Below are 57671 nucleotides of genomic sequence, written 5' to 3' on the forward strand. Positions count from 1 at the left end.
TGGGACGACGAAATCGAATTCTAACGAATTACTGATTTCTGTCCCACTCTCTTTTTTATACCAAATAATCTGTCTCTTCACGGTAACTATAATAGTTTTCTTCAGATACAATCAAGTGATCCAATAGGGTTAAACCCATCACTTCACAGGCCTCTAAAACTCGTTGCGTTACTTCATCATCATTTTTACTGGGAAATACGGCACCAGATGGATGATTGTGAGCCAAGATGATAGAGGTTGCCATGTGCTTCAGTGCATAATGCAGGATTTCACGTGGCTCCGCAATACTTCGATTCACGGTTCCAATAAAAATGGTCTGCTGATGAATAATTTCATTCTGCGTATTTAAATAGAGGGCAACCAGGTGCTCCTGTTTCTTATGGCCGATTTCCTGTTGAATTTTATGGGCCAATTTCTGGCTGCTCATGATCTGTTCAGAACTCATCAATTCGTCTTTATGAATCCTTCGTCCAAACTCAATCACAGCCTGAAGTTCGATGGCCTTCACCCGGCCAATACCTGAGATTTCCTGTAGCTCCTCTAGGGTTAATTGACTTAACTCCTTTAAACTATTAACCGAACTCAAAAGACCTTGTGCAATCTCATAAACGCTTTTTTTCTTATTACCTGTCCGTAAGAGAATGGATAGCAATTCTTGATGACTCAGCTTATCTACCCCTTCAGAAACCAAACGTTCTCTAGGAAGCAAAGATGGTTCAATAAATGATATGTCGTACATAATTTCCTCCTCACTTATTAATTCGTAATAAATAGAGAAAACGACGACCTTGCATTATTTACAGGCGATTTCTTCCTTCAAATCATCTAACACTAAGACTTCATCTTTATTAAAGCGGATCTGGTAACCTGTTTGAACTTGTTCAAGCTCTTTTAAAAACTGTTGAATTTCACAGCGAATCAAGTACTCCTGGCTCTGAGGAATGGCCTCTAAAGCTTGGTAGACCTGCTCTACTTCATAGATTCCTTTCGTAATTAAACCATTTCGTGGAAAATCGTTTACTAAGAGATTATAGAAATGATGCAAGAGATGATAAATTCGCTCTTTTGTCACTATTCTACCTCCTTATCATACTCTTTCCCCTTTATTATATACTGATTTTCCCTTAATATTATGACAAGTTCCTTACATTATATTACCAATCTCTTACAATTTTACAAGAATTTCTCCTAGCTTCCTACATAGAAAAAGCCCAGACATTTCTGTCTCGGGCTTTATTTTCTTAAAGTTGCATTTGATTATAAGACTTGCTGAATGAATCCAGGATGTCTTTTGGAGCCTTGTCATAGTCAACAGAGGTTTCCAAATTTCCTTTTACAATCGTACGGTAAGTCGCTGCAGCATCCTCACAGGTCACCAAGGTGATCTCATTAACGCCTTCACGATCTTGAATAACATCTACACGGTCCGGAGTCACTGTCTCAACAGACGAGATGACATAAGTATAGATTTTTTCTTTATCCGTGATGTAGATCTTCATACCCGCCTTGGCTTTCTCTAATGGTGAGAATAACATGGCATTTGCTCCAGTTAGGCCAAATACGTGGTGACTAGCAAGAGAATAATTGCCTTGTCCCATGACTTGGTTTTCCTTCATGGTCCCTGCTCCGTAGTAGAGGGCTACATTTTCAAGCCCCTTAAAGATCGGAAGGTTCATGTTTAATTCAGGAATCGAAATTCCCCCAATTACTGGTAGTTTTTGAGCTTGCCATTGGGCATTGATGACAGCTTCCGTCGAAAGTGACTGGACATGTTGGAAATCAAAGCTCGTCTTCACTTCTTTATTCTTATCAATGGTTTTTTTATCGACCTTGCTAACCTGATATTGGTTGGTATGCCAAACCATAATCATGTTTCGGATCGGAGCATTGAAAATCAAGAGAAGCGAGAGAATAATCAAAAGTGTTGCAACGATGTTGATAAGAGTATTGCGTAAACTCTTTTTCTTTTTTCTTTTGCGTGACATGCTGTCCCCTTATCTATTCGTTTTCTTCCACTACTTCTTCATCTTTTTCATCAGGCTGGACAGTTGTAAAGGTCACAATTTTCGCATCCTGATCCAGTCTCATGACTTTCACACCCTGAGTCGAACGACCCGTTTGAGAAATGTCAGCCACACCTGTCCGGATCATAACTCCGGTATCGGTAATGATCATCAGATCTTCATCCCCTTTAACGGTTAAAAGACCAGCTAACGGACCATTTTTCTCTGTAATATTGGCTGTTTTGATTCCTTTACCACCACGGCCCTTGGTTGGGTATTCGCCAGCTATCGTCCGCTTACCATACCCTTTTTCAGTAATGACCAATACTTCGTCCTGGTCGGTAATAACACTTGCCCCAACAACCTTGTCTCCATCACGGAGATTCACACCACGTACACCTGTAGCAGAACGTCCCATATTCCGAACTACTGCCTCATTAAAGCGGACTGAATATCCATATTTGGTACCGATAATGACGTCAGTATTGCCATCTGTAAGGAAGACATTGATCAATTCATCCTCGTCCCGTAGGTTCAGAGCTTTCAGACCGTTCTGACGGATATTTGAAAATTCTGCTACGTTAGTGCGCTTGACTACACCTTGTCGCGTCGTAAAGAAGAGATAAGACTCATCACTGCGATCTTGCTCCACATTGATAATGGTTTGAATCGATTCACCTTCGTCCAATTTTAAGAGGTTGACGATTGGTAATCCTTTAGCTGTCCGGCCATATTCTGGAATCTCATAACCTTTCAGACGATAGACACGCCCCTTATTGGTAAAGAAGAGCAAATGATCATGGGTGCTCGTAGAAACCAATTCACGAACAAAGTCATCGTCCTTCACACCGGTTCCTTGGACCCCACGTCCACCACGTTTTTGTGCAGTAAATTCAGCTTGGTCCAAACGTTTGATGTATCCTTTATTAGAAAGGGTAATTAAGACATCTGTTTCTTCAATCAAGTCCTCATCTTCAAGAGAAAGAACTTCCCCTACCATCAACTCAGTTCGACGAGCATCGCCAAACTTGCGTTTGACTTCTTCTAATTCTTCCTTGATGATAGTCGCCACACGCTCTGGTTTAGCCAAAATATCAGCCAAATCAGCAATCAGGGCAACCAAGTCGTCATATTCACTCTGGATCTTGTCTCGTTCCAAACCGGTCAAACGACGAAGACGCATGTCCAAAATGGCTTGACTTTGACGTTCAGAAAGCTTGAATTTAGACATCAATTCAGCTTGTGCTTCAGCGTCTGTCTGGCTATTGCGGATAATCCGGATCACTTCATCGATGTGATCCAAGGCGATGAGCAAACCTTCTAAGATATGGGCACGTGCTTCCGCTTTTTCTTTATCAAAGATGGTCCGTCGAGTCACCACTTCTTTCTGGTGCTCAATATAAGCACCTAAAATTTGGCGAAGAGAAAGAACCTTTGGAACTCCATTTTGGATCGCCAACATATTGAATCCAAAATTGGTTTGCATTTGTGTCATCTTAAAGAGGTTGTTCAAAATAACGTTAGCCGAAGCATCTCGGCGGACCTCAATCACAAAACGAACCCCTTCACGGTTTGATTCATCACGTACAGCTGTAATCCCTTCGATCCGTTTTTCTTGCACCAAGCGAACGATGTGCTCGTGCACCTTGGTTTTATTGACCATATAAGGGAACTCAGTAACAACAATCCGTTCACGGCCACTCTTGGTCACTTCAATCTCTGTACGAGAACGAAGAACGATTGATCCTTTTCCTGTTTCATAGGCTTTGTGGATACCTGATTTCCCCATGACCAAAGCACCTGTCGGAAAATCTGGACCAGGAAGAACTTCCATAAGTTCACGGGTCGTTACCTCCGGATTATCCATCATCAGCTTCACTGCATCAATGGTTTCTCCCAAATTGTGAGGAGGAATATTGGTTGCCATCCCAACGGCAATACCAGTAGCACCATTGACGAGAAGGTTAGGGAAACGTGCAGGTAAGACCAAAGGTTCGCGCTCGCTAGCATCATAGTTATCAGCGAAATCAACTGTATTTTTATTGATATCCCGCAACATTTCAAGAGCAATCTTACTCATACGGGCTTCTGTATACCGTTGAGCAGCGGCGCCATCACCGTCCATAGAACCAAAGTTTCCATGACCGTCCACTAACATGTAGCGATAACTCCACCATTGCGCCATCCGAACCATGGCTTCATAAATAGAGAAATCCCCGTGTGGGTGGTATTTACCCATAACATCCCCTGTGATACGGGCTGACTTCTTATGTGGTTTATCTGGCGTAACACCCAATTCATTCATACCATACAAAATACGACGGTGAACGGGTTTTAAACCATCCCGAACATCAGGTAGGGCACGAGCTACGATAACACTCATCGCATAATCGATAAAACTCGTCTTCATTTCTGATGTTAAATTCACATCAATTAGATTATTATCCTGCATTCAAAAAATGCCTCTCTTTACTTAATTCACCATACTATTATAACACATTTTAGCCTATTTTTCTTCTTAGGAACACAAACGTAAAAACGTTTACATCAAGGATTCATACTGTTTCAGATGACAAAGACTTTCAAAAGTGGTAGAATGAAGTCGTATGAGAATCTATCTCAAAAAAAAATGAAGGAGACGTTTAGACTCATGGATTTGACTAAACAACACAAAAAAGTTATCCTTGTCGGTGACGGTGCCGTAGGTTCATCTTATGCATTTGCACTTGTCAACCAAGGAATTGCACAAGAGCTTGGAATTATCGAAATTCCTCAATTGCACGAAAAAGCTGTCGGAGATGCGCTTGACCTTAGCCACGCCCTTGCCTTCACTTCACCTAAGAAGATCTATGCGGCTGAGTACGCTGACTGTGCGGATGCTGACCTTGTTGTAATTACTGCAGGTGCTCCTCAAAAACCAGGTGAAACTCGCCTTGATCTTGTTGGTAAAAACCTTGCCATTAACAAATCAATCGTAACACAAGTTATTGAATCAGGATTTAACGGTATCTTCCTTGTAGCTGCTAACCCAGTTGACGTTTTGACATACTCTACATGGAAATTCTCAGGATTCCCTAAAGAACGCGTTATCGGTTCTGGTACTTCTCTTGACTCAGCTCGTTTCCGTCAAGCACTTGCTGAAAAATTGGACGTTGATGCTCGTTCAGTGCACGCCTACATCATGGGTGAACATGGAGACTCAGAATTCGCTGTATGGTCACACGCTAACATCGCTGGTGTAAACCTTGAAGAATTCCTTAAAGACACTCAAAACGTTCAAGAAACTGAATTGATCGAATTGTTTGAAGGCGTTCGTGATGCTGCTTACACTATCATCAACAAAAAAGGTGCTACATACTACGGTATCGCTGTTGCCCTTGCTCGTATCACTAAAGCAATCCTTGATGATGAAAATGCAGTACTTCCACTTTCTGTATTCCAAGAAGGTCAATATGGTGTTAGCAACGTCTTTATCGGTCAACCTGCCATCGTAGGTGCACACGGTATTGTACGTCCAGTGAACATCCCATTGAACGATGCAGAACAACAAAAAATGAAAGCTTCTGCTGATGAATTGCAAGCAATCATTGATGAAGCATGGAAAAACCCTGAATTCCAAGAAGCTTCTAAAAACTAAGAAAAAAACATCTCCTTATTAAAAGGGGATGTTTTTTAGCTGCTTTATTTGGATTTGTCAGCAAGGATTTCAAGCAAATAAGGCACAACGAGATTGCTCTCTATGTCTTTCAAAGAAGAAATCCATTTAAAGTCTGTATGCTCTTCTGGATCTAATATAAAATCACGCTCTTCCAAAATCTCGCCAGCATAAACTAGGCGTGTAAAGACAGTATCTTTGCTGGCATCAAATTGACTATCTTCGTGGATAATCTTATTAATCCGAAGCTTTTGATTAACCTCCTCAATAGCCTCACGTAGAGCAGCCTCTCTGGGCAATTCATTCTCTTCTACACTTCCACCTGGAATATCCCAATAAGATGGATAGACATTAGGGAGACCTCGCTTTATTTTCGAGCGTTTGATAAGCAGATACTTCCCGTCTTTCTCAATCAAGGTATGGGCGATTAATTTTACTGTCATTGCATGTTCCTCCAAGAAAGAGCAAAAAAGACTCCGAGGAGCCTCGTTATGAATCATCCACCCTGAGGGAATCGAACCCCCATCTCAAGAACCGGAATCTTACGTGATATCCATTACACTAAGGGTGGCAACTGTTATAGTATATCAAATTCTCGAGAATTTTACAAGTAAAAAAAGCTTACCGAGAGGTAAGCTTTTTGAATATTACAATTCGATATCGCCAAACAAGTCAGCCATTGAGAATCCAGTTTGAGTTTCTGGAAGATCAAAGTCGCGTTTTTCTTGTTTTGGACGACGTGGGCGAGATTGACGTTTTTCTTGTTTTTCGCCTTCTTCTTGAGCTGGACGTTCTTCAAGAGCTTTGATAGAAAGTGATACACGTTCATCTGCAGCATTTACTTCAAGAACTTTAACAGTTACTTCTTGTCCAACTTTAAGAACATCTTTTGGATTTTCAACACGTTTGTGTGAAATTTGTGAGATGTGTACAAGTCCGTCGATACCTGGCAATACCTCAACGAATGCACCGAAGTCAGTCAAACGTTTAACAGTTCCTTCGATAACATCACCAGCAGCCAATTTTTGTTCAACGCCATCCCAAGGTCCAGGGGTTGTAGCTTTCAATGAAAGTGATACACGACCTTCTTCTTCGTTCAAGTCAAGAACTTTCACTTGGATTTCTTCACCAACAGTTACAACTGATTTAGGTGATACGTTGCGTTCGTGTGACAATTCTGTCAAGTGAACCAATCCATCAACACCACCAAGGTCAATGAAGGCACCGAAGCTTGTGATACGTGCAACTTTACCAGTTACGACATCACCAACGTTCAATTTACCAAATACTTCTGCGCGTGCTGCAGCTGATTCAGCTTCAACAACTTCACGACGTGAAAGGATAAAGCGGTTTTCTTTTGGATCTACTTCTTTGATTTTAGCATCAAATTCTTGACCTACGAAACGTTCAGTGTTACGTACAAAACGAGTATCAAGCATTGAAGCTGGAATAAATCCACGAAGTCCTTCAAATTCTACTGAAAGTCCGCCCTTAACAGCGCGAGTTCCTTTAACAGTAACAACTTCTTCTTCACGTCCAACCAATTTGTCCCATGCTTTGCGAGCTTCCAAACGTTTTTTAGATACAAGGTAAGTTACTGTATCAGTATCTTTACCAACTACTTGACGAAGAACAAGCAATTCAAGTGTTTCACCTGGTTTTACCAAGTCGTTGATGTCAGCATCACGATCGTTTGTCAATTCGCGAAGAGTCAAGACACCTTCGACACCAGTTCCAGAGATTGCAACGTTAGCTTGGTTCGCGTCAACTGTCAATACTTCAGCAGTAACAACGTCACCTGGTTCAACTTGGCTAACACTGTTTAGCAAATCTTCAAATTCATTCATCTAAAAAATCCTCCAACAATCAAGTTTTCTAAAACTTGACATACTTATAATTATTTTTCCTAAGCAAGCACTCGCAATGAGATCATCTACAATCTTTAACGACTCATCCTATAAAGAAATAAAATACCTGGATAGATATTTTATCACTTATCTGATATTACCTAAGAACTGGGGTAGCTGGATTCGAACCAACGCATGAGGGAGTCAAAGTCCCTTGCCTTACCGCTTGGCTATACCCCATGAATGAAATGGAGAGAGAGGGATTCGAACCCCCGAACCCGAAGGAGCGGATTTACAGTCCGCCGCGTTTAGCCTCTTCGCTATCTCTCCATATAAATCAACAGGATCTATTATACCATTGATTTATTATGATTGCAAGCCCTTATTTATTCAAATTATAATTTTCTATCAAAATTTCAACGGCTTTTTCAAGTTTTTTGTAAAGAGAATCCACATTTCCATTTTTGATAATGGCAAATTGCCCACCCATGTCTGCAATTTCACCAATCGTTTTCTTGCCAATGGACAAAGTGAATCCATCAAAAGTGTCTTTTCCGACGGTTACTTTACTATCAACGATTTGAATCTCAATTTTCTTATCTTTTTTACTCATTTCAACCCTCTTTTCACTTTTTCTATTTTACAAAAATTCTCTTGATGACGCAAGAGAAAAGGGAGTGGGCAGAAAGAATTTAGTTAGAAATTCCTTCTTTCTCCCACCCCCGAAAAGGTCATTCGGCACTCTTTTGAGCCTAAAAGCGAATGAAGAGAAACTTTAGCTACTACGTCCTTCGTTAAGACTCGTTCTCATTGAAGCCTGGACACTTTTATCTCAGATGCTTTCGGTTTAATCGACTTTGACAATCCATCCTTCTGGCGCTTCGACATCGCCAAATTGGATACCGGTCAACTCGTCATAGAGCTTACGTGTGATAGGACCTACTTCTGTTTCAGAATAGAAGACATGGAAGTCATCACCGTGTTGAACACCTCCGATCGGAGAGATGACAGCTGCGGTACCACAAGCTCCTGCTTCTACAAAGCGATCCAGCTCATTAATAAAGACATCCCCTTCAATTGGTGTCATACCAAGACGGTGTTCTGCCAAGTAAAGCAAAGAGTACTTGGTGATCGATGGCAAAATAGACGGACTCAATGGCGTCACAAATTCGTTATTAGCAGTGATACCAAAGAAGTTTGCAGAACCAACTTCTTCAATCTTGGTGTGAGTCGCTGGATCGAGGTAAATCACGTCAGAGAAGTTACGATCATGCGCAATCTTACCTGGCAACATACTAGCTGCGTAGTTCCCACCAACTTTTGCAGCCCCTGTACCATGTGGTGCAGCACGGTCATACTCATCTTGAATCAAGAAGTTCGTTGGGACCAAACCACCTTTAAAATAGTTACCGACAGGCATGGCAAAGATGGTAAAGATATACTCATCTGCTGGATGCACACCAATAATATCACCAACCCCAATCAAAAGTGGACGAAGGTAAAGGGTAGCTCCTGTACCATATGGTGGAACATACTCTTCATTGGCTTTTACCACTGCCTTACAAGCATCTACAAACATGTCAACAGGTACTTGAGGCATCAGCAACCGATCTGCTGTGCGTTGCAAACGTTTAGCGTTTTGATCTGGACGGAACAATTGGATACTTCCATCTTTTGTACGGTAGGCTTTCAACCCTTCAAAGGCTTGCTGACCGTAATGCAAACTTGGAGAAGATTCGGACAAATGCAAAGTCGCATCTTCTGTCAATTCCCCTTTTTCCCAAGCTCCATTGCGATAATATGCCAAATAGCGATAAGGTAATTTCATATATGAAAAGCCAAGGTTTTCCCAATCAAGTGATACTGTCATGATAATGCTCCTTTTAATTCTTTCTATTCCTAGTCGATCTGATGCAGGTCGATTCAGTTTCTCAATCTATGTACACTATTGTACACCATTTCATGAGAATTTCAAGCGAAATTTTCAATTTTCAGAAAATTTATTTTTAAAGAAAGTCAGTCCTAGAATGGACCGACGCTTTCTTTTATTTGATGGTAGCTGAAAAAACTTCTTGATCCGAAATGGTATCGTTGACAAAGGATCCATTGCTTGTTCTTTCAGAAATGCTTAATTGCGTCAAATCAATTTCTGTCACCTGCCCTGTTGTAGAAGTGATCTGAAGAATTTGATCTTGTTCTGCCACTTCATCTTGGCTCGTAAAGAGATCAAAATCTCCCTGGTCAGTGAAGACTGGACCTGCCTTGAAGACGCGGTGTGGTTTATTTTTCAACTCACGCAAGACCTGTAGTCCCCGTTTGGCCCGACTGGTCACAGGAATATCGTCTTGTAACATCCGTTTCAGACTACCTCTATGAGTCAGAATGTACATGCTTGGCGTCGTTGACTTAAAGACGGCCACAACTTGGTCCCCATCTTTGAGGTTAATGGCTTTGACCCCTGCTGCTTTGGCTCCTACGACAGGGACCTCCTCAACATTGAAGCGCAACCCATACCCATTTTTAGTAATGATCATGATATCTTCAAGAACAACTGGCGCAACTGCTACGATACGGTCGTCTTGATCTTTTAGCTTAGCATACTTAGTCGATTTAGAACGATAAGTCCGCCATGGGCTCAATTCCTTGCGTTCAAAGCGCTTGATTTGACCTTGTTGGGTTGCTGCAAAGTAGGTAACTCCCTCAAACTGATCCACAATCTCCGCAAAGAGAATTTCTTCCTCTTGCTCGAAATTGGTCAAGGTTTGACTGAGGTGCTCTCCGATATCCTTCCACTTGGTATCTGTCAATTCGTGAATTGGTCGATAAATGGCATTCCCCAAGTTGGTAAAGAGTAAGAGATGCTGAGTGGTCTTAGCAGGCTCTACGAAAATCAATTCATCGTCGTCCCGCTTACCGACTTCTTCCACTGTCGACGCATTGAAGGAACGAGGAGAGGTCCGTTTAATGTAACCCGCACGGGTCACGCTGACGAAGGTTTCCTCTTCAACGATCAGACTAGCTGTATCGATCTCAATCGTTTTAGCAGTGTCTTGCAACTCACTGCGACGAGGGTTACCAAAGAGCTTCTTGACTTCACGCAATTCCTTCTTCATGAGGTTAAACATAGTCCGTTCATCCCCAATGATGGCTGCCAAGGTCGCGATTTGCTCCTTGAGACTGGCATGCTCTTCTTCCAATGTCACGATATCCGTATTGGTCAAACGGTACAATTGCAAAGTAACAATAGCTTCTGCTTGTTCTTCCGTGAAATCGTAGCTGACCTTGAGGTTTTCCTTGGCATCTGCCTTGTTTTCAGAAGCGCGGATCAAGGCAATGACTTCATCGAGGATGGAAATCACGCGGATCAAGCCCTCTACGATGTGGAGCCGTCGTTCTGCCTTTTCCTTATCAAAGCGCGAGCGAGCGACAATGATATCCCGACGGTGAGCAATGTAGCTAGAGAGAATCGGTATAATCCCCACTTGACGAGGGGTATAATTGTCAATCGCCACCATATTGAAGTTATAGTTGACCTGCAAGTCCGTATACTTGAACAAGTAGTTCAAGATCAAGTCTGCATTGGCATCTTTTTTGAGCTCAATGGCAATACGAAGACCATCTCGGTCAGACTCATCCCGAACCTCAGCGATACCAGCAACCTTGTTGTTGACACGGACATCATCAATTTTCTTGACCAAGACAGCCTTGTTGATCTCATAAGGGATCTCGGTAACAACAATTTGCTGCTTGCCTCCTTTGAGCTGCTCAATCTCGGTTTTAGAGCGGACAACCACCCGACCCTTACCAGTTTCATAGGCTTTCTTAATCTCATCCCGGCCTTGGATAATGGCACCAGTTGGGAAATCCGGTCCAGGTAGAAACTCCATGAGCTTGTCTACCTTGGCAGATGGATGGTCGATCATATAGACCACGGCATCAATGACTTCAGCAAGGTTGTGTGGCGGAATGTCTGTCGCGTAACCAGCTGAAATCCCTGTTGCCCCATTGACCAAGAGGTTTGGAAAGGCTGCCGGCAAAACCGTTGGCTCTTTTTCCGTATCATCAAAGTTCCAGGCAAAAGGCACTGTATTCTTTTCGATATCTTGCAAAAGATAACCCGCAATTTCAGACAAACGAGCTTCCGTATAACGCATGGCTGCCGGTGGATCACCGTCCATGGAACCATTGTTTCCGTGCATTTCGACTAGGATCTCACGATTTTTCCAGTCCTGAGACATGCGGACCATGGCATCATAGATGGAAATGTCCCCGTGAGGGTGGAAATTCCCCATGATATTACCAACAGACTTGGCAGACTTGCGGTAGCCCTTGTCATGGGTATTGCCATCCTTATTCATCGAATAAAGAATCCGCCGTTGAACTGGTTTCAAGCCATCCCGAATATCAGGAAGAGCCCGTTCTTGAATAATGTATTTGGAGTAGCGACCAAAGCGCTCCCCCATGATGTCCTCCAAGGACATATTTTGAATATTAGACATAAGATACAAAGCCCGTAAAATACAAAGTGAAAATAAGAAATTTATCTTTTTCACACAGCACTCAGGGCGTGTTCAACTCCTTTCAAAGAATGTTGAGTAGTCTTTTGTAGAAAAAGGAATTCAGTCACACCAAGTAACCAAACGTTCCTTTCTGATGTTTAAAATAGATTCATTAATGATTAGAAAGTTTCTCTTTAGCATAAGAAGTCATTTTTTCTGCTACTTCCTTATCGTAAGTAAACCCCATCTTTTGGGCCAGAATTTGAGCTTCTCGATTGAATAGCCCCATGGTAGCAAATAAAGACTTAGTGATTTTATCGAAACTAGATAAATCAAGCAAAGCTGAGTACTCCTTCTCTTGCTCAGCTGGTAGATACTGGAAGAGGTGCTTGTAGTTCTTTCCGATGTCAACTACTCCCCTATCGCTTGTCACCTGCCAAGCTAAGACCTTGAAAAGTTCTTGCTGACAAATGCCATAGAGGTGGTCGGTCGCATAAATAAGCTGATTTCTTCGAATGGCCTTTACGACATAAGCCGATACCCACCAAAATTCATTGCAGGATGCTGCAAATTCCTCTTCAGTAGGCGGAACGGTCCAATAGCGCTTGGAATTAGGCTGATAGGCTTCAAACAAACCTTTGTCGTCTTTTATAACTTCAAAATTTGCTTCGCTGTCCACCCACTCTTGGATAGACTCCTTGGGACAGAGGGTCAAATCGATACGGTTGCCGTCTTCAAAGAGCATGAGATACAGACGACGATGTCCCAGTCGGTTGTGCTGTTCGATGAGTCGATTTCCGTACTGATCCAACCAGGATAAATCTGAAATCAGGTCTTCTAGATCATCAACGATATAGACCACATCATAATCTTGAAACTCGTCTTTGGGTGCCCGAGGATTGACTCGCGAACCGGATAAGGCCACTGCTTCCACTTGCAAGGACTCAGCTATCTGCAAAATCAGATTCATCATTTCTGTATCAGTTCTCATGTCGATTCCTTACCATTTCTACATCCCAGCTTATTTAATTTATAAGTAGAAAGTGATTAAAAAACTGTATTTTCTTCTAAGGTAAACTTAACGTTATCTTCAATCCATTGACGACGTGGTGCAGCCTTATCTCCCATAAGGACGGAGACACGGCGTTCTGCACGCGCTAAATCATCAATGGTGACACGGATCAGGGTACGAGTTTCTGGATTCATGGTCGTTTCCCAAAGCTGATCCGCATTCATTTCCCCCAACCCTTTGTACCGTTGGAGGGTTGCTCCACGGCCAAAGGTCCGACGCAACTCTTCTAATTCGCTATCTGTCCAAGCATAGGCTACTTCTTCTTTCTTGCCTTTGCCTTTCGACATCTTATAAAGAGGAGGAAGCGCAATGTAGACATGTCCAGCTTCTACCAAAGGTCGCATATAGCGATAGAAGAAGGTTAAGAGAAGGGTCTGAATGTGGGCACCATCTGTATCCGCATCGGTCATGATAATGATCTTATCGTAGTTGGCATCTTCCACAGAGAAATCTGCCCCAACTCCTGCACCAATGGTGTAGATCATGGTGTTGATTTCCTCGTTCTTGAGAATATCACTCATATTGGCTTTCTCAGTATTGAGAACCTTCCCACGAAGAGGGAGAATCGCTTGGAACTTACGGTCCCGTCCTTGTTTGGCAGAACCGCCAGCAGAGTCTCCTTCGACTAGATAGAGTTCATTTTTCTTAGGATTTTTAGACTGGGCTGGTGTCAATTTACCAGATAAAAGTCCTTTGTCCTTTTTGCTCTTCTTGCCATTTCGGCTTTCATCCCGCGCTTTTCGAGCTGCTTCACGCGCATCACGGGCCTTAATAGCCTTACGAATGAGATTAGAAGCCAACTCTCCATTTTCCATGAGGAAGAAGGTCAATTTATCAGAAACAATGCTATCAACGACTGGACGAGCCAAGGGACTTCCTAATTTGTCTTTGGTTTGCCCTTCAAACTGCAAATGAGCTTCTGGGACCAAGATTGAAAGAACAGCAGACAAACCTTCGCGGTAGTCTGATCCTTCCAGATTTTTGTCTTTTTCCTTGAGAAGTCCTGTCTTTCTTGCATAGTCGTTCATGGCCTTGGTAATGGCTGACTTCAGACCTGTCTCGTGGGTTCCCCCATCTTTGGTGCGGACATTATTAACGAAGGACAAGATATTATCTGAGTAGCCATCATTGTATTGCATAGCCACTTCTACCTGGAAACCATCTGATTCGCCACTAAAGTAGAGAACAGGTGTCAAAGTTTCCTTGTCTTCGTTCAAGTACTCTACGAAATCTTGGACACCATTTTCATAATGAAAGGCCACATGGTTGTCTTCTTCCTTGCGGAGATCGGTCAGCGTCAGCGTCACGTCCTTCAGCAAGAAGGCTGATTCTTTGATTCGCTCAGCAATGGTATTGAATTTGAAATCCGTCGTTGAAAAGATGGTTGGATCTGGCATGAAGGTGACCTTGGTCCCTGTCTTAGACTTGGGAGCAGAGCCAATCTTTTCAAGGGTCGTAACTGGTTTTCCCCCATCTTCAAAACGTTGCTTGTAGACAGCTCCATCACGGGTAATTTCTACCTCTAGCCAGCTAGAAAGGGCATTGACGACAGAAGATCCCACTCCGTGAAGACCTCCAGATGTCTTATAGCCTCCTTGACCAAACTTCCCTCCGGCGTGGAGGACTGTAAAGATCACCTCAACGGTTGGTTTACCCATAGCATGCATCCCGGTCGGCATTCCACGTCCCTGGTCTTCTACCGATAGAGAACCATCTTTATTAATCGTTACATCGATTTGTGATCCAAAGCCAGACAAGGCTTCATCGACCGCATTATCCACAATCTCCCAGACCATGTGATGCAAGCCATTTCCGTCGGTCGATCCGATATACATCCCTGGACGTTTACGGACTGCATCCAACCCTTCTAGTACCTGAATGGCATCGTCATTATAATTATTAATATTGATTTCCTTTTTTGCCACAAGGAACCTCCTGTTTGTTCATCTTTTCTATATTACAGTTTTTTAGGAAATTTTGCAAAATTTTTTCTCTTTATATGGAGATTTCTATATCTCAGTACAAAAAGCTGGCTGAACACTTTCTTCAGATGTCACACTTGAACTCCAAAATTTGCTTTTTCTATCAATGGCTTTTTGATATAATGAAGGTATGATGAAAGAAATAAGTGTTTTAATCTTAGCCTATCTGTTAGGCTCCATTCCTTCGGGATTATGGATTGGGAAAGTCTTTTTTAATATTAATTTACGAGAACATGGATCAGGCAATACAGGAACGACCAATACCTTTCGGATTTTAGGGAAGAAAGCTGGGATCATTGTCTTTGCAATTGATTTCTTGAAAGGAACTTTGGCCGTTCTCCTTCCGACTTTCTTTGGAATTCAGGGGATCTCGCCAATGGTCTTTGGTCTCTTAGCCGTTTTGGGGCACACTTTCCCAGTTTTTGCTGGATTCAAGGGTGGAAAAGCAGTGGCGACGAGTGCTGGTGTCTTACTTGGTTTCTCGCCTATCCTGCTACTCATTTTAGCTGTTTATTTTGTAGCCAGCCTGTATTTAACCAGTATGATTTCGTTTTCGAGTGTTACTGTTGCGCTACTCGCCATTCTTTCGGTTCTCCTTCTTCCTTTGACTGGATGGATCTTGAACAGCTATGATCCGCTTTTTACAATCATTGTCTTGGCCCTAGCAACCTTGATCATTCTTCGTCACAAGGACAATATCCAACGGATCAAAGAGAAAAAAGAAAATCTCATCCCTTGGGGAAAGAACATCACCCATCAACAACCAAAAAACTAGAGCGCATGCTCTAGTTTTTTTGATTTGATCCCCCTTATACTTTTGAACAGATCCTCATTATAAAGCATCGACTAGGTCCATCAGTATTTCCATAGGTGTTTTTTTCCTACGACCATTAACAGTTTCGATCATGTGATAAACTTTTAAACGATTGTCATTGCTAAAGACAAACTCAAAGCGGAATTCGCGTCTATTCGGTGCCACTGTATCAAATTTTGTTTTATATTTATCATGAACAGGACTAACTGGAAATTTATTGAAGAGCAAGCGTCGTGTCTCCCCTGCTTCTTTCAAACAGTTTTCTAGCTCCTGACAATAGTTATAAAACAGCTGATAGAGGTCTTCTTCTGAAATTCTTCTTCTCCGAACTAATGATGTAAAATCCGAAAAATTTCTGCGCGGGATGTCAATACTAAATGAGAAGCCCTCCTGATTGATTCTTTCTAAAAATGCATCTCTTGAAATCATAGAACCACTCTTTCTTTTGTCAATCTAACGTAAACAATGATTGTTTCTATTCATAGTTAATCCATTATGTAATCAAGCAGGTCCATCAAGGTTAGTTTCTTACGACCATTGACAGTCTCAAATAAATTATAAACTCTTAGTTCTTGGTTCTTTTTGAAAGCAAACTCAAAGCGAAACTCCCGACCATTGCATGCAGCTACATAAAATCCAGTCTGATACTTCCTCTTATCCGCTACTACTTTCATTTGCCGGTGTTCTACCTCTCTACAAAGTAAAAGAAAAATCTGATAGAGTTGCTCCTCAGAGAGCCTTTTTCTCCAAACCAATGACTTGAAGTTATTGTACCGCCACCATGGGATTTGGATGTTGAAGGAAAAACCTTCCTGATTGGCTTTGTCGATAAATGCTTTTCTGGAGACCATACTAACTCCTCTTCTAATGGAACATCGTTTGACTCTATTATACCATCTTTTAACCTTTCACAAAAACAGCATCCCAAATGGAATGCTTTTTTCTGTTTCTTAATAGTATTCCCCTTGGCGGTAGTTCCAAGAGTTGAAATGATCAGATAAGTGCATCATGATCTTATCGATATCCAATCCTTTACGGATCACAACTGGACACGTATTGACAGAACGGCTACCTGCTCCTTGTTCTGGGATCAATTTTCCTTCCGCATCAACCATAGAGACCATCACACCTTGTTCATAGCGAGTTTCAATGGTCTTGTCAGGTTGGATAGAAGCTACATAATCATCGGCTTCGATGACCAAGTCCACAGCACCTTCGATACGCTCACCGATTCCTTCAACCTTCCCGCGGTTACCTTTACCGGAAGGGTTGGCTGAAGAAGCGTAAACCATTTTGCCTTCTTTTTCCCACATTTCTTTGGCGATTTGCTCACCAGCTTTACCAAATTTGATGACAAAGCATGAAGTTCCACGAACGTCTGTCATGAGTTCTTCACGTCCATCTCCGAAAGCTTGCAATTTTGCATAGGCATCTTCACGCCAAGGAAGGATACAACCAAGCAAGATATCTTCATCCCAATGTTTTTGGTAGAAGGCTTCAATTTCAGGATTCAATTGCGCAAGAGCACGAAGTTCATCCATACTTCCGCAGAGAACCACACCTGGTTTGTTGCGGTTGCGGTCTTTGGCTTCGAATTTCCGTTCCAAGCCAGCCTTGTCACTGGTCATGATGATGTAGCCAACTTTGGTAGGGCAGACGATACAGCCACCCTCTCCTTTAAGAATATCAAATCCTTCTTGTGAAAGTTGTCCGTCCCATTGAATGTGTTTTGTCATAAGTCTCTTTCCTTTTCTATTCTTTTTAGTATTGTATCAAAAAATAGTCTCAAATTCAATATATTTTCAGAAAATTCGTAATTCGATATACAATTTTATCATTGCCAGTAAGCTGGCCGGTTCTTCTCATAAGCTGCAATCAAGTCTTCATACTGAAGCGTAATCCCGATATCATCCAACCCGTTGAGCAATTTGTGCTTCCAATCTTGATCGATCTCAAAGTGAAACTCTCCAACGGGAGAGATGATCTTCTGCTCTTCCAAATCCACCGTCACTGGATCTGTCGGCTTCAAACTTGCCAATTTTTGACGAACCTCTAGTGGTTGGACAATCGGCAGCATGCCATTATTGAGCTCATTATTGTAATGGATATCTCCGAAGGATCCGGCGATAACGACTTTAAAGCCATAATCAGCTAAAGCCCAGGCTGCGTGCTCCCGAGAGGACCCAGCCCCAAAATTGTCACCAGTGATCAAAATGGTTGCCTTGCGGTATTCTGGCTTGTTAAAGATAAAATCTGGATCCTCGGTGTATTGGTCATCCAAATAGCGCCAAGCATACATGAGGTATTTCCCAAAACCTTTTTTATCAATTAACTTTAAGAATTGCTTGGGGAGGATTTGGTCAGTATCAATATTATCGTTCATCAAGGGAACCGTAGTTCCCGTATAAATGGTAAATTTCTCCATGCTTCCTCCTTTTACTCGACTTCCGGCATTTGGCGCACGTCGACAAAGCGACCAGCTATTGCTGCTGCAGCGGCCATTGCTGGGCTACAGAGATGGGTTTTGGCTCCAAATCCTTGACGATCTTCAAAGTTCCGGTTGCTAGTAGAAGCACAGTGGACCCCATCTGGAACCTTGTCTGGGTTCATTCCTAGACACATGGAGCATCCTGGATCACGCCATTCAAAGCCCGCATCCATGAAGATCTTGTCTAAGCCTAATTTTTCGGCAGCTTGCTTAACCGGACGAGAGCCAGGTACCACAATAGCAGTTAAGTTTGGCGCAATTTTTTTGCCTTTCACAAACTTGGCTGCCAACTCCAAATCGCTGAGACGCGCATTGGTACAAGAACCGATAAAGATATAGCCTAATTCAATGTCTGCTGGTTTTTGACCAGGTTCTAGATCCATATAATGATAAGCCCGTTCATCATTCATGTCGCGAATCTCTGGAAAAGGAGTCTCGAAGTCCACTCCCATAGAAGGGTTGGTTCCCCAAGTCACCATCGGAGCAAGATCAGATACATCCATACGGATGACCTTATCATAAACGGCGTCGTCATCACTTACCAGAGTCTTCCAATCAGCTACTGCAGCCTCAAAATCATCTGGCACACATTCGCGTCCCCGGAGGTAGTCAAAAGTCGTCTCATCTGGATTCATGATCCCCATTTTGGATCCGAACTCGATTGACATGTTACAGATGGTCATGCGTTCTTCCATGGTCAAGCGATCAATTGCTTCTCCCCGATACTCTACGACATAGCCAACTCCACAAGCAACACCGTAGCGCGCTATCAAAGCTAGGATGTAATCCTTTGAATAGATCCCTTTTTGTGGGGTTCCGGTGAATTCAACCAACATTTTCTTTGGTTTGACTTGCCAGATGGTTTGGGTAGCAAAGACATGCTCCACTTCACTGGTTCCAATCCCAAAGGCAATGGCACCAAAAGCTCCGTGGGTTGCGGTATGGCTGTCTCCACAGACAATAAATTTTCCAGGCTGGGTCCGACCGGTTTCAGGGCCCACCATATGAACGATTCCTTGCTTAGCAGAACCATGGGCTGCATGATCAATCCCAAAGTCCACCACATTCTCAGCTAATTTATCAATCTGGGCTTTTGAAATCACATCTCGAATATCAAAAATATTGACCGTTGGAACATTGTGATCAAAGGTTCCAAAGGTTAAATCAGGTCGTCGGACCTTGCGTCCTGCGTCCCGTAATCCTTGAAAGGCTTGCGGACTCGTCACTTCGTGAATGTAGTGTTGGTCCACATACATGAGTTGGGGTTGTCCTTCCACTCCTGTAATCACGTGGCGGGCCCAAAGTTTATCAAAGATAGATTTTCCACTCATCGTCTTTCTCCATTTATCTTCTTGTTAGGAAATCCATTGAAGGATTAGAAAGAGGGCACCTGCTAAAAGAAGGCTACTGCCCCACCAGGTAGCTTGAAAATACCATTTCCGCACCTTGTGGTGAAAGAGATATCCACTTAGTAGAGCTCCGAATCCACCAAGCAGCCAGCTCTCAAGTAACAGGACCTTTTCAGGAATCCGCCACCTCTTTTGGATAGCTTTTCGTTTATCTAAACCATAGGTCAGAAATACGATACTATTCCAAATAGCAATAAGAACTAAACAGCGATCTCTCCATGTCATTTTAGAGATTCCCAATAATGGCTGCAGTCATCTCTGCAGTAGAAGCCTTACCACCTAGATCCCGTGTCAAGATTCCTTGATTCAAGGTTTGATTGACAGCTTCTTCGATCATTTCTGCACCTGCTGTTTCTCCAAAACTGTCTCGGAGCATCATGGCAACGGACAGGATCATGGAAATTGGATTGGCAATGCCTTGACCAGCAATATCAGGTGCTGAACCATGAATCGGTTCGTACATACTTGGTCCTTGTTCAGAATGACTAGCAGATGGCATCACGCCTAGTGTTCCTGGAAGTACGCTCGATTCATCAGATAAGATATCTCCGAATAGATTCTCTGTCACTACAACATCAAAGCGGGCTGGATTGGTAATCATGATCATGGCCGCACTATCGACAAGCTGGTGCTCTAAGGTCACATCTGGAAATTCTTTCGCAACTTCTTCTGCCACTAGGCGCCACAATTTAGAAGTTGCAAGGACATTTTGCTTATCGATACTGGTCACTTTCTTGCCACGTCCTTGCGCGATCTTGAAGGCTTGGCGCATAATCCGACGGATTTCTTCTGCACTGTAATCGTTGATATCGCGCGCTGTATCTTCTTTCAAGATATGCTCTCCAAAATAAATCCCACCTGTCAATTCACGCACGACCACGAAGTCGACACCCTCGATACGCTCTGGTTTCAAAGGAGACAAGTGTTTCAAGGCGTCAAAAATCCGTACAGGACGAATATTGGCAAAGAGATTTAATTCCTTGCGAATAGCGAGCAGGCCTTGTTCTGGACGAACAGGAGCATTGTCGTATTCCGGACTCCCGATGGCTGCGAGAAGAATAGCATCCGCTCCTTTAGCTGCTTTTAGAGTATCTTGGGGAAGAGGGTGGCCAGCGGCATCAATCCCAGCACCCCCAAAAGCTTTGTCTTCTAGACTATAATCAAAGCCGATTTTTGGAGCGACGGCTGCGAGGACCTCTAGTCCAGCTACCATGATCTCAGGGCCAATCCCATCTCCTGCAAGTGTTACAATTTTCTTTGTCATGTTCATTTCCTCTTAGGCTTGTGGAAGATCACGGTAGGAGACAGCTCGTCCCATCTCACCCGCATTCTCTTTTTGAACCAGCGTGTTGGCATTGATATAAGCGATGGCAGAGGCTTTCAATACGTCGAAGTCCAAACCAGAGGCATTGAAAATCGTATCTGTATCGACATTTTCCACGGATACCAAGACACGGGCTTGGGCATCGATCCCATCTGTAACTGCATCGATATTATACGATGTCAAGCGAACGGTTTGGTTGAAGAATTTATCAATCGCATTAAAGATGGCTTCAACCGATCCTTGACCATTGGCAAGGAATTCAAGTACTTCCCCTTCTTCATTGCGGAGGCTAACCGCTGCTGTAATCGTTTCGTCTGCATTGGTGGTTAAGCGGAGATCATTAAATTGGAATCCTTCTGGATTTTCCACTGCTGTACCGGCAACAAGGGCGCGGATATCGGCATCTGTGATCTCGTGTTTCTTGTCTGCCAGAGATTTGAACTTAGCAAACAATGGCTTGATGTCCTCTTCTGTAAATTCCAGTCCCAACTCATGCAGTTTTTCGACAAAGGCATGGCGACCAGACAATTTTCCAAGAGGGAGGCTATTGCTCTTGACACCCACCAGCTCAGGGGTGATGATTTCATAAGTAAGAGGATTTTTAAGAACCCCGTCTTGGTGAATCCCAGACTCGTGTGAGAAGGCATTGCCACCAACAACCGCCTTGTTTTTAGGAATTGGAATACCAGAGTAACGAGAGACCAACTCAGAAGTGTTGATGGTTTCATTAAGGACAATCGGACTTTCAACTTGGAAATAGTCTTCACGGATATTGAGAGCAACCGCTACTTCTTCAAGTGCCGCATTGCCGGCCCGCTCCCCGATTCCATTAATGGTTCCTTCGACACGACGGGCACCATTTTTAACAGCAGCGAGGCTATTCGCCACGGCCATACCTAGGTCATCATGGCAATGAGGTGAATAGATAATCTCGCGATCTGTCTTGACATGGTCAATCAAGTATTTGAAAATGGCACCGTACTCCGCTGGTGTCGTGAAACCGACTGTATCAGGAATGTTGATATAGCTAGCACCAGCATCGACTGCAGTCTGTACGACTTGCAAGAGGAAATCCAATTCTGTCCGGGTAGCATCTTCTGGCGAGAATTCCACAATCTCAAATTTTGAGCGAGCGTAAGAAACGTGCTCTTTGATCGTTTCAAGGATTTCTTCCTTTGTCTTATTGAGTTTAAACTCCCGGTGAATCGGACTGGTTGCGATAAAGACGTGAATTTGTGGATACTTAGCATCCTTCAAGGCTTCATAACAAGCATCAATATCTGATTTGACAGAACGGGCCAAACCTGTCACGGCTGTCTTGGTCAAGACCTTGGCAATCTCTTGAACAGCTGTGAAGGAGTCAGGACTAGCTGCAGGAAAACCTGCTTCAATAGCAGAAATGCCCCATTTTTCCAATTGTTTGGCAATAGCAATCTTTTCTTTGATAGAAAAATTAACTCCTGGAGTCTGTTCGCCATCCCGAAGGCTGGTATCTAAAAATTCAACTTTACGCATAGGGTCTCCTCATTTCTATGTAGTGGATATAAAGAAAAACATCTCACTCGGTTAACCAAGCGAGATGTTTTTGCCCGCTTGGTAAGCCAAACAGGACTAATGCTTCTGCACTAGCCCTTATACCTCAACAACAAAGCAAATTGAATAAACTTAGCTGTTTTCATGTTTGACTTTCTCCTTTGTTCAATGTCTTGTTTAGTATTTTAGCATAGGGAAAAAGCAATGTCAAGAATTTTCTACAATATTCTGAATTTTTTGAATAGAACAAAATAAAGCTTTTGATTCTACTTAGTCTATAGACATCCTGTTTTTACATAAGAAAACCGAGATGCTCTTAAAAAAATTATAATGATATAAACAATTAGGATCATTTAAACACATCATATAATGAAACTTTTTGTCATGAGAAAAGTGCTAGAAACACGGTTGTTTCTAGCACTCAGAATTATTGAGCCTAAGGAAAGTTTTTAAGATGACTTTGAATTCAATTTGAATAGCCTCTTCCACCCTACTTCTTCTGATACAAATCAAAAACGATCTTATCGTTATAGAGGTCAATGGTATTGGCCTTGACGTAAATTCCAAAATCATTGTCAATTTTTGGTAGTACAATGGTAATGGTAGACTCCTTTGGAGAAATCTGGATAAAATCTGGGATATTTTTATTTTTGCTTAAAAGTCGCAAAACCATTTTTTGAGGAATTTGAAAGGTTCCGACTGAAAAATCCTTCACCGTCAAGAGGATGTTCCCGTTTTCCAATTTGGATGGTTGAAAGTAAATATATAAGGGATAATCCTTCCCTAAGAGACTCAACTGCCCTTCTAATAGGATTTGCTGATTGTCCGCATAGACCTTGTAGTCGGACAGCTTATATTTTTTCAGTAGCGATTTGATAGTATCATTGAGTTGATCACGAGTCGTTGTCATGGTTCCAACTTTGACATCTTTGGTGCCAACTGCCTGATGAAGCTGACTAACATCTTCTCTTGGCGTCGCTAAGCGTCCTTGCACGACTATAGCAAAGGCTAAGAGAAGGCTGACCAATCCTAAAAACAACCATTTCCAAATATTTATTTTTTGAAGGAAGGGGACCTTCTCTTTAATGGGATTATTTTTGACTCCAAGTTTTCTTCGTGGCATTGATTTTCTCCAATATTGCTTGTTTCATCTTTTCATAGCCCGTATTGTTAGGGTGAAAGCTATCCTCTTCATACAGGGCATCATTGATAACGGTAGTCTTCCCGTCACTGACTTCTGATACGCCCATTTTGCCATCAATTCCTTTATAAAGCAGATCATTGATCGGGACGAAATAGACCAGATCAAATTGCGCGATGGTTTCTTCCGTCCTCTCATTCCAACGATCGACAGCCGTCTGGATATTAGTTAATTCAGGAAAATTCAGGTAAAGAGGATTGTAGATCCCCACTACATAAATGGGAAGATGGGGATTGTCCTTTCTGGCCTTTGTAATAATTTCTTTGAGGTTCGCTGTATAATTCTTGAGCGGCTTTTGGATATCCGATAGGGAAAAGTCACTCAGATGATCGACAACGACTTTGCGCAGGTCATTTCCCCCAACCGTTAAGGTCATGACACGCGCCTTCTTGAGATCCTTCTGAAGGTCTGTTTGCTTCTTGAGTCGATCTAAGATCTGAGCACTTGTATTCCCAGCTACTCCATAGTTGACAGGCTGGTACTGGCCGTCATTTTCATTGGACAGGCTTTGGGCAAGGATGGGTACAAAGCCCCCTTGCTTGGTGCTATCCCCTACTCCTTCGGTCAGTGAATCTCCTAGAGCTACATAAGTATAGGTGATTTCTTTCGTAGCCGTTTTGGGCTTGGTCATGCGAGGGGATGCAGTTGGTAGCAGAGCTCGAAATAGAAAGACAAAGACAAGAAGGCTGGTTAAAAAGAAAACCAAGCCTTGCATCATTTTTTTAAGATTCATATGAATACGATCGCTTATCCTTGAAAAATCACTTGTCCATCACAGATAGTATAAGCCACTTTCCCTTTTAGTGTTTCACCCACAAATGGGGAATTTCCAGCTTTTGACGCGAAATGATCCGATACCAGGCGATCTGCTTCCGGATCAAAGAGGGTCAAATCTGCCGGTCCATCCACTGCGATATAGCCAGCATCAAAATCATAGAGACGTGCTGGATTATAGGACATCTTTTCAAGCAATTGCATCAGGTTTAAATGACCTGCATGCACCAAGTAGGTCAAACCAAGAGAAAGCGAAGTTTCAAGCCCAGTCATGCCAGATGGTGCTTTGGTAATATCAGGAACATTCTTCTCATCTGCATGGTGAGGCGCGTGGTCCGTCGCAATCACGGAGATGACGCCTGACTTCAAGCCTTCAATCACTGCTAGACGGTCAGATTCCAAGCGAAGAGGTGGATTCATCTTAGCATTGCTTCCCTTAGTCAAGAGCAGACTTTCTGTTTTCGAAAAGTGTTGAGGTGCCACTTCTGCCGTCACATGAGCACCTAATCCTTGGGCAAATTCCACCACCTTGACACTTTCTTCCTTGGAAAGGTGTTGGATATGGAGGTGAGCACCTGTCGCATGGGCAATCATGGCATCACGCGCAGCCATTGAATATTCAGCTACACCCGTCGCCCCACAGACATGGAAGTGTTCCTTAGCAATGTTCTCATTCAAACCAAGAATGCCATTCAACTCAGGGTCTTCTTCATGAAGACTAATAAAGGTCCCTAGACGCTTAGCTTCTTCCAAGGCTTGGCGGACAACCTTAGTACTTTGAAGGGGAATCCCATCATCTGAAAATCCTACCGCACCAGCCTTAAGCAGGCCTTCAAAATCTGTCAGGTGTTGACCGTCAAAGTTCTTAGTCACCGTCGCAACCGTATGAATGTGAAGATTTTCCTTGGCTGCAGAAGCTAAGACTTCCTCTAAGGTCGCAATATCTGAAATGGTCGGATTGGTATTGGCCATCATGACCACTCGAGTAAAACCACCAGCAGCTGCGGCTAAGGCACCCGTATGGATGTCTTCTTTATGAGTTTGACCAGGTTCACGGAAATGCACGTGTACATCGATCAAACCAGGTGCCACAACCAGACCAGTAGCATCAAGGACTTCTTGTCCATCCGTTGGGAGGTTCTCAGCGATCTCTACAATTTTCTTTCCTTCAATGCGAAGATCACAGACTTGATCCAAGCCAGTCTTGGGATCCATTACGCGACCATTTTTAATGACAACCATTGCATTCTCCTTTATTCATAAAAATCAACATGCGACTCTAACAAGCGGTCGCCGTCATAGCGAAACATTGCTGAAAAGAAGGGTCTATCTTCCAACAACCACTCTACAAAGGTGTGGTCCCCTTCCCAGGTTGGTTTTGAGAGGACTTGATCATAAGGTACCCACTCCAAGGTCCCTTCGTTACACTCGATCAGTTCTCCCTCAAAATCTGTTACCTTGAAGACATAGGTGTACCAGTCTAAATCTGGAGTAAACTCCGGAAAGGTAATAATCCCTTTTAAGAGTGGCTTAGCTCTAAGGCCTGTCTCCTCAAAAATCTCACGCGCAGCACACTCCTGTGGGGTTTCCCCGCGTTCTAATTTTCCACCAACTCCGATCCATTTACCTTCGTGGACATCATTGGGCTTTTTATTGCGATGCAGCATGAGAAATTCTTTCCCATTGTCAATGTAACAAATCGTTGCTAATTGTGGCATTTCTTTCTCCTATCTTAACCAATCAATCGGCTCGCGTCCCGCCTCTTTCAAAAATTGATTGGTTTTTGAAAAGGGTTGGGAACCAAAGAATCCTCGGTAGGCCGATAAGGGACTTGGGTGAGCTGATTCAAGGACTAAATGTCGATCGTTGGTAATCAGAGGCTTTTTCTTACGGGCATAAGATCCCCAGAGGATAAAGACAACTGCCTCGTCCAACTCATTGACCACCTTGATCACAGCATCTGTGAAAGGCTCCCAAATTTGTCCTGCATGGCCATTGGCCTGACCAGCAGGCACCGTCAAGCAGGCATTGAGCAAGAGCACGCCTTGCTCTGCCCAAGAGGTCAGATCATGGGAACGCTTCTCTCCGATATCTGAGCGCAATTCTTTGAGAATATTTTGCAAAGAAGGCGGCGCTGGTACATGATCTGGAACAGAAAAACTTAAGCCCTGCGCTTGATCCGGTCCATGGTAGGGATCTTGGCCTAAAATCAAAACCTTGACCTGATCCATCTCTGTCGTCTGCAAGGCCTTAAAGACCTTGTCACGCGGTGGATAAACCACTCCTTTGCTATAGACTTCATTCATAAAGTCATTGATCTGGTGAAAATACCCTTCTGGAAGATGGGATTTGATGGCTTCATGCCAGGGTGAATGCTGCATGGAAACTCTCCGCTATCCAATAAATTCTTACCTTCCATTATACCACATTTGGCGCAGATCCACTGGATAAAAAAGAGGCTGGACATTTTTATCCAACCTCAATTTCTGCCTGTCAAACAAGCCAGAGCTTTTAGGTATTTTCTTTCTTGGTAAATCCTGCTAGACCGATCGAAGCGACTAGTAAAATTTGCGGTAAGAATTGGATGAGGTAGCGGGTCTTCCCTCCTTCAAAGATGGTTAAGAAGAGCAAGCCACCAAAAACCGCTAAGGAAAGGAAGTTAAAGTCATCTGTATCTCGACGTTTGAGATAAGCTCCAACCAAACCAGCTGATAGGACGATCCAGATCAGCTGCTTGACAAATTCATAATACCTGTACTGCGGGCGATCAATGCTAAGGAAATAGGTCCGCACCCATTTTGCAAGACCATTATTTTTAGTCAGGGGTGCATAGAGAGGATTGATAAAAGGCGTCTTCTCATACTCTACATCTCGGTAGAGCCAGCCCAGGGTTCCTTCTGCTACCGTCAAGGATTGCTTGTAGTAGATATGCCCGATCAAACCGAACGGTCCGTACTCCTTGAGACGGCGCTTGATTTCTTTGATCACATTTTCTTTTTTAAAGAGGCCATTGTTGTAATCCGAGCGCTTATCCTCATCGATATAGGCCAACAAGCCTTCTTTCATATCTTCTTGGTTATGCCCCATATCTGTCAAGCCCAGATTGATAAACAAGAGCGGTCCTTTAGCCAGCCCTTCTTGTTTCAAGATCGGTATAACTCTTTGATGATTAACCGCCGTATTCAATCCTGTAAAGACAAAGCCCGTCATCATGACCGTCACCGTAGCAATCTTTCCAAAGGCCTTCCAATTTCCTCTGAAAAAGAGCACAGCCCAAAAGGCAATCATGACAATAATCGTCGTTGGACGGATCAACATGGATACGCCAGATAAGATCCCCAAGCCAACAATCTTCTTCCAGGAGACTGCTTGATCTTCCTTTAATAGATCCAAGGCCCACCATAATTGAAGGGCAATCAATGGAAGCGGCGGAATGTCCGTGTACATGGAGTAGAAATAAGGCGAGTAACAGATCAAGCTCACATAGAAGAGATAGACCAGATCAGCCGTTTTTTGATTGAAATGCTTCTGGGACAGCTTGTACAAGAGGACTGCACCCAGATTGACATAGAGGATATTGAGAGCCTGCATGACCCACAGACCGCTAGAGCCAAATAAGACATAGAAAAACTTCTCGTAAAGAAAGAGCGGAATGTTATTGGGATTGCGACTGAGGTAGTTGGTGATGGAAGATTGCTTAAGAAGATCAAAAGCCCCTTTGAAAACAACCGCAGCATCCCGACGGATAAAGAGCTCCGCACAGACCATGACAATCACCTGAAAGACAAGGGCACCAAGCAAGAAGCCTTTTTTGTGCCGAGTCAACCAAGCAAAGGCACTCTTTAGCCCATCGCGTTTCAGCCAGGCTAGCAGAAATAGCAATCCAGCACCTAAGATGGCTAGCCATGAAATCTCTCTCAGATAGGTCACACTGATCAAGAACCAGTGGACCATCACTAGCAACATGACAACATGAAGCATCCTAAATAGAATACGTTTACTTTTCGATAACATAGGTCCATTATATCAAAAAAACAGCATTTCTGCTGTTTTGGGGTGAATATCAACTGTAAAATGGTAATTATGGATACATTCATTTTATCCAACCAATTTTTAACTCTTAACCTTAACTAACAGACCTAAAATACTAGGATTAAAATGCATATTAACCCAAGATAAATTCCAACCGTTAGAATCATCCCGATTTTATAGAAACCGACTAAGCCGGCATATCGTTCGACAAAACCAATCTGTGGCTTGCTTGGATTATAAAAGACTGTCATAGGAGAGCCAATTGGGAATATCATCCGCAAATCCAGATTTTTATCTGCTCCAAGAACATAGGTTCTATCGAAAACATTGGTTTGTCTTGACTTAGAAGAAGTCTCTCTGAAATAAGCATAGGTGAATGTCTTTTGGTATCTTTCGCCCCCGACTTGATACTCCACCACAGGCAGGGAAATAAGCAGTTGATTTTTGGAATCAAAAGCAACTACTTCTCCCATAACTTTTGCGGTTGATTCTGTTTTCACTTTTATTTCACGACGATACAAGGTGTAAAAGATAAGCAGCATGATCAAGAAAACAAGGGTCAAGATTCCCAAACTAAGCCAGAATGTTGTTACTGTCATTTGTTTTTTACCCTTTCACATAAACTAGTTGAATTCAAACCACTTGAAAAGTCATCTTATTCTCCTCTTTTCAACCAATTCTGTTGCTGCGCTTTTTCTGCAAGATCTTTTGCTTTGTTTATATCTAGTGAGTTTGAATCTGATGGGGCATTGGATTCAATCTCTTCTTTTAATTCTTGTAAAGTTTGAACATCTTTCGGGGTTAAATTAGAGACTGTGCTAGATTCTTTTTCTGTCGAATTTTCTGGCACAGACTGGATCTCTCGATAGGTATTGATCACTTCAGTTCCTGCGTCTCTTGTCGGAAGAGGACGATAGAACATGAAGAAACCAATAATGACAATCAGAAGAGCCGTAGCTGATACCAAAACCCCTTTCTGCAGATTCTCCACAGGAAGTTTAGTATCTTTAGTAGACAAGCTCTTCCATTCTGGATGTTCTTCCTCAGCTTCTTTTTTGGCATTGAAAGCAGGGGTAACCAAGACTTGGTTCATCAAAGTCAGTGCCCCCAAGGCCATCAATAAAAATGGGATATGACGTGATTTACTAATGACTACTAAAATTCCTCCCGCAATAGCCATCAAACTGATGACGATATTAACGGTAAACCAGACCCGAGCCTGCTTCTTCATTTGCAAATAATGTTCTTTTGTCATCTTATTCTCCCTTAAAAATAGTTTTTCCTTCATCCATAAAAACAATTACTACTATCATACCGGATTTTACTTTGAGATTCAAGTTAACCACCAACTAGTGAAAATAGTATAAAAAAGAAGCGTTAGAAACGCTTCCGTCCTATTATTTATTTTGCCAAGTTTCTTGGTTTTCTTTGAAACGATGCAACAGTTCCAAACCTTCAGAAGTAATGTAGCCCTGTTCTTCAGCCAAATGGATCAATTCTGTGTAGTTTGACAAGGTTTCGAGTTGAACGCCAGCTTCCGCAAATTTCTTATCAGCTTTCTCCAATTGGTAAGTAAAGATCGCTACCACACCAAGGACGTCAGCTCCTTCACGTTTCGCAGCTGCAACAGCATCCAAAACAGAACCACCAGTAGAAATCAAATCTTCAACCACAACCATCTTTTGACCTTGTGGTACACGGCCTTCGATTTGGTTTCCAGCACCATGATCTTTTGGTTTGCTACGGATGTAAGCAAAAGGAAGGTTCATCTTGTCGGCAATAATGGCTCCATGAGGAATCCCCGCAGTTGCTGTCCCAGCAATCACTTCTACTTCAGGGAAAGCTTCCTTGATTTTGTTCACAAAGCCATTTTCAATTAAGGTACGAGTTTCTGGATAAGCAAGGGTCACGCGGTTATCCGTATAAATAGGGGACTTGATCCCAGATGCCCAAGTAAAAGGTTCTTCTGGTTTCAAATAAACCGCTTCAATTTTCAAAAGATGGCTAGCAATATCTTTAGCTAATGACATGACGACTCCTTTTTTACGATTTTAATCATATACGAATTAAATCATTTTTAGATTTAAACAACAACATTAAAGGTTAGTTAACGCGTTAGGGAAGATCCCATCCGACTTCCCGTAGAGCTACTTTAGTAGCGATTAGTCTTCCAACGATTTAGAGGATAAAACGATTATTTTTATCCTCTAAATCTAGTGAATAGTTTAGGGAAGGCCCTATCGGGCTCCGATTATTCCGACGATCACAGAAGAGAAACGATCATTTTCTCTTCTGTAATCTAGTGAATGCGTTAGGGAAGGTCCCATAGGACTTTTTAAATTCCGACACTTAGTTGAAAGAAACGATCATTTTTTTTCAACTAAGTTAGTGAATAGTTTAGGAAAGATCCCATCGGACTTTCCGTAGAACGTCTTGAAGCATAGCTTCTTAGACGTTCTTAACTATTCCACTGTCTCTTAATTTCATGGTAAGCGTCCCATGGGTTTTCTGCTTGGATGATTGGGCGTCCAACGACAATATAGTCAGATCCAATTTTATGAGCTTCTTGTGGGGTCATGACCCGTTTTTGGTCGCCGATTTCAGCTCCAGCAGGACGAATCCCTGGTGTGACACAGACAAAGTCTGATGAAGTGGCATCCTTGATCAAGGCTACTTCATGGGCTGAACAGACAACGCCATCCAAGCCTGCTTCTTGGGCCTTGCGAGCATAATTAACTACAGACTCTTGGACCGTTGTTTGGATGTTTTGGCAATCACGCATGTCTTCTTCACTGGTAGAAGTCAACTGGGTCACGGCTACCAATTTAGCTCCTTCACCAAGAGCTGCCTTGGCTTCGCGCATCATCTCTACACCACCAGCTGCGTGAACTGTCACCATATCTACTCCGAAGGTCCCCAGTACGGACATGGCTGATTTGACTGTATTTGGGATATCATGCAATTTTAAATCAAGGAAAATGCTGTGTCCAAGCCCTTTGAGGTAATGTACAATTTCAGGACCAACTGCATAGAAAAATTCCATTCCGATTTTTACAAATAATTTTTCGTCTTCTGGAAAATGCTCTAAAAAGTTTTTGACATCCTCGAAAGCTGGGAAGTCAAGGGCGATAATAGGACGTTCTTCACGCATGGATTACTCCTTTTTTGATTGATCATTTTGTCTACAAAAAAACCTTGCACGAGGCAAGGTTACACGAAAATTAGGTAGGAACAACTACCATGATTCACCGTCTAGACCTTAGGAGCCTCTCTGGACTGCTTTAAAGGTTTTTATTTATTGTAGTACGATATTTGGGAAAAGTCAAGGATTTACAGTAGATTTTCCCGTACATGTTTTCGGAAGTTCTCAAGGGTGTCAATACCATAGCGATCCATGACCTGTGGCAGATCTTCGATGATGGTTGGACAAGCATAAGGATCGGTGAAATTAGCGGTTCCAACTCCAATCGCAGAGGCTCCTGCAATCATCATTTCAATGACTGCTTCTGCTGAATCCACACCTCCCATTCCGATAATCGGAAGTTTAGTGGATTGGGCAACCTGACGGATGAGTTTTAATGCAACTGGGAAAACGGCTGGACCAGACATGCCTCCGGTTCCATTGGCAATGATGGGCTTACCAGTCTTGAGGTCAAAGCGCACGCCGACCAAGGTATTGATCATGGTCAAACCAGTTGCACCTGCGTCTTCTGCTGCTTTTGCGACCTGCGTGATGTCTGCTACACTAGGCGTTAACTTGACATAGACAGGGACTGAGGATGCTTCTACAGCTGATTTCACGGCTGCATAGGCCAATTCAGGAACCTGCCCGATTAAGAGGCCATTGTTGCCATGGTCTACGTTGGGACAAGAGATATTGAGCTCGATGGCCTTGACATTTGGCGCTTGCGAGATCTTACCAGATACCGTTGCATACTCTTCATTGGAGAAGCCGGCTACGTTGGCGATAATCGGTAGATCTGGATAATGCTGGGCCAACCAAGGGAGTTTTTCCGCCAGGACCACGTCTACGCCTGGATTTTGGAGACCAATAGCATTGAGCATGCCGGCAGGCGTCTCAGCAACTCGTGGAGTCGGATTTCCGAAGCGAGCCTCAGCAGTTGTCGCCTTGATCATGATGGATCCAAGCAGGTCTAAGTCATAGTATTTGGCATATTCTTGACCAAAGCCAAAACAGCCAGATGCCGGAATAATCGGGTTTTTCAAGTCTAAACCAGGTAAGGATACGGCTAGTCGATTTGCTGTCATAAGGTCCTCCTACATCACAATCGTACCGGTTTCAAAGACCGGTCCGTCTTCACACACGCGCTTATTAGCTGCCTGACTTTCATTTTCCAGATGCACTACACAGGCATAGCAAGCACCCATCCCACAAGCCATACGCGATTCCATAGAAATATAGGCGCGAGGATGGTCATGGAATTTGGTATTGACATATTTGAGCATGCCAGGTGCTCCACAAGAATAGATAGCGTCAAACTCCTGGTCCATCGAATCAACAATTGTTGAGACATAGCCTTTAGTGCCATAAGTCCCATCGTCTGTCGTTACAGTGACATGAGCAACCTGAGAAAGCTCTTCTTCCAAAATGACGGCTTCTTTGGTCGCAAAGCCGACAACCACTTCAACTTCTACCCCTTGCTCATGGAGTTGTTTGGCCACTTGGACCAAAGGAGGAACACCGATACCGCCACCGATGATCAAGGCTTTCTGACCTTGGCCGAGATTGGTAAGATCAAAGCCATTTCCCTGTGGCCCCATGACGCTGAGTTTGCTACCGATTGGCAATTGGGAAAAGATAGCTGTCCCCCCACCTTCGATGCGGTAGATCAAGCGACACGTCTGTGTCTCAGGATCAATCTCAGAAATTGAAATCGGACGGCGAAGGAGCTTGGCCCCATCAGGGACGCGGATATGAAGGAATTGACCTGGCAGCATCTGCGCCACCATTTCCCCCTTCAAGATCATAGAATAGATGCGGGGTGCGATTTCTTCTTGAGCGACGAGCTCCATCTCCTCCATCATGATTTTGCCAAAGCGTTTTTTACAACTGTCACTGACCATTGGTTTCCTCTTCTTTCTTTCAGCAAAAAAGACCTCGCAAAAGCAAGGTCCCACAAATGATCAGCTAGACTCCGTCCGCTGATCTTTTTTCTGTCTTTCCTTGCAGGCCTCTCTGGACCTCTTAAAGGTTAAATTTGTCTTATTATATCGCGCTCCTTCTCGCTTGTCAAGTAGAAATCGGTGACTTAGGAAGCTTTCTTGGGATCAAAATCTTCTGGAATCGGCTTGATGTATTGCATAGCGATTCGGTTCTCTGGCTTACGATCTACTAGATAAAGAACCAGTAGAAAAAGCCATTCCAAGGGCTTCATCAGGTAGTAGATCAGGTCCATAGCCCATTTCTTCTTGATATGTTTGGCAAAGGGATAACCATAGCGGTCATAATTGCGACGCAAGAAGCGATGGAATCGTGGCGTCTTTTCTTCAAGTACCTGTTCAAAGGCATTGGCAATACAGAGCTGACGATTGACAACGACTAGATGACCGTGGCGGATGCCCATCCGCTGGGGCTTGACAACTTTTTCATGCCCACCAGCCGCAACCGTACAGAGATAGTGCTCATCAATGATAAGATTCTGAGGGGGAATCTTCTGTGAGAAGGCCCAGTCTGCTGTATTGGTCCAGGCCTTGATCATGGAATCCGGTTGCTGGCCAAAGAGCATGAGAACGAAAACAACAAGAGCAAGAGTTGGAAGAGCGACAAGGACCGCTAGCCAAGGCCAGTTCCGTGACTTGTTTAAGAGCTGGTGCAACCATTGAAGTAGACGATTCTTATAGCTTATCTCTGTTCGATCTTCCTGCCACTCCTTGATACGAACCCATAAGAGATGGATGGAATAGATCAGTAAGAAAAAGGTGTGAAAACTTGCTACCTGCAGTTGATTATCAAAAACTAAGAGGAGAACCACTCCTCCTAGAATGCCACTGATGCAGAAGACGTTCGCTAGCGGCGAGAGTGAATTCGCATCCCGATAGGAATAGATGATCAAGGCTAGTAAGGAGAGAGCAGCAAAGGTGAAGAAGGTTGGATAGGCACCTGACCAGATCAGAGCATGTTTCTGAGAATTGATCAAAGGCTCATTCCATTCGTAAAAGGTCATATCCTTGACGATGTAAATGAAAATCGCTTCGAGAAAGCAACCAAAGAGTCCAAACCAAAGAACAATGGTAGGCTGTTGCTTTTTCTTTTTGACAGGCTTAGGACTAGGTGATTCTTGCCTTTCTTTCATAAGGAATGCGTCATCTTCTCTTGTCCCTTCTCCTTCCTTTGGAATTCTATCTTCAAACAAATCAGGATCTTCGAGAGCTTCTTCCTCAGATTCTTTGAACTGGAGGCTAGACCACCGACCAATCCCATAAATGATGACAAAAATATTGGGGACAAAGAGGGCCAGAGTCAAACCGTAAGGAAAGATCTCCATGGTGAAGGCAATGACCTCCCAAACACTAAATTGAATGAATGGATCCTTTATTGCGTAGAGCGACTGACTAATAACCAAATAGATGTAAAAGGCCAATAGAATCAGAGCATTGGTCACAAAATTGATCTGCAACAGACCAGCTGTGAAATGGGTTTCCAATTCCTTATCCTTTTTCTTATACCAGGAAACGAGTTTTTTCATAAGATCTCCTCAATCAATTTTTTACCATTCTATCAATCAGATCTTACCTTCAGCAAGGCAAAACTGTATTTTTCCATCAAAATCAGTCCCCAGATGTAGATTTTGTTTCCAATCTTCTATTTTTTAACTATTTGATCTAGCCTAATTTCTATTACCTACCTCAGCCTGCGTTATTCTCTGATACAGTCCTTGAAAGACCACATTTTACGGGAAAAACGCGCTCTTTTATGTTAAAATAAAAGCATGAGAATACAACAATTACAATACATTATCAAAATCGTCGAAACCGGCTCTATGAATGAGGCCGCAAAACAACTCTTCATCACGCAACCTAGCCTTTCCAATGCCGTCAAGGACTTGGAAAATGAGATGGGAATTGAAATCTTTATCCGGAATCCTAAAGGGATCACTTTGACCCGCGATGGGATGGAGTTCCTCTCTTATGCCCGCCAGGTGGTGGAGCAAATCGACCTCTTATCCGAGCGCTATAAAAATCCCGTGGGTTCTCGTGAGCTTTTCAGTGTCTCTTCACAGCACTACGCCTTCGTGGTTGAGGCCTTCGTTTCTCTCCTCAAGAAAAGCGACATGGAAAAATACGAGCTCTTCCTACGGGAGACGCGAACTTGGGAGATCATCGATGACGTCAAGAATTTCCGAAGCGAAGTTGGCGTACTCTTTTTGAATAGCTACAACCGAGATGTCCTCTCTAAGATGCTGGATGATAATCACCTGATTGCCACCCACCTCTTTACAGCGCAACCTCATATCTTTGTCAGCAAGACCAATCCTCTTGCCAAGAAGGAGATCGTCCACTTGTCAGATCTGGAAGATTTCCCATACCTTAGCTATGACCAAGGAACCCACAACTCCTTCTACTTCTCAGAAGAGATTCTCTCTCAAGAGCATCATAAGAAATCCATCGTTGTCAGTGACCGGGCGACCCTCTTTAATCTCTTGATTGGTCTGGATGGCTACACCATTGCGACCGGGATCCTCAACAGCAATCTCAACGGAAATAACATCGTCTCCATTCCCCTTGATATCGAAGACACAATCGAGTTGGTCTACATCAAACATGAAAAAACAGCTCTCTCAAAAATGGGAGAAAAATTCATCGAGTACTTGCTTGAGGAAGTGAAGTTTGATAAATAAAAAATATCTGAGTGTCTCATGTTCACTCAGATATTTTTTATTGTCTTAATTGTGAAAATACTTGGCCAATTTTCCCTTCAATAACCAGGTCTGCTTGTTTGTCTTGAGGGATACTGGTTTTATTGATGACAACCAGCTTCTTCCCTTGAAAATACTGGATCAAGCTAGCCGCTGGGTAGACCACAAGGGAAGTTCCACCGATAATCAGGAGATCAGCCTCTTGGATTGCTTGGGCTGCTTGGCTAAAGACGTCCATATCGAGAGGTTCCTCGTAGAGGGTCACATCAGGTTTGACCACCTTGCCGCAGTCCAGACAGTGTGGAACCGGGCCTTCTAAAGCTAGAAAGGCCTCCAAATCATAAAATCGCTGGCAACCCGTACAGTAATTGCGATCGGCGCTGCCATGGAGCTTCAAAACTTTTTTAGAACCAGCCATTTCATGGAGACTATCAATATTTTGTGTCACAACTGCCTGGAGCTTACCTGTATCTTCAAGCCGAGCCAAATACTGATGGGCAGCATTGGGCTTGGCATCTGGGTAGAGCAAGTACTTCTTGTAAAAGTCGAAAAAGTCCTCTGGATAGCGCGCAAACATGGTATGGGAGACCAATTGCTCAGCTGTCAAATGCCGCCCCACCTGAACACTATAGACACCGTCTGAGCTTCGAAAATCTGGAATATTTGACTCTGTAGAAACTCCTGCCCCTCCGAAAAACACGATCCGTTGACTCTGATCAATCATCTCCTGTAGTTGAGCAATCTTATCCATCTACTTCTCCTTTAGTAGCTTTTCCATGACAGCATTGGCCTGATCAAAATAAAAGTTAGCTTGATCATAATGGATGCCTGTGTAGCTTGCAAGGTCAATCAAATTCTTCATAAAATCCTGAGAAGAGAAACCCGTCGTCCGATGGAGCTCTTCTTCATCAAAGGGCTTGATCAAGTGGGCCAAGGGGTTGCGAACTGATTTTTCTAACTCCCGCAATTGTTGGGCCGCAACTTTGACGCTATCTGGCAAGTCCAACTGCGCAATCAACTCCGTCAAACTGGACGAATTGACCACACTTTCGCTGTGGAATTGCTGCAGGATAGGGTTGTCAGACGCATGCAGGCTCTCAAACTTCCAACGGTCATAACTCGATTCTTTGGAGTTATGAATATAGTTGGTAATATCAGGAATTTTCAACTGAATCAATCGCATAAAGATCCGATAGATGGCTGGGCTAACGGCACGAACAAAGTCAATAATCTGCTCATTTCGCAACTTCGCCTCTAAGTCATAAAGGTAGTTGGCCAACTGCTCGTCTTCTGGATCTTCATGCCAAAAAAGCTGAAAACCAGTCGCTTCTAGCAACTCAGTTCTCAACTTTTGATTCATGACGGGTTGGATATTAAGCTCTCGACGCTCCGCCATTAACTGCAGTAAGCTCACCAACAAATCCGGTACTTCTTCCTGCTGCTTGATAGATCGCAGAGCCCGGCTGTAGTGATAATTTTGGAGATCGTAGAGCCATTCATCATGAAGGAATTTTGCCATTAGTCTGCAATCAAGGTCTCAAGACCAACTTTCATCATGTCTGTGAAAGTAGTTTGACGTTCTTCAGCAGTTGTATCCTCATCTGGATTAACCAAACTGTCTGAAATCGTCATGATAGCAAGCGCATCAACATGGTGTTGAGCAGCAAGATAGTAAAGGGCTGCCGCTTCCATTTCTACAGCTTTCACACCCCATTTACCAAGCTCGATATTCTTTTCACCATAGTTTGAATAGAAGACATCTGATGACAAGACATTGCCGACGTGAGTCGCCATGCCAAGGTCTTTGGCAATGTGGTAAGCTTTGTCTAAAAGATCAAAGCTAGCGATTTGTGGGAAATCGTATTGAGGCCAGTCGTTGCGGATGATGTTTGAGTTGGTTGCGGCAGCTTGTGCCAAGACCAATTCACGAACATGCACATCCTCATTCAAAGAACCAGCCGTTCCCACACGGATCAATTTCTTCACACCGTAGTCGACAATCAGCTCACGCGCATAGATGGAGATGGATGGCATTCCCATTCCAGTACCCATGACAGATACACGGTGACCTTTATAAGTACCCGTGTAACCAAACATGTTACGGACTTCGTTGAAGCAAACAGCGTCTTCAAGGAAATTCTCAGCAATAAATTTCGCACGAAGAGGATCCCCAGGAAGAAGAATTTTATCAGCAATTTCACCCTGCTTAGCAGCAATATGGATAGACATAATTAAGATATAAAGGGCGACAGAGAACAAAGTAAAAATAGGAAACTGATGACGCATCGCAGATGCTAGACAGTTTATCTTTTTTACACAGTTCTCCGCCCGTATTCAGTTCAGCGAATACGGTAAACCCATCCTTTCTTTTTTTATTGAGTAATTAGGAGAGCGACCAGAAAGCGACTGAAAATTAGGAATCTGACGAGAAATCCTGATTTCTCAGTCAGATTATCTATTTTCCGAGCTTTCCGCTCGTGTTCAAATTAGAACACATGCTCTACCTTTCTTTTATATTTATTTTGTTAATGAGTCCAAAAACGTAAAGAGTTTGGCATTCATTTCTCGATAATCGTAAGCACGAATGGCTTCAGGTTTTTGAACAAAGGTCAATTTTTGACTTTGTTTTTCTATAACATCTTCCCCGTCTGCAGCAATCAAGAGATTGACTGCTTCTGGATCAAATTCCAAGTGAGCTTGGAAGGCATAATGTTTCGGACTAAAGCGGATAATCTGACGTGGACACCCTTGACTGGTCGCAAGAACAACAGCATCTTTTGTCAATCCTGGCATATCGCCATGCCAGTGGCCAGTTTCAAGAGTTTCTCCAAACTCACCGACATGTGGATCTGTAAGTCCTTCAGGCGTCAAGGTCACAGGATAAACCCCAATCTCACGTTCTGGACTGTGTTCATACTCCGCTCCATAAGCAACAGACAGGAGCTGGGCACCCAGACAGACTCCAACAATATAACGATCTGCCTTCATGGCCTTTTGAATCAGTTCGATCTCTGCCTGAGGATCGTAGTATGGAAAAGCTTCCCGATCTTCATCTGGCGATTGAGGACCTCCCATCACAATTAAGAAGTCAATCTCATCCACTGTCTCTGGTAAAGCTTCATTCTCATAGACTTTGGTCGTGGTCACTTGATGACCACGCTCCTGCGCCCATTTTAGATAAGCGCCCGGTACTTCAAAGGTTTCATGCAGTACAAAATGTACCTTCATTATTTCTTCTCCCATCTTTTTCGAATCACGTAAGACAAACCAGCCGCAAGTACAAGCGGGATTGTCAAACTCAAAGGTTGGCCTGTAAATCCAAGACTTAGGGCAATAGCTGTTAAAGGAGCTTCTAGGGTCGTTCCTAAAAAGACGGTCGCTCCAAGTAACATCCCTAGAGCAGGATCCAGATGAATCCCAAGGGCTGTCAAAAGCAAGGTCACTAAATAGCCAGATTCAATCCCAAGGGCAAATGATGGTGTCAAGGTTCCCCCATAGGCACCATTGCGCAAGAGGAGATAAACCAGAAGCCCCTTCACTGCAAGAGTCAGTGGAAGATAAGGAATCGACTGGCTAGATAAGAGGGCTTGCGCTAGTACCTGGCCATTTCCCATAAAGATAGGGAAAAAGGCCACTAGGCTCCCCAAGACTAGAAAGGCTAGAGGAAGAGCCAAAAGAATCGTCCCGTCCTTCCGCCGTTTGTGACTAGCCCGCTTGGCGAGGAAAGCAAAGACCAGAGCCAAGGGAGTGACTAAGAAAGCAATCACAATAGCCTGTAAGAAACTGCTAGCCGACCATGAAACTGCGGACAGGTGATAAATGGCCTCCTGACCAACGATGGACTGAGCGACCCAGGTGGCCAGATAAGTGCTGGTCAAAACCAGTAGAAAGTTCTGCCAACTGTAGGCGAGTCCTAAGGTCTCAAAGACAAATAAGCTACTGGCAAAGGGGACCTGATAGACCGCAGCCAAACCAGCTCCAGCCCCACAGGCGATCAAGACTTTTCGCTCTTTGAGAGCTAGTGAGAATCCCTTCGCCAAGCGACCAGCTAGAAGAGCCCCGATCTCACGTGGGGCTCCTTCTTTTCCGACCGATGCACCTGCTCCGACAATTGCCACCTGCATCCCTGCATGAAGGAGGTGGGCTAAGGGCGCTGGTTCCCTGTCTCCAGGTAAGTCCATTTGCTGGCGAATAGACAGGATCTGATAACGCCTTTGCAGGAGATACCAGAAGCCAGCTGCCAAGCACCCAGTCACACACAAGACCAGAAATCTACGGAGACCTCCAGCTTCTTGGAATTGATGGAGTAAATCGGAACTAGCTTGGCCAAAGGCCAGTCCCTGCACTCCTTCTAGTAGATAATGACAGGCAATTCCGACCAGACCTGTTCCTATTCCCAAGGATAAAGTAGCTAGAAGTAACCTCAGTCCGTAGGGCAGACTTTGGAGTCGTACTTTCATTGGATTAGAGTTCAGCAAGAATCGCTTTCAGCAATCCTTTGAAGTCGCCTTTGACGCGCTCTGTCACTTCTACCACTTCTTCGTGGTTGAGCTCTTCTTGGAAACCAGCCGCAAAGTTGGTAATACATGAAATACCAAGAACCTTCAAACCAGAGTGTGCTGCAATGATGACTTCCGGAACGGTTGACATTCCGACAGCATCTGCGCCAAGTGTCTTAAACGCACGGATTTCAGCTGGAGTTTCATAAGTTGGACCAGTCACACCGATATAAACCCCATCATCCAATTTGATACCCAATTTGTCTGCTACTTTATGAGCAGTCTCACGATATTCTGGAGTGTAGGCTTTTGACATATCTGGGAAACGTGGACCAAAGTCATCCAAGTTTTCACCGATCAATGGGTTTTGACCAGTCATATTGATGTGGTCTGTGATGGCCATCAAAGTACCAGGACCAAAGCCGATACCACCGGCAGCGTTGGTAACAAGAACCCCTTCACATCCCAAAACTTTCATGACACGAACTGGGAAAGTCACTACTTCTAGTGGGTTTCCTTCGTAGAAGTGGAAACGTCCTTGAAGGGCCAAAACCTTGCGTCCAGCAAGATCACCATAAACCAATTTACCCGCATGGCCGACAACCGTTGAACGACCCCAGTTTGGAATTTCAGAGTAGTCTACTACGACTGGATTTTCGATTTCTTCAGCCAGTTCTCCAAGACCTGATCCAAGGATCAAGCCAAACTCAGGTGCTTCCATTCCTTTGCCTTTCAAAAAAGCAGCTGTTTCATTGATTTTTGCTAATAATGTCATTGCATATCTCCTTTATGATTTCCTTAAAAATTGGCCAATTTTGTCAAATGTATTGGCATTGCGAATGGTCAACAGACGGTAATCCGGCATCTTGAGGACTTGTTTGTGGTAAGCGGTCTTTGTATAGGTCTCTTCTGAGTATTTGCCCCAGTAGATCCCAAGTCTTCCACGATGGATGATTTCATCACCGAGCGAAAAAGAGGAGACCAACTCCCAGACAGCATCCTGATTGAGGCCTTCTGTGTAAAAGAGAACATCCTTGCGGGCCAGATTCTCCTGCCACCAGGCTGGTAGAGCAGCGAGATCTCGCGCATAGTCCTCAGCTGAAAAGAGAGAAAAAGACTGGATAAAGGGATAGTGATCACGAAAGAAATGTCCCAGCAAATCTACCAATTCTTCTTTAGAACCTGCTGATTCAAAGAAGATATTGCCACTATTGATGTAGGTCTCTACCCCATCCAGCCCGATCGTTTGAAGCTCCTCTCGAAGTTCTGCCATCACGACCTTGTTTTTCCCGCCAACATTGATCCCTCTTACGAGGAGAGCGAAGCGTGTCATCTTAGTTCAATTTGTCTAAGAAGCTTTCACCGATCATGGCTTTTTCAACACCAAAGTTCTCTGCAATCGTTGCAGAAATATCAGAGAAATGTCCAACTGGAATCACACCATTGCCCTTGAAGGATGGGCTATAAGCCAAGAATGGGATGTATTCACGAGTATGGTCTGTACCAGCGTAGGTTGGGTCATTCCCGTGGTCTGCAGTGATCATCAAGAGGTCATCTTCACGCATAGCTGCAATGATTTCTGGCAAGCGTTCATCAAATTCGTGCAAGCAATCGCGGTAGCCGTGAGCATTGCGGCGGTGACCATAAAGAGCATCAAAGTCTACCAAGTTGGTAAATGAGAAGCCTTCTTGGAACTCAGGAAGTCCCATGGTCTTAATCAAGGTATCCATACCATGGCTATTTGATTTGTTGTGGCCCATATCGTGGTTGATACCAGCACCGTTGAAGATATCGTTGATCTTACCAACTGCATAGGTATCAATACCTGCTTCGTTCAACTTGTCCAAAACAGTTGGCGCAAATGGTGAAACAGCCAAGTCACGACGGTTAGCTGTCCGTGTGAAGTTACCTGGTTCCCCAACATAAGGGCGGGCAATGATACGTCCTAGAAGAGCTGGACGTTCCAAAGTGATGGAACGAGCGTATTCACAGATACGGTATAGTTCATCCAAAGGAATGATGTCTTCGTGAGCTGCGATTTGAAGGACAGGGTCTGCTGATGTATAAATGATCAACTCACCCGTCTCCATTTGACGTGGTCCAAAGTCATCGATGACCGCTGTACCAGAATATGGTTTGTTAGCTTCGCGGATGACCTTACGTCCTGAGAATTCTTCAATTTTAGTCAAAATTTCTTCAGGGAAACCATTCCAGAAAGTATCAAAAGGTTCTGTAATATTAAGACCCATGATTTCCCAGTGACCTGTCATGGTGTCTTTCCCAAGAGAGACTTCTTGCAATTTTGTCGCATAACCAGTTGGGTTACTTTCAGCTGGCACAGTCTTCAATGGTACTTCACGAGGAATATTTCCAAGACCGATTTTGGCCATGTTTGGTACATTCAAACCGACGGTTTTAGAGATGTGGCCCAATGTATCAGATGCTCCATCTGGAACTCCTGCATTGACAAAGTTATTGGCATCTGGTGCAGCACCGATCCCAACTGAATCCAGCACAACTAAGTGCATGCGTTTAAATTTTGACATATACTGCCTCTTTCCTTTATTAAACTAGCTATATTATACCATATCCCTATAAGAAGAGAGCCGTTGATAGATCCGGCCCCTCTTTAGAGAAACCTATTTTTCAATGATGACAGGGCCATCTGGTGTCCCTACAATCACTTTTGAAATCATGTTCAAGAATAAACCGTGCTCGACAACCCCGACGGTGTGATCCAGTTCATTGGCTAGAGCTTCTGCATCCTCGATCACATTGAGATCCAAGTCAATGATGAAGTTGCCTTGGTCAGTGACGAATCGTTGATCATCCGCGAGACGGAAAGCAGGATGGTAACCTTTTTGCTCAAAGTGACGGAAGAGATTTTCAGCCCCGTATTGCACTACTTCCACTGGAAGTTTGAAAGCCCCAAGAGTTGCGACTTGTTTGGATTCATCCACGATCCAAATGCAATCTTTTGAATTGGTTGCGACGATTTTTTCCATGAGGAGAGCCCCACCGCCACCTTTGATCCCGTTCAATTGAGGATCCACTTCATCTGCGCCATCCACTGTCACATCGACCACTTCGACATCGTCGATAGCCTTGAGCGGGATGCCTAAACTTTCAGCCTGATCATAGGTCACACTCGACGTTGTGACAGCTGTGATCTGCAAGCCTTCTTCTTTGATGCGACGACCCAATTCAGCCACAAAATAATAAGCAGTTGACCCTGTACCGAGACCGACAATCATGCCGTCTTTGACAAACTCAGCCGCCTTAATTCCTACCTGTTCTTTTAGGTTTACCATCATAGACCTCCTTTTATATTCTCTTACAGTATAGCATATTCTGTAAGAGATTTCACTAATTATTTGAAAACCTTTCCAGTTTTAGTTCTAAAAGCAAAACCTTGCCCGTCCGCTGACTTTACGATAGAATAGAGATGAATCTACAGGAAAAGAGAAATGACATGATTACTAAAGAATTTGATACTATTGCTGCCATCTCGACCCCTCTCGGTGAGGGGGCGATCGGGATCGTCCGCTTGAGCGGGACAGACAGCTTTGCCATTGCGCAAAAGATCTTCAAAGGGAAAGATTTAAGCAAGGTCGCAAGCCACACGCTCAACTACGGTCATATCGTAGATCCAGATAAGGACGAGATTCTCGACGAAGTCATGGTTGGAGCTATGCGCTCGCCGAAGACCTTTACCCGTGAAGACATCATCGAGATCAATACCCACGGCGGGATTGCCGTAACCAATGAAATCCTGCAATTGGTCATTCGTGAAGGCGCTCGATTAGCTGAACCTGGTGAATTTACCAAGCGGGCCTTTCTGAATGGTCGGGTCGATTTGACCCAGGCTGAAGCCGTCATGGACATCATCCGCGCAAAGACCGACAAGGCTATGAACATCGCCGTGAAACAACTCGATGGTTCCCTGTCTGACCTCATCAATAACACGCGCCAAGAGATCCTCAATACCCTGGCCCAGGTTGAAGTCAATATCGACTATCCTGAGTACGATGATGTCGAAGAAGCAACCACTGAGATCATCCGTGAAAAGACCAGTGAATTTGAAGCCCTCTTGACCAACCTCCTCAAGACTGCCCGCCGTGGAAAGATCTTGCGTGAAGGGATTTCTACTGCTATCATCGGTCGTCCAAACGTTGGCAAGTCTAGCCTCCTCAATAATCTTCTTCGCGAAGAAAAAGCCATTGTTACCGATATCGAAGGGACCACCCGTGACGTTATCGAGGAATACGTCAACATCAACGGGGTTCCCCTCAAATTGGTCGATACAGCCGGTATCCGTGAGACCGAAGACATCGTTGAGCAAATCGGTGTCGAACGGTCGAAAAAAGCCCTCAAGGAAGCCGATCTAGTCCTCCTCGTTCTCAATGCTAGCGAGCCCTTGACCGATCAAGACCGCCAACTCCTTGAAATCTCTCAAGATAGCAACCGCATCATTCTCCTCAATAAGGTCGACCTCCCAGAGAAGATCGAAATCGACCAACTGCCGGAAGATCATATCAAGATTTCCGTTCTGAAAAACCAAAACATCGATCAAATTGAAGACCGGATCAATGCCCTCTTCTTCGAAAATGCTGGGCTGGTTGAGCAAGATGCGACTTATCTTTCTAATGCCCGCCACATCTCCCTCATCGAAAAAGCTGTTGAAAGCCTGCAAGCGGTCAACGAAGGCCTGGCCCTCGGTATGCCGGTAGACCTGCTTCAAGTCGATCTCACCCGCACCTGGGAAATCCTCGGAGAAATTACAGGAGATGCTGCTCCAGATGAACTCATTACCCAACTCTTCAGCCAGTTCTGTCTTGGTAAATAAATCTATTTTAAGATCCTATACTCTTAGAGACTTTCCTTAGGTGAGTACGGACGTCAGCGAACTTCGAAGAAGTTCCATGACTTAGTTTTGGATCTAACGTTTCAAAACTCCCGAGTGCTTGAAACAACAATGTTTCAAGCACTTTTCTCACAGCGGAAAGTCTCAAATATTTCTTTTAAAATAGAAATTAGTTTACAGCTATAGGATCACCCAGTTTATACAAAAGCAGTAAAACAGTTGGTCCAAAATAAGAAAAATGCGTATGTGTGCAAACATACGCATTTTTCTTATTTTGCTTGTTCTAATCGCTCGACGGTCTGATACGCTTGGTAGATCAGGAAGAGCCCAATAGCATTCAAGACTGGAATCGCAATCGGCAACTCGGTCACGATTTGTGAGAAAGGTGAATTGCCAACAAAATGAAGTCCGAATCCAGCTACTAAGTATCCCCAGCCTGCTAGACGTAAATCCTTGCGTCCTCTGCTTGCTTGGACAATTAGGAAGAGCCCTAGCATAACAAGACCTGTGTAGACCCAGTGAGACATGGGCGCATTAGCCACACGCCCGAGAATCCCAGACACCGTGTAGGAGAAACCTCCCGGCAGATCCTGACGGATATAGGCAAAGTCCTCCACGATCTGGAAACCAAGACCAGAGGCAATGGCCAAGAGGAAAATCGACTTGATGCGACGGACACTGAACAAATAGAGGACAAAGAAGATGGGAATCAACTTAAATGGTTCCTCAAAGAGGGGCGCAGCGATGGCACTCTCGTACTGGTTCCAAAAGTCGCTATTTGGAGCGATCGCTTGAATCATGTCATGGAAATAGGTATTGGCAAAGCTAGACAACCAACCGGCAACAAAGCCCCCTCCTAATAAAGAAAAGAGAACCGGTACCCAAGACAACTTCCACTTCTTCGCAAAATGAAAGAGAGCCCAAACAGCAGGAAGTGCATAAACCAAAAGGATCAGGGTAGAAAGTCCCACAATCCCGTACTGACTACCAGACATCCAGCCTTCTGTCAGTGACTGGGTCTCATAGGCTAGGCCGATCGCTAGCAAGAGTAAATAGAGAAACAAAATCGATTTGCGTTTCATAAAAGACCTTTCTAAAGTGAAATGAAAAAGGCTGGAAGCCCAGTCTTTTCCGAGTAATATCATTGTAACAGGATCAGCTTAAAAAAACAATAAATGTGGATTAGTGAGAAAAATGTAAAACGTAGATGGCGACAAATGGTTGACTAAATTTAGTTACTTAATCACCAACGCTCCATTTTCCTCCGTCGCCAAGAGCTTCTCATCTTTATCATATATTTTAAGTTTTATACTGCTCGGTTTGTTTTGAGTTGCATTGTATTGCTTTACTATCTCTTCTTTTAAATCAAAAAGCGTCTTACAATAATCTTTTGGATTTATATTTGCTAAAGATAGCATATTTTCTGATACAGAGAAGACAAGGATCAGATACTCTTCATTATAATACACTCTCGCTATCTCATTTTTGCCATTGATTTGATTTTGAAGCATATAAGCAAATACTACATTAGGTTTTTCATTTCCAACCAATGAGGTAGGGGCTTGATTCATCCCTTTGACCACTGATTCTTTACTTTCCTTTGTAGAATCTTTTACATTCTGTTCAGTAGACTGCTCTTTTTTGTCTTCATTCTTCACTTCTTTTTGCGCGCACGACGACAGAAATAGCGAGAGAATGGTCATTGTTGCAAACATAGTTTTTTTCATAGATTTTCTCCTTTTATTTTTACAAGTAGAAAACGACCTGTAATTGACCAAAATTGCATAAGCTTCCTGTAAAAGATATTCCAAACCTTTAATCTTATAACCTAATAGGTCATTAGAACTTTAATAGTTTAAAAAATTTTTATCTAATATTATTTTACCATAATCTTTCTTACTTCAGTACTGCAAGAATCTGGCGAATCATGTCTGGATCCCCATCTGGCAAAGTCACCGTTTCAGCATGGTCCAAGATCCCTTGGGTAAATTGCGTCATAAACTCTTCACTATTAAGCTCATCCGCAGACTGTTGCCAGTGGCTCGGTACAGGATAGATCGTCACTGTCCCATCACCGTTGGATGCATAAGTGATATTTCCTTCTGCTGAATAAGAACCAAACAGATGGCGCACATCTTTTGGATAATCGACACCCAAGCCACCATTATAAATCTTTGTTCCAGCTGCACTATTTGAAATATTTAACTCTGAAGGAACGTTCTTGATCACATAAGCCCAGACACGCGCAGCTTCGACCTGAGCATCGGTGTAGCCTGGATAATCATTCTGATCCGCCTTCTTCGAAGATTTGACCTCGCTATCCGATCGAGTATTCCACTTCTTGGCCTTACTCGTCTTAGACTTACTACTGCTATCATCTGTATCTACTTGCTCCCGATCTTTCGGTTGCTCTTTCTTGCGATAGTAGAAATTGTCATCATCGCCATAAGCCGGTGACTGACCAGCCCAGATCCGATCCTTGGACTTATCCGAAGCATCGTCTTTGCCAGCTTTCTGACCCTTTGGCAGGAGCAAGAGACCGTAGCCTCCAACACCCGACTTGGCACTAACCGTCATCTCAGCGATCTGGTCCTTCTGCTTAAAGCTCGATGCATTAAGCTCAACATCCTCGCTGACCAAGCCCTTGTCATCAAAGACCAGCTCATTGCCACGCCCATCGATCCAAGTCCCCTTGATACTCGAGTAGTCCTTAGCCTTGATGGCTTTCAAATCCATACCAGACTGTTTCTTTTCCGAAGTGCTGGTCTGCTTGGTATCCGAACTCTTAGGCGACACCGTCCTATGAGGACGACCGCAGGAAGCCAAGACCAAAGCAGAAAGCACAATCACAAAACCCTTTTTCATATCAATCTCCCTTCACACACCTACTATTTTAGAAAAATAAGAAAGGAGAGTCAAAGAAAAAGAGGAGGGGGAGAATAAATTAATGACATAAAAGTCTGTAAAATTATGATTTGAATTTCTAAAGAAAAAGAAGCTCAATATATCGAGCTCCTAGACCATCATTTTTTGTTTTTCTTGTTTTGGAATCATTCGAAAGAACACAGCTCTAAAACAAGGAAACATTGATACTATCAACTCCACACATCCTACATAGACAGTTTCCCTTATTTTTTTAATATGCTTCAAAACTATATCTTGTACAAATTATTTAATCTTTCTAACTCTAATACATTCATACATACTTCTACTCCAGTAACTACCCCCTTACTATAAATAATTCCACAAGAAAACACAATCCTCTTCTGACTCAAAATATTTGACAATATTACAAATGATTCCAAAACATAATCCTCTATAGTAATAAAACAATTATTTTCATCTTTGAAAAACTCTATAAATCCAATATCCTTACACCTATCACCCAAATGAAACCTAAGTGATTTTAAATAATAATCAAAAAACACATCACTTTCCATAGAAAACCCCTTCATTTTTAAAATATTCTGTTATATCATACAAAAAATAAGTTTTGGCACCATTCGAAACAACACAGCTCTAAAACATCAACACTCGGTCATAAGTGAACTACTCCGCAAAAGTTAGACAGAAAAAATCTAACTTTTGGGCTGCAGTTCAACTGTCAGTGTTTTCTTTTCTATCTCTGTCCCCTGCCGAAATATAAAATATGCTTAGAAAGCCTATTCTAATAGGCTTTTAGAAAATTTTGGTCTACTTTTTAACTATCTCATTTTTTGACTGACCTTCGCTTTAATACTTTTAATACCTCATAAATTGATTAATTTTATTCTTCTTAGTTGTTCTTTACTCCGGCAATTCTACCTTCAAGCTCATATCCGTCGGTTGCAATACCTTCTGAACCGCTGCGAGGAAGGCTAAGCCGTTATCTGATGGAGAATATTGGAAGGTGATATGGACGATTTTCTTATCAAACTTATCGCCATATCTCTCCACATATTGCTTGCTTTCGAGGAAGTAAATGTAATTGTTAATTTTTTCCTGCAGAATTTCCAGATGGACTGCTTCTATCTCTTCCTCCCAGCCAACTGGATCCACCAGAAGAAGCTCTAAATGATTATCAACTATACCAATAGCGTCAAGTTCGCTAGGTTCCAGTTCTGAAACAATGGCTTTGGTGACAATTTGTCTAAATTCCTCTGCTGTGAAAAGACAACGACTATTTTCAGGATTTTTCAAAATAAAGGAAGGATGATCTTCGATGAAGAGCTTATCGGATTCATCTTGTGTATATTGCTTTTTAGATTTCCAAAAACCATATTGTGCATAATTCATCAACTCTTTACCAGTATGTTCTCCCGACATGTAACTGTCTGCAGCTTCTTTGGGGATTTCTCTAACCACTTCTGGGCAGGTAATATTAAAAGTTGGATAACGTAAAAAATACTTGTCACCGTCTTGATAGATTTCCAACATGTCTTTTTGACTTAAATAAATAGTTTCCATTTTATCACCTTTACTATTTGATAATTATCTATTAGCTAAAAAGAGAAGCCAACTATTGAAACTTTATATGAAGTTTTTTGAATCTTTTATTTATCACTATTTTATATAGGCCAGTTCCCTGTTTCTGCATAAATCATCACTTCATATGCGTCCCTAGAAGATTGAAATGCTTTATCCATTAGCTCCTTAGTAATAGGATAGCATACTTCTGGGCCTACAGCTCCGCCAATTTATTTAAAGAAGCTAATTTCGTAGTAGCCGCCTGTCTCATATACAATAAATCCATTGCCTCTAAGTACAATCGTATCCGATTGATTATAATCTTCTAACTCATCTTTCTTTGGCCAACGATGATGTTCACAATAAAACATTACTTCTAAAGAATCTTTTTCTGATTTTGAAACACTTTCTGCTAATTCCTGGCTAATGGGAAAATTAAGCACTTCTTTCCCTCTACTCCACAGAATTTGATAATCATTATTGTTTTTTAATACCGTACAATTTTTGTATTGTTGAATTTCTGTTGTCATACTATTTCTTTTTGTCTATTTCAATGGTGATACATAATCGTCTGGAAGTTTGCCTCTCCAGTCAATCCATTTTTGTTCAGCAAGTGGAATTAATGTCTCAAGCTCTTCCTGAGTAAATAATTCCCAACTCTTAGGATTAGCTATTAAAGGAGTTAAGCCTTTTAATACAAATTGTTTCTCACTAGCCTTCTTTTCTTCTTCCGTCGGTGGCCAAGAATCGTGTTTAATCTTCCAAGATACTTCGCTTAGCGTTCTTTCCCCACTATCTAATAAGGCAAACAGCTCATTTGGTAATTCATAGACAACTAACCAAGAAACTATGGTTCCTTCTTCTAAAACCAAATAATACTTGTCCACATCTCTCCATATATGCTGACCGTATCCTTTTACCTCTTCAAACTTGGTAACATCTTCCCATTCTAGTTTTGTTGGTTTCATTTGTATTCTCCTAGTGCAAGTTATTCTCTCAACCAGAATATCATAAAATCAGGCTTCTTTTTCTCTTCCTCAATAGGCGATGCCATCTTTTACACATTAATCCGATCTCATTATAAGGAGAGAAATCCCAATCAAATTAGTACTTATACTTTCCCCTATTATACCACACCATAGATATCTTATGACTTTTGTCAACATTTGGCAAAAGAAAAAACACTGGCGAATCAGTGTTTTACTTATCTATATTGTCCCCTGCCGGAATCGAACCAGCAACTACTCCTTAGGAGGGAGTTGTTATATCCATTGAACTAAGGGGACCTATAAAAAAAGAAGCGAGATCACTCCCGCCTCCTTGTTCGTCTTAACGACGGATTTCTTTAATACGAGCTGCTTTACCTTGCAATGCACGAAGGTAGTACAATTTCGCACGACGTACTTTACCGTAACGTACAACTTCAATCTTTTCTACACGAGGAGTGTGTACTGGGAATGTACGTTCAACACCGACACCGTTAGAGATTTTACGAACAGTGTACATTTCAGTGTGTCCTTGACCTTTACGAGCGATAACAACGCCTTCAAAGATCTGGATACGTTCACGAGATCCTTCGACAACTTTCGCGTGTACACGAACAGTGTCACCAGGACGGAATGCAGGGATATCAGTACGAAGTTGACCTTCAGTCAAGCTTTGGATTAATGGATTCATTTTATTCTCCTATCTTCGTCAATCTTGAGGGACCTCCCTCAGCGGATAAACTGTATTTTTGTGCTTCCATTACGCACAGAAACTATCATATCAGATAATTTCAGGTTTGTAAAGCTCTTTTCTCTACTTTTTCGCAACTTTTTGACCAGAATAAATGCTCCACTCTTTTGGTAAGCAATAGGCGATGGCGCAAGCAATGACGAAGAATGGCAGGTTGGCATAGCCAAAGACTTCTCCTCCGATTAAGATCGGTGCGAGCAAGGTCGTCGTCGCACTGCCAAAGACACTGGCATATCCGATAGCGGCCACGACTAAGACTGGTAGACCTAACATCGGAGCAAGAAAGACTCCAAGTGTAGCTCCGATCGCAAAGAGCGGTGTCACTTCTCCTCCTTGGTATCCAGCAGAGATCGTCACTACGGTAAAGAGGAGCTTCAAGATCCAGTCATAACTCTGCGCACTGCCCTGATGAAAAGCTACATCAATCAGATTGGTTCCAAGTCCACTATAAGTGCCGACCTTGGTCAGCTGGAGGGTCAAGAGGACCAAGCTGAGTCCGGCCCCTATAAGGGCAATCCGGATATAAGGATTGGGCAAGACTTGAGCGACCGTTTTCTTCAACCAGGAAAGGCTAATTGCAAAGAGTTTCCCAGCAAGGCCAAAAGCCAGGCCAAGAATGGCAACTTTGATCAAGGTCTCTGGTGTCCAGCTCAGCGTTTCTCTTAGTGGCACAGCAAATTTCTCTAAACCAAGGGCATGAGAGGTGAAGCTAGCCACGATTGAGGCAATGAGCGCTGGATAGAGAGCCATCAACTGCAACTCCCCAACTGTCAAGACTTCAAGGGCAAAAAAGGTTGCTGCCAGTGGCGTCTGAAAGAGCCCCGCAAAACCAGCGGCCATCCCGGTCATGAGAAAAATACGCGAAGCATCCGGGATCTTGATATGACGGGCAAAACGGTGCGAAAGGGTCGCTCCGATCTGGACTGCTACACCTTCCCGACCGACCGAACCACCAAAGAGATGGCTCATCCAGGTCGTCAGCATGATCAAAGGCACCAAGACCAAGGGGATTTTCTCCTCACGCGCGTGTCCGACATCAAAGATGAGGCCCATCCCTTTTGAAGCCTTGCCACCAAAACGTTTATAGAGATAAACGATGACAAGCCCCGCTAAGGCCAGAAAAAGAATCAAGGGCCAATGCTGGCTTCGGAAATCCCCGATCAGGAGCAATCCTTGACCAAAAATCATGTCAATAGCACCGACCAAGAGACCAATGAAAAGCGCCATCCCTGTTAGGACCACATACTGTTGTGCTTTTTGCTTGATCGATAGACTAGTCACGCGCCCTCACCTCCTCTTGGAAGTTTCTCGAGCGCTTCATCATATCTTGAAACTGGGCTTGAATGGTCGCCCGATACTGCTCATCCGCCACAAGAGAGCCGACTTTCTCAAGCACCTCTCTTTCCCTTCCTTGATCGAGCACAGGTAAGCCCTGCTGCTCCTTATATTCTACAATCTGACCGACACAGACCACCCGTCTTTCCAGCAAGGCTACAATCTCTTGATCGATCTGGTCAATGTCCTTACGAATCTGATCTAAATCCATGTGTCTCCTCTTTATTTTGGATATAAATCGAGGCTGTAATCCATCGATCCACCCCTTTGTCATTAATTTGCTTTTGCTACAAGTTCTTCTGCAAAGGCTTCTAATTTTTCAATGTCTTCGTCTTCTGCAGACAAATCAACTTTGACACACTCAGAACCTTTTTCAGCACCAGTCGCAGCGAAGCAACGGTCGAAATCATCAACTGCTTTACAGAATTCATCGTAGAAGGTATCACCTGATCCTACCACACCGTAAAGTTTGCCTTTGAGATCAAGGCCAGCCAAATCTTCGTAGAAATCTTGGATCTCATCTGGAAGCTCTCCATCGCCGTATGTATAGGTCGCTACCACTGCGATATCCGCATCAAGGAAGTCCTCCGCATCCACAGTTGTACACTCATCCACATCTACTTCGACACCAAGATCACGGAATTTGTCCGCTACGATATCAGCAATTTCTTCAGTATTTCCAGTCATACTAGCAAAAACAATCTTCGCTACAGTCATAATTTCCTCCCAAAAGCTATTTCCCGTATTATACCACTTTTTCAAGCATTTTGCACGAAACCTTTCCCGATAAGCTGAAAGAAGGGACACGTTTCAAGAATTTGGACCGATTCAACCTAATCGCCCTCGTTTTCTTCTTGAATTGCTTTAATAGTTTTAATTTCTTCATCTAATTTCTTATCAAAATTAGCCTTATTTTTGAAGGGATACGAATAGGTGCGCCAAGTGTACCATTTGAGGCCTTCTTCACCCTTATAGTACCATTCGATTTTAGTGGGTAAGAATTCTTTGTTGTAGGTGATACGAACTTTGGAAAACTGACTATCCTTGATAGAATATCTACCTTCAAATTCTGGCGGATATTCCTCTTTCAATAATTCTTTATTTACTAAAGAATCTGGTGAGCGTGTAATTTGATAATTATTCTTTTTGATTTCATCTGGTGAAATTTTCAGATTAACTAAAATGGATGATATTTCTCTGTTAAAAGAACGTTGGTACATTTCTTTAGTCCCATAATTTCCATAACCACCATATAATTTATTCCTCTTAATAACTGCAAAATACGAATTGTACAATTCCTTATCTTTTAAATCAAATCCTACTCCAGTACTCCACTCTTTTCCCCAGTCATTTTTATCTTGTACCAAAACAAATCTCTGTTTCTGTAAAATATCATACGCACTACTGGTGGTCTTTCGGATAGAATTGACTTTGAGTATAGTCATAATAGCCAGTATTATTATCAGCACTGCCATTAAGAGATTTCTTAAATTTATTATACTCTTCCACTTTTTCTTCTTCTGACATTCCTTTTGTATTTCGTTGCCATGTTTCATAATCTTGGTTCCCTTTCCTTACAATATCCGCAAATTGACCAACATGTCCTGTATTTTCATCTTTTTTGCCCAAGTCTTTTTCATAACGGAATAACTCTTTAGCTCTAACTCGAGTAGCTGGTTCAGGAGTGCCATCCACATCGAGCATTCCATGTTTACCTTCGTAAAACTTAGTAACATCTGAATTTTGACCTGTTGAGGGACCATAGTTAAAGGACTCCGTATTGGCGATTTCTCTTAATTCTTCATTAGAATATTTTCCTGGATTGGAATCATAGCGACCATCTGCTAGTTTATGATTGTCATAGGCATCCCATTGACTCTCAAACTCGCCGGTATCTAAATTCACAATAAACTCCACCATCCGCGCATTGTTCAAATCTTTTCCTTTAGCTGAATTGCCCTGAGGGACTTGAACCTTCATATTATAGGGACGTTTAAAGCCATCTTTAGGAGTAAAGCGATTATGGTAGTTAGAGCCGGTTGTGTAATCAAATTCAATATTATTTTCTTTACCATATGCTAACAGTTTCTCGTAATCATTTGCGCCTTCGTAGTGACTCCGAATATAGTAAATCGCTTGACGATCCAGATAGTAGCGGAAGAAATGGACTTGCTGCCTAAGTAAATCTTCTTTGTAATTAAGATGTTTATCACCGAATGCTTTTACAACATCACGTCTGAAATACATGTTGAAATCACCGTGTGGTGGTAGGTTCTCTGAAATCTTATGCGTTTTGCTTGTCAAATGCATAAACTGATTACCATCCGTTTCTGCACCTAATTGCTTAAGAACAAGTTTTACTTTCGCTTCTGAATCGAGTTTACTACTAGCGTACATCTCTGTATAGATATCGGATCCAATCTCCTTGGTTTCCGCATACAAAGCATCTCTCCTTGCATTTAACTCACTGCCTGTCTTGATATCAGCTGTTCTTTTTGAAACGCCTTTGACATAACCTTTGATAGCGTCCTTATCCCAGCCATCTATTTTTTTAAGGTTCACTGATTGTTCACGTAATCCCGTAAGAAATTGGTTATATTCAAACGCTGTTACATCCTTTGGTTTCTTTGGCAAATATTCATTTTCAAACTCTTTATTCTTAATCGTTTCATTTACGAGATCTGACCAGGATAAATCCTTTGGAATAGAATACATTCCAGTATTTGGATCCCACGCTACGTTAATTTGATTGACAGCTATTTGAATAGCTTGGGCTAAGACATCAATTTCCCAGAAGATACTTGGCGATGTCGCATTAAATGCTCTGAGTTTATTTAATTTTTCTTGTAGTTTGTTTCTAGCAGCCTGAAAAATACCATTTAATACATTTAATCCTTGAATCCTTTGTAATCTCTGCAACCGTTGAAAATCTCCAGCACTAGTCGATTTACTAGCAGCAATTTCATTGATCTCTGCATGAAAGATAGCAATCATCCGATCACACTGTTCAATATCAGAAACCAACTTTTCTTCCTGTAAGTCCTCGTCAGCCACCTCCGAGCGATAGGATGCTGGAAGCTTCTTCACACTTTCTTGTGTAGCTTCTGCTAAAGCTACTCCGGCCTCCTTCAATGGCTGGACAACACTTGTCACAAAGCTTCTAAAAGAGTCGTAAGCTTGGCCAGACAAGCGCGAGGCAGAATTTTCTATTTGAGTTAATGATGCTTCTAGTGATTCATAGGCTTTCAATTGTTGCTCAATCATAGTACCTGTGCTACTAGCTTGGCTATCCAAAATACCGCGATAAACTTCAATTCCCATCGTCACACTCCTTTTCAATCATTAATTTTTTCCGTTCATGATAGATATCATTTAAATCATCTTCGACTTTTCTTTTTTGAATAGCTAATTCATCCAGCTCTTCTAAATAACTATTTGAAATTTTTCGCGATTCATGAAGAAATCCCTCTTGAAGTTGGTCAAAAAAATTTCTAGAGGAAGGATAGGATTCAAATGCATCCCATAAATAACGGTGCGCATCAGACCTATAGCCCTCAAAGCGGTTCAACTCATCTTCCAGATTTCTTTTTTCTCTTACAATTTCTCTTTCTTTTTGGGAAAGTTGGTCTTCTTGTATTCTTAATTCCGATAGTTGTTGATCGTGATTCATCTTCCTACTCTTTCAAGCTATTGAATGCTCGCAGCAGTCGCTTCATCCACTGCTGTAAATCCAATTGAAACACTTTGCAAGTTGGTCCCGATTGATTCAATCGCCGCTGCAATTTCTTCTGCTTTGGTTTTAGCAGTATCAATGGCTTGATGGGCCGCATCATTACCAGATAGTTTGGTTTGTTCATCTTTTGAAGCTGATGAAACTCCCGAAAGTGCATCTCCACTACTTTTTAAAGAAGCCGCTAACTCTTGCGCCGTATCAGCATTACTTTTAATTTCAATCATCCTAGTCCCTCCCATACTAAATCTATTTATCCATTCTACCAAAATATTGATCTTCTGTAAAACCGCTTCCATAGCTCCTAATTAGTGATAAATGCTTGCTGGATGGGCCTTTCTTATGTTAAAATTGACAGAGAAAATGAGGTAATGTATGAACGTAATGAATGAAATTCTTGAAAAGATTCAAGCTTATGACACGATTATTATCCACCGCCATCAGAATCCGGATCCGGATGCGATTGGTAGCCAGGTGGGCTTGCGGGATCTCCTGCGTGCGCAATTCCCTCAAAAGCGGGTCTTGGCAACTGGCTATGATGAACCGACCT

Annotated in this window: 60 protein-coding genes, 4 tRNA genes and 1 pseudogene (1 of these 65 cut by a window edge); 5 read left to right on the forward strand and 60 right to left on the reverse strand. The window is 42.9% G+C overall.

The window, feature by feature from the left end; genetic code table 11:
* Positions 1-55 precede the first annotated feature (55 nt).
* From radC to gyrA, 4 genes are all read right to left on the reverse strand, one after another.
* The gene (gene radC, locus HMPREF2686_RS07825) at positions 56-739 is read right to left on the reverse strand and encodes a RadC family protein (RefSeq protein WP_045759397.1); all 684 of its coding nucleotides are present in this window, start codon (positions 737-739) and stop codon (positions 56-58) included.
* Positions 740-793: 54 nt separating this feature from the next.
* Complete coding sequence (locus HMPREF2686_RS07830) at positions 794-1072, reverse strand: hypothetical protein (protein WP_049474901.1); 279 nt, start codon at positions 1070-1072, stop codon at positions 794-796.
* A gap of 169 nt (positions 1073-1241) precedes the next feature.
* Positions 1242-1985 carry a class A sortase gene (locus tag HMPREF2686_RS07835; protein WP_014713268.1) on the reverse strand — a complete coding sequence of 248 codons (744 nt, stop codon included), beginning with the start codon at positions 1983-1985 and terminating at the stop codon, positions 1242-1244.
* Positions 1986-1998: 13 nt separating this feature from the next.
* Positions 1999-4455 carry a DNA gyrase subunit A gene (gyrA, locus tag HMPREF2686_RS07840; RefSeq protein ID WP_070450112.1) on the reverse strand — a complete coding sequence of 819 codons (2457 nt, stop codon included), beginning with the start codon at positions 4453-4455 and terminating at the stop codon, positions 1999-2001.
* Between the two features lie 198 nt (positions 4456-4653).
* On the opposite strand from gyrA, the gene HMPREF2686_RS07845 reads away from it, so the two are divergent.
* On the forward strand, positions 4654-5640 hold the full coding sequence (locus tag HMPREF2686_RS07845) for an L-lactate dehydrogenase (RefSeq protein WP_021153137.1): 987 nt from the start codon (positions 4654-4656) through the stop codon (positions 5638-5640).
* 44 nt (positions 5641-5684) lie between these two features.
* Here the strand turns inward: HMPREF2686_RS07845 and HMPREF2686_RS07850 are convergent, their stop codons facing one another.
* The 10 genes from HMPREF2686_RS07850 to parE form a co-directional block, all read right to left on the reverse strand.
* Complete coding sequence (locus HMPREF2686_RS07850) at positions 5685-6101, reverse strand: NUDIX hydrolase (protein ID WP_045759394.1); 417 nt, start codon at positions 6099-6101, stop codon at positions 5685-5687.
* Positions 6102-6157: 56 nt separating this feature from the next.
* A tRNA-Arg gene (locus tag HMPREF2686_RS07855) sits at positions 6158-6229 on the reverse strand.
* 76 nt (positions 6230-6305) lie between these two features.
* Positions 6306-7505 carry a 30S ribosomal protein S1 gene (rpsA, locus tag HMPREF2686_RS07860; protein WP_003011990.1) on the reverse strand — a complete coding sequence of 400 codons (1200 nt, stop codon included), beginning with the start codon at positions 7503-7505 and terminating at the stop codon, positions 6306-6308.
* A gap of 168 nt (positions 7506-7673) precedes the next feature.
* Positions 7674-7745: transfer RNA gene (locus tag HMPREF2686_RS07865), tRNA-Gln, on the reverse strand.
* 9 nt (positions 7746-7754) lie between these two features.
* Positions 7755-7835 (reverse strand) — tRNA-Tyr (locus HMPREF2686_RS07870).
* Between the two features lie 52 nt (positions 7836-7887).
* Positions 7888-8118, reverse strand: a complete 231-nt coding sequence (locus HMPREF2686_RS07875) for a DUF2969 domain-containing protein (RefSeq protein ID WP_021153135.1) — start codon at positions 8116-8118, stop codon at positions 7888-7890.
* A gap of 234 nt (positions 8119-8352) precedes the next feature.
* The gene (locus HMPREF2686_RS07880) at positions 8353-9375 is read right to left on the reverse strand and encodes a branched-chain amino acid aminotransferase (protein ID WP_070450115.1); all 1023 of its coding nucleotides are present in this window, start codon (positions 9373-9375) and stop codon (positions 8353-8355) included.
* A gap of 175 nt (positions 9376-9550) precedes the next feature.
* Positions 9551-12004 carry a DNA topoisomerase IV subunit A gene (parC, locus tag HMPREF2686_RS07885; RefSeq protein ID WP_070450223.1) on the reverse strand — a complete coding sequence of 818 codons (2454 nt, stop codon included), beginning with the start codon at positions 12002-12004 and terminating at the stop codon, positions 9551-9553.
* A gap of 172 nt (positions 12005-12176) precedes the next feature.
* Positions 12177-12995 (reverse strand): aminoglycoside 6-adenylyltransferase, encoded by an 819-nt coding sequence (locus tag HMPREF2686_RS07890; protein WP_070450117.1) that lies wholly within the window; start codon positions 12993-12995, stop codon positions 12177-12179.
* Positions 12996-13051: 56 nt separating this feature from the next.
* On the reverse strand, positions 13052-15001 hold the full coding sequence (gene parE / locus HMPREF2686_RS07895) for a DNA topoisomerase IV subunit B (protein ID WP_070450120.1): 1950 nt from the start codon (positions 14999-15001) through the stop codon (positions 13052-13054).
* Between the two features lie 187 nt (positions 15002-15188).
* Between parE and plsY the strand changes: the two genes are divergently transcribed.
* Positions 15189-15833, forward strand: a complete 645-nt coding sequence (gene plsY / locus HMPREF2686_RS07900) for a glycerol-3-phosphate 1-O-acyltransferase PlsY (RefSeq protein ID WP_070450123.1) — start codon at positions 15189-15191, stop codon at positions 15831-15833.
* 57 nt (positions 15834-15890) lie between these two features.
* Here plsY and HMPREF2686_RS07905 read toward each other — a convergent pair whose 3' ends face one another.
* The 21 genes from HMPREF2686_RS07905 to HMPREF2686_RS08005 form a co-directional block, all read right to left on the reverse strand.
* On the reverse strand, positions 15891-16301 hold the full coding sequence (locus HMPREF2686_RS07905; protein WP_070450126.1) for a hypothetical protein: 411 nt from the start codon (positions 16299-16301) through the stop codon (positions 15891-15893).
* 56 nt (positions 16302-16357) lie between these two features.
* Positions 16358-16723: a hypothetical protein gene (locus tag HMPREF2686_RS07910; protein ID WP_070450129.1), complete on the reverse strand. Its 366-nt coding sequence runs from the start codon at positions 16721-16723 to the stop codon at positions 16358-16360.
* A gap of 99 nt (positions 16724-16822) precedes the next feature.
* Positions 16823-17608, reverse strand: a complete 786-nt coding sequence (locus HMPREF2686_RS07915; protein ID WP_070450132.1) for an L-threonylcarbamoyladenylate synthase — start codon at positions 17606-17608, stop codon at positions 16823-16825.
* 98 nt (positions 17609-17706) lie between these two features.
* Positions 17707-18297, reverse strand: coding sequence for a 3-isopropylmalate dehydratase small subunit (gene leuD / locus HMPREF2686_RS07920; protein WP_070450135.1), 591 nt, complete (start codon positions 18295-18297; stop codon positions 17707-17709).
* An 11-nt stretch (positions 18298-18308) separates the two neighbouring features.
* Positions 18309-19691, reverse strand: coding sequence for a 3-isopropylmalate dehydratase large subunit (gene leuC / locus HMPREF2686_RS07925; RefSeq protein ID WP_070450138.1), 1383 nt, complete (start codon positions 19689-19691; stop codon positions 18309-18311).
* A gap of 24 nt (positions 19692-19715) precedes the next feature.
* On the reverse strand, positions 19716-19994 hold the full coding sequence (locus HMPREF2686_RS07930) for a DUF1294 domain-containing protein (protein WP_070450141.1): 279 nt from the start codon (positions 19992-19994) through the stop codon (positions 19716-19718).
* A gap of 1 nt (position 19995) precedes the next feature.
* Positions 19996-21033, reverse strand: coding sequence for a 3-isopropylmalate dehydrogenase (leuB, locus tag HMPREF2686_RS07935; RefSeq protein WP_070450143.1), 1038 nt, complete (start codon positions 21031-21033; stop codon positions 19996-19998).
* A gap of 12 nt (positions 21034-21045) precedes the next feature.
* Positions 21046-22608 (reverse strand): 2-isopropylmalate synthase, encoded by a 1563-nt coding sequence (locus HMPREF2686_RS07940; RefSeq protein ID WP_049522559.1) that lies wholly within the window; start codon positions 22606-22608, stop codon positions 21046-21048.
* 508 nt (positions 22609-23116) lie between these two features.
* Positions 23117-23749 (reverse strand): YpmS family protein, encoded by a 633-nt coding sequence (locus HMPREF2686_RS07945; RefSeq protein WP_070450145.1) that lies wholly within the window; start codon positions 23747-23749, stop codon positions 23117-23119.
* Positions 23718-24560, reverse strand: a complete 843-nt coding sequence (locus HMPREF2686_RS07950) for an SGNH/GDSL hydrolase family protein (RefSeq protein ID WP_070450147.1) — start codon at positions 24558-24560, stop codon at positions 23718-23720. The genes HMPREF2686_RS07945 and HMPREF2686_RS07950 overlap by 32 nt, the downstream gene beginning before the upstream one ends.
* A gap of 14 nt (positions 24561-24574) precedes the next feature.
* The gene (locus HMPREF2686_RS07955; RefSeq protein ID WP_070450150.1) at positions 24575-25843 is read right to left on the reverse strand and encodes a dihydroorotase; all 1269 of its coding nucleotides are present in this window, start codon (positions 25841-25843) and stop codon (positions 24575-24577) included.
* Between the two features lie 11 nt (positions 25844-25854).
* Entirely contained in the window at positions 25855-26319 is a 465-nt protein-coding gene (locus HMPREF2686_RS10445) for an NUDIX hydrolase (RefSeq protein WP_070450153.1), read from the reverse strand.
* 9 nt (positions 26320-26328) lie between these two features.
* Positions 26329-26982, reverse strand: a complete 654-nt coding sequence (locus HMPREF2686_RS10450; RefSeq protein WP_070450156.1) for a uracil-DNA glycosylase — start codon at positions 26980-26982, stop codon at positions 26329-26331.
* 130 nt (positions 26983-27112) lie between these two features.
* Positions 27113-28615, reverse strand: coding sequence for a glycosyltransferase family 39 protein (locus tag HMPREF2686_RS07970; RefSeq protein ID WP_070450159.1), 1503 nt, complete (start codon positions 28613-28615; stop codon positions 27113-27115).
* Between the two features lie 125 nt (positions 28616-28740).
* Positions 28741-29232: a DUF3592 domain-containing protein gene (locus HMPREF2686_RS07975; protein WP_070450161.1), complete on the reverse strand. Its 492-nt coding sequence runs from the start codon at positions 29230-29232 to the stop codon at positions 28741-28743.
* Positions 29233-29288: 56 nt separating this feature from the next.
* Entirely contained in the window at positions 29289-29888 is a 600-nt protein-coding gene (locus tag HMPREF2686_RS07980; protein ID WP_070450164.1) for a hypothetical protein, read from the reverse strand.
* A 142-nt stretch (positions 29889-30030) separates the two neighbouring features.
* A complete protein-coding gene (gene pyrE, locus HMPREF2686_RS07985) occupies positions 30031-30663 on the reverse strand; it encodes an orotate phosphoribosyltransferase (protein WP_070450166.1) in 633 nt (210 codons plus the stop codon).
* A 428-nt stretch (positions 30664-31091) separates the two neighbouring features.
* Complete coding sequence (pyrF, locus tag HMPREF2686_RS07990) at positions 31092-31784, reverse strand: orotidine-5'-phosphate decarboxylase (RefSeq protein ID WP_013903499.1); 693 nt, start codon at positions 31782-31784, stop codon at positions 31092-31094.
* A gap of 179 nt (positions 31785-31963) precedes the next feature.
* Positions 31964-32902: a dihydroorotate dehydrogenase gene (locus tag HMPREF2686_RS07995; RefSeq protein WP_070450168.1), complete on the reverse strand. Its 939-nt coding sequence runs from the start codon at positions 32900-32902 to the stop codon at positions 31964-31966.
* A gap of 9 nt (positions 32903-32911) precedes the next feature.
* Positions 32912-33718 carry a dihydroorotate dehydrogenase electron transfer subunit gene (locus HMPREF2686_RS08000; protein WP_049483144.1) on the reverse strand — a complete coding sequence of 269 codons (807 nt, stop codon included), beginning with the start codon at positions 33716-33718 and terminating at the stop codon, positions 32912-32914.
* Between the two features lie 185 nt (positions 33719-33903).
* Positions 33904-35340 carry a DUF6688 domain-containing protein gene (locus HMPREF2686_RS08005; protein ID WP_049483146.1) on the reverse strand — a complete coding sequence of 479 codons (1437 nt, stop codon included), beginning with the start codon at positions 35338-35340 and terminating at the stop codon, positions 33904-33906.
* A 243-nt stretch (positions 35341-35583) separates the two neighbouring features.
* On the opposite strand from HMPREF2686_RS08005, the gene HMPREF2686_RS08010 reads away from it, so the two are divergent.
* Positions 35584-36492, forward strand: coding sequence for a LysR family transcriptional regulator (locus tag HMPREF2686_RS08010; protein WP_049474876.1), 909 nt, complete (start codon positions 35584-35586; stop codon positions 36490-36492).
* Between the two features lie 37 nt (positions 36493-36529).
* On the opposite strand, the gene HMPREF2686_RS08015 is transcribed toward HMPREF2686_RS08010, so the two are convergent.
* From HMPREF2686_RS08015 to rpiA, 9 genes are all read right to left on the reverse strand, one after another.
* Positions 36530-37261, reverse strand: coding sequence for an NAD-dependent protein deacylase (locus tag HMPREF2686_RS08015; protein WP_049474875.1), 732 nt, complete (start codon positions 37259-37261; stop codon positions 36530-36532).
* Positions 37262-38029: a hypothetical protein gene (locus tag HMPREF2686_RS08020; RefSeq protein ID WP_053091124.1), complete on the reverse strand. Its 768-nt coding sequence runs from the start codon at positions 38027-38029 to the stop codon at positions 37262-37264.
* Positions 38029-38739 (reverse strand): purine-nucleoside phosphorylase, encoded by a 711-nt coding sequence (deoD, locus tag HMPREF2686_RS08025; RefSeq protein ID WP_049474996.1) that lies wholly within the window; start codon positions 38737-38739, stop codon positions 38029-38031. The genes HMPREF2686_RS08020 and deoD overlap by 1 nt, the downstream gene beginning before the upstream one ends.
* Before the next feature lie 288 nt (positions 38740-39027).
* The gene (locus HMPREF2686_RS08030; protein ID WP_186821440.1) at positions 39028-39738 is read right to left on the reverse strand and encodes a type 1 glutamine amidotransferase; all 711 of its coding nucleotides are present in this window, start codon (positions 39736-39738) and stop codon (positions 39028-39030) included.
* Complete coding sequence (locus tag HMPREF2686_RS08035; RefSeq protein ID WP_186822868.1) at positions 39738-40970, reverse strand: chloride channel protein; 1233 nt, start codon at positions 40968-40970, stop codon at positions 39738-39740. Before HMPREF2686_RS08035 ends, HMPREF2686_RS08030 begins: the two co-directional genes overlap by 1 nt.
* A gap of 4 nt (positions 40971-40974) precedes the next feature.
* Positions 40975-41784, reverse strand: coding sequence for a purine-nucleoside phosphorylase (locus tag HMPREF2686_RS08040; RefSeq protein WP_003007090.1), 810 nt, complete (start codon positions 41782-41784; stop codon positions 40975-40977).
* Between the two features lie 12 nt (positions 41785-41796).
* On the reverse strand, positions 41797-42342 hold the full coding sequence (locus HMPREF2686_RS08045; RefSeq protein ID WP_049491156.1) for a DUF1697 domain-containing protein: 546 nt from the start codon (positions 42340-42342) through the stop codon (positions 41797-41799).
* A gap of 1 nt (position 42343) precedes the next feature.
* Positions 42344-43555, reverse strand: coding sequence for a phosphopentomutase (locus HMPREF2686_RS08050; protein ID WP_003003757.1), 1212 nt, complete (start codon positions 43553-43555; stop codon positions 42344-42346).
* 93 nt (positions 43556-43648) lie between these two features.
* The gene (gene rpiA, locus HMPREF2686_RS08055; protein WP_070450174.1) at positions 43649-44320 is read right to left on the reverse strand and encodes a ribose-5-phosphate isomerase RpiA; all 672 of its coding nucleotides are present in this window, start codon (positions 44318-44320) and stop codon (positions 43649-43651) included.
* A 161-nt stretch (positions 44321-44481) separates the two neighbouring features.
* Here rpiA and mnmE point away from each other — a divergent pair, with 161 nt between their 5' ends.
* Positions 44482-45855, forward strand: coding sequence for a tRNA uridine-5-carboxymethylaminomethyl(34) synthesis GTPase MnmE (mnmE, locus tag HMPREF2686_RS08060; protein ID WP_037607860.1), 1374 nt, complete (start codon positions 44482-44484; stop codon positions 45853-45855).
* Between the two features lie 287 nt (positions 45856-46142).
* On the opposite strand, the gene HMPREF2686_RS08065 is transcribed toward mnmE, so the two are convergent.
* The 16 genes and pseudogenes from HMPREF2686_RS08065 to HMPREF2686_RS08140 form a co-directional block, all read right to left on the reverse strand.
* Entirely contained in the window at positions 46143-46955 is an 813-nt protein-coding gene (locus tag HMPREF2686_RS08065) for a PrsW family glutamic-type intramembrane protease (RefSeq protein WP_070450177.1), read from the reverse strand.
* 153 nt (positions 46956-47108) lie between these two features.
* Positions 47109-47600, reverse strand: a complete 492-nt coding sequence (locus tag HMPREF2686_RS08070; protein WP_070450180.1) for a hypothetical protein — start codon at positions 47598-47600, stop codon at positions 47109-47111.
* Between the two features lie 169 nt (positions 47601-47769).
* Positions 47770-48738: a DUF6287 domain-containing protein gene (locus HMPREF2686_RS08075; protein WP_049485841.1), complete on the reverse strand. Its 969-nt coding sequence runs from the start codon at positions 48736-48738 to the stop codon at positions 47770-47772.
* A 287-nt stretch (positions 48739-49025) separates the two neighbouring features.
* Positions 49026-49313, reverse strand: coding sequence for a hypothetical protein (locus HMPREF2686_RS08080; protein ID WP_223345585.1), 288 nt, complete (start codon positions 49311-49313; stop codon positions 49026-49028).
* 346 nt (positions 49314-49659) lie between these two features.
* Positions 49660-50319, reverse strand: a complete 660-nt coding sequence (locus HMPREF2686_RS08085) for a DUF6572 domain-containing protein (RefSeq protein ID WP_037607856.1) — start codon at positions 50317-50319, stop codon at positions 49660-49662.
* 101 nt (positions 50320-50420) lie between these two features.
* Positions 50421-50849, reverse strand: a pseudogene (locus tag HMPREF2686_RS08090) (hypothetical protein).
* Between the two features lie 15 nt (positions 50850-50864).
* Entirely contained in the window at positions 50865-51287 is a 423-nt protein-coding gene (locus HMPREF2686_RS08095; RefSeq protein WP_003007057.1) for a hypothetical protein, read from the reverse strand.
* Positions 51288-51533: 246 nt separating this feature from the next.
* Positions 51534-51605: transfer RNA gene (locus HMPREF2686_RS08100), tRNA-Arg, on the reverse strand.
* A 43-nt stretch (positions 51606-51648) separates the two neighbouring features.
* Positions 51649-51996, reverse strand: coding sequence for a 50S ribosomal protein L19 (gene rplS / locus HMPREF2686_RS08105; protein ID WP_003003254.1), 348 nt, complete (start codon positions 51994-51996; stop codon positions 51649-51651).
* Between the two features lie 123 nt (positions 51997-52119).
* Entirely contained in the window at positions 52120-53283 is a 1164-nt protein-coding gene (locus tag HMPREF2686_RS08110; RefSeq protein ID WP_185755149.1) for a chloride channel protein, read from the reverse strand.
* A gap of 46 nt (positions 53284-53329) precedes the next feature.
* Positions 53330-53602 carry a chorismate mutase gene (locus tag HMPREF2686_RS08115; protein WP_070450182.1) on the reverse strand — a complete coding sequence of 91 codons (273 nt, stop codon included), beginning with the start codon at positions 53600-53602 and terminating at the stop codon, positions 53330-53332.
* Between the two features lie 62 nt (positions 53603-53664).
* Entirely contained in the window at positions 53665-54108 is a 444-nt protein-coding gene (locus HMPREF2686_RS08120; protein ID WP_003007049.1) for a flavodoxin, read from the reverse strand.
* A 116-nt stretch (positions 54109-54224) separates the two neighbouring features.
* Positions 54225-54758, reverse strand: a complete 534-nt coding sequence (locus HMPREF2686_RS08125; protein ID WP_229100811.1) for a cobalamin biosynthesis protein CobN — start codon at positions 54756-54758, stop codon at positions 54225-54227.
* 34 nt (positions 54759-54792) lie between these two features.
* Complete coding sequence (locus HMPREF2686_RS08130; protein ID WP_049474863.1) at positions 54793-56712, reverse strand: DUF3114 domain-containing protein; 1920 nt, start codon at positions 56710-56712, stop codon at positions 54793-54795.
* Positions 56702-57061, reverse strand: a complete 360-nt coding sequence (locus HMPREF2686_RS08135) for a DUF3958 family protein (RefSeq protein ID WP_049474862.1) — start codon at positions 57059-57061, stop codon at positions 56702-56704. Before HMPREF2686_RS08135 ends, HMPREF2686_RS08130 begins: the two co-directional genes overlap by 11 nt.
* Positions 57062-57078: 17 nt before the next feature.
* The gene (locus HMPREF2686_RS08140; protein WP_049474993.1) at positions 57079-57348 is read right to left on the reverse strand and encodes a TIGR04197 family type VII secretion effector; all 270 of its coding nucleotides are present in this window, start codon (positions 57346-57348) and stop codon (positions 57079-57081) included.
* 148 nt (positions 57349-57496) lie between these two features.
* On the opposite strand from HMPREF2686_RS08140, the gene HMPREF2686_RS08145 reads away from it, so the two are divergent.
* A protein-coding gene (locus HMPREF2686_RS08145) for a DHH family phosphoesterase (RefSeq protein WP_070450185.1) crosses the window boundary here: on the forward strand, positions 57497-57671 show its 5' portion. Its footprint extends 770 nt past the window's final position; 175 of the gene's 945 nt are visible here — the first part of the coding sequence; it begins with the start codon at positions 57497-57499; its stop codon lies off the right edge, out of view.

This window comes from Streptococcus sp. HMSC057G03, assembly GCF_001808745.1.
In the GTDB taxonomy this organism is placed as follows: domain Bacteria; phylum Bacillota; class Bacilli; order Lactobacillales; family Streptococcaceae; genus Streptococcus; species Streptococcus parasanguinis_Z.

Bases quoted from the DNA above. Each gene is read 5' to 3' on its own strand.
- leuC (WP_070450138.1), bottom strand. From the start codon at position 19,691: ATGAGTGGAAAATCTATCTTTGATAAACTTTGGGCCCGCCACGTGATT.
- HMPREF2686_RS08015 (WP_049474875.1), bottom strand. From the start codon at position 37,261: ATGGATAAGATTGCTCAACTACAGGAGATGATTGATCAGAGTCAACGG.
- HMPREF2686_RS10445 (WP_070450153.1), bottom strand. From the start codon at position 26,319: ATGCCACAATTAGCAACGATTTGTTACATTGACAATGGGAAAGAATTT.
- HMPREF2686_RS07835 (WP_014713268.1), bottom strand. From the start codon at position 1,985: ATGTCACGCAAAAGAAAAAAGAAAAAGAGTTTACGCAATACTCTTATC.
- HMPREF2686_RS08070 (WP_070450180.1), bottom strand. From the start codon at position 47,600: ATGAAAAAAACTATGTTTGCAACAATGACCATTCTCTCGCTATTTCTG.
- HMPREF2686_RS07995 (WP_070450168.1), bottom strand. From the start codon at position 32,902: ATGACAGCAAATCGACTAGCCGTATCCTTACCTGGTTTAGACTTGAAA.
- HMPREF2686_RS07940 (WP_049522559.1), bottom strand. From the start codon at position 22,608: ATGCGTAAAGTTGAATTTTTAGATACCAGCCTTCGGGATGGCGAACAG.
- parC (WP_070450223.1), bottom strand. From the start codon at position 12,004: ATGTCTAATATTCAAAATATGTCCTTGGAGGACATCATGGGGGAGCGC.
- HMPREF2686_RS08030 (WP_186821440.1), bottom strand. From the start codon at position 39,738: ATGAAGGTACATTTTGTACTGCATGAAACCTTTGAAGTACCGGGCGCT.
- HMPREF2686_RS07850 (WP_045759394.1), bottom strand. From the start codon at position 6,101: ATGACAGTAAAATTAATCGCCCATACCTTGATTGAGAAAGACGGGAAG.
- HMPREF2686_RS08040 (WP_003007090.1), bottom strand. From the start codon at position 41,784: ATGACATTATTAGCAAAAATCAATGAAACAGCTGCTTTTTTGAAAGGC.
- HMPREF2686_RS08140 (WP_049474993.1), bottom strand. From the start codon at position 57,348: ATGATTGAAATTAAAAGTAATGCTGATACGGCGCAAGAGTTAGCGGCT.
- HMPREF2686_RS07955 (WP_070450150.1), bottom strand. From the start codon at position 25,843: ATGGTTGTCATTAAAAATGGTCGCGTAATGGATCCCAAGACTGGCTTG.
- HMPREF2686_RS07950 (WP_070450147.1), bottom strand. From the start codon at position 24,560: ATGAATCTTAAAAAAATGATGCAAGGCTTGGTTTTCTTTTTAACCAGC.
- HMPREF2686_RS08130 (WP_049474863.1), bottom strand. From the start codon at position 56,712: ATGGGAATTGAAGTTTATCGCGGTATTTTGGATAGCCAAGCTAGTAGC.
- HMPREF2686_RS07980 (WP_070450164.1), bottom strand. From the start codon at position 29,888: ATGACAAAAGAACATTATTTGCAAATGAAGAAGCAGGCTCGGGTCTGG.
- HMPREF2686_RS07975 (WP_070450161.1), bottom strand. From the start codon at position 29,232: ATGACAGTAACAACATTCTGGCTTAGTTTGGGAATCTTGACCCTTGTT.
- pyrF (WP_013903499.1), bottom strand. From the start codon at position 31,784: ATGCGTGAAGAACGTCCTATTATCGCCCTTGACTTCCCAGCTTTCGAG.
- HMPREF2686_RS07910 (WP_070450129.1), bottom strand. From the start codon at position 16,723: ATGGTCTCCAGAAAAGCATTTATCGACAAAGCCAATCAGGAAGGTTTT.
- rplS (WP_003003254.1), bottom strand. From the start codon at position 51,996: ATGAATCCATTAATCCAAAGCTTGACTGAAGGTCAACTTCGTACTGAT.
- HMPREF2686_RS07970 (WP_070450159.1), bottom strand. From the start codon at position 28,615: ATGTTATCGAAAAGTAAACGTATTCTATTTAGGATGCTTCATGTTGTC.
- plsY (WP_070450123.1), top strand. From the start codon at position 15,189: ATGATGAAAGAAATAAGTGTTTTAATCTTAGCCTATCTGTTAGGCTCC.
- HMPREF2686_RS07915 (WP_070450132.1), bottom strand. From the start codon at position 17,608: ATGACAAAACACATTCAATGGGACGGACAACTTTCACAAGAAGGATTT.
- HMPREF2686_RS07945 (WP_070450145.1), bottom strand. From the start codon at position 23,749: ATGCCACGAAGAAAACTTGGAGTCAAAAATAATCCCATTAAAGAGAAG.
- HMPREF2686_RS07905 (WP_070450126.1), bottom strand. From the start codon at position 16,301: ATGATTTCAAGAGATGCATTTTTAGAAAGAATCAATCAGGAGGGCTTC.
- HMPREF2686_RS08135 (WP_049474862.1), bottom strand. From the start codon at position 57,061: ATGAATCACGATCAACAACTATCGGAATTAAGAATACAAGAAGACCAA.
- gyrA (WP_070450112.1), bottom strand. From the start codon at position 4,455: ATGCAGGATAATAATCTAATTGATGTGAATTTAACATCAGAAATGAAG.
- leuD (WP_070450135.1), bottom strand. From the start codon at position 18,297: ATGGAGAAATTTACCATTTATACGGGAACTACGGTTCCCTTGATGAAC.
- HMPREF2686_RS08095 (WP_003007057.1), bottom strand. From the start codon at position 51,287: ATGAAACCAACAAAACTAGAATGGGAAGATGTTACCAAGTTTGAAGAG.
- HMPREF2686_RS07845 (WP_021153137.1), top strand. From the start codon at position 4,654: ATGGATTTGACTAAACAACACAAAAAAGTTATCCTTGTCGGTGACGGT.
- HMPREF2686_RS08005 (WP_049483146.1), bottom strand. From the start codon at position 35,340: ATGAAAAAACTCGTTTCCTGGTATAAGAAAAAGGATAAGGAATTGGAA.
- HMPREF2686_RS10450 (WP_070450156.1), bottom strand. From the start codon at position 26,982: ATGCAGCATTCACCCTGGCATGAAGCCATCAAATCCCATCTTCCAGAA.
- HMPREF2686_RS07875 (WP_021153135.1), bottom strand. From the start codon at position 8,118: ATGAGTAAAAAAGATAAGAAAATTGAGATTCAAATCGTTGATAGTAAA.
- HMPREF2686_RS07890 (WP_070450117.1), bottom strand. From the start codon at position 12,995: ATGAGAACTGATACAGAAATGATGAATCTGATTTTGCAGATAGCTGAG.
- HMPREF2686_RS08010 (WP_049474876.1), top strand. From the start codon at position 35,584: ATGAGAATACAACAATTACAATACATTATCAAAATCGTCGAAACCGGC.
- HMPREF2686_RS07930 (WP_070450141.1), bottom strand. From the start codon at position 19,994: ATGACATGGAGAGATCGCTGTTTAGTTCTTATTGCTATTTGGAATAGT.
- HMPREF2686_RS08050 (WP_003003757.1), bottom strand. From the start codon at position 43,555: ATGTCAAAATTTAAACGCATGCACTTAGTTGTGCTGGATTCAGTTGGG.
- HMPREF2686_RS08080 (WP_223345585.1), bottom strand. From the start codon at position 49,313: ATGGAAAGTGATGTGTTTTTTGATTATTATTTAAAATCACTTAGGTTT.
- mnmE (WP_037607860.1), top strand. From the start codon at position 44,482: ATGATTACTAAAGAATTTGATACTATTGCTGCCATCTCGACCCCTCTC.
- rpsA (WP_003011990.1), bottom strand. From the start codon at position 7,505: ATGAATGAATTTGAAGATTTGCTAAACAGTGTTAGCCAAGTTGAACCA.
- radC (WP_045759397.1), bottom strand. From the start codon at position 739: ATGTACGACATATCATTTATTGAACCATCTTTGCTTCCTAGAGAACGT.
- HMPREF2686_RS08045 (WP_049491156.1), bottom strand. From the start codon at position 42,342: ATGACACGCTTCGCTCTCCTCGTAAGAGGGATCAATGTTGGCGGGAAA.
- HMPREF2686_RS07880 (WP_070450115.1), bottom strand. From the start codon at position 9,375: ATGACAGTATCACTTGATTGGGAAAACCTTGGCTTTTCATATATGAAA.
- deoD (WP_049474996.1), bottom strand. From the start codon at position 38,739: ATGTCTATCCATATTGCTGCTAAGCAGGGTGAAATTGCTGATAAAATT.
- pyrE (WP_070450166.1), bottom strand. From the start codon at position 30,663: ATGTCATTAGCTAAAGATATTGCTAGCCATCTTTTGAAAATTGAAGCG.
- HMPREF2686_RS08115 (WP_070450182.1), bottom strand. From the start codon at position 53,602: ATGGATTTAGATCAGATTCGTAAGGACATTGACCAGATCGATCAAGAG.
- HMPREF2686_RS08110 (WP_185755149.1), bottom strand. From the start codon at position 53,283: ATGGCGCTTTTCATTGGTCTCTTGGTCGGTGCTATTGACATGATTTTT.
- leuB (WP_070450143.1), bottom strand. From the start codon at position 21,033: ATGACAAAGAAAATTGTAACACTTGCAGGAGATGGGATTGGCCCTGAG.
- HMPREF2686_RS08120 (WP_003007049.1), bottom strand. From the start codon at position 54,108: ATGACTGTAGCGAAGATTGTTTTTGCTAGTATGACTGGAAATACTGAA.
- rpiA (WP_070450174.1), bottom strand. From the start codon at position 44,320: ATGGTAAACCTAAAAGAACAGGTAGGAATTAAGGCGGCTGAGTTTGTC.
- HMPREF2686_RS08065 (WP_070450177.1), bottom strand. From the start codon at position 46,955: ATGAAACGCAAATCGATTTTGTTTCTCTATTTACTCTTGCTAGCGATC.
- HMPREF2686_RS08035 (WP_186822868.1), bottom strand. From the start codon at position 40,970: ATGAAAGTACGACTCCAAAGTCTGCCCTACGGACTGAGGTTACTTCTA.
- HMPREF2686_RS08000 (WP_049483144.1), bottom strand. From the start codon at position 33,718: ATGGTCAGTGACAGTTGTAAAAAACGCTTTGGCAAAATCATGATGGAG.
- HMPREF2686_RS08085 (WP_037607856.1), bottom strand. From the start codon at position 50,319: ATGGAAACTATTTATTTAAGTCAAAAAGACATGTTGGAAATCTATCAA.
- HMPREF2686_RS08020 (WP_053091124.1), bottom strand. From the start codon at position 38,029: ATGGCAAAATTCCTTCATGATGAATGGCTCTACGATCTCCAAAATTAT.
- HMPREF2686_RS08075 (WP_049485841.1), bottom strand. From the start codon at position 48,738: ATGAAAAAGGGTTTTGTGATTGTGCTTTCTGCTTTGGTCTTGGCTTCC.